General features: G+C 65.5%; 44 protein-coding genes, 4 tRNA genes, 2 pseudogenes and 1 riboswitch. Of the genes and pseudogenes, 33 read left to right on the top strand and 17 right to left on the bottom strand.

Translation table 11 applies throughout. The features are described 5' to 3' along the window. Nucleotides 1-1,329 (top strand): annotated as a pseudogene (locus E3O45_RS17565) (hypothetical protein); the annotation flags it as partial. Between the two features lie 16 nt (nucleotides 1,330-1,345). Here the strand turns inward: E3O45_RS17565 and E3O45_RS12510 are convergent. Beyond that, nucleotides 1,346-2,473, bottom strand: a complete 1,128-nt coding sequence (locus E3O45_RS12510; RefSeq protein ID WP_134443687.1) for a glycosyltransferase family 4 protein — start codon at nucleotides 2,471-2,473, stop codon at nucleotides 1,346-1,348. Nucleotides 2,474-2,646: 173 nt separating this feature from the next. Here E3O45_RS12510 and E3O45_RS12505 point away from each other — a divergent pair, with 173 nt between their 5' ends. The 5 genes from E3O45_RS12505 to E3O45_RS12485 all read left to right on the top strand — a co-directional run bounded on the left by E3O45_RS12505 (nucleotide 2,647) and on the right by E3O45_RS12485 (nucleotide 13,359). Beyond that, a complete protein-coding gene (locus tag E3O45_RS12505) occupies nucleotides 2,647-3,360 on the top strand; it encodes a hypothetical protein (protein WP_134443686.1) in 714 nt (237 codons plus the stop codon). A 208-nt stretch (nucleotides 3,361-3,568) separates the two neighbouring features. After that, nucleotides 3,569-6,778, top strand: coding sequence for a LamG-like jellyroll fold domain-containing protein (locus E3O45_RS12500; RefSeq protein WP_241985344.1), 3,210 nt, complete (start codon nucleotides 3,569-3,571; stop codon nucleotides 6,776-6,778). Nucleotides 6,779-6,877: 99 nt separating this feature from the next. Further along, nucleotides 6,878-7,825, top strand: a complete 948-nt coding sequence (locus E3O45_RS12495) for a glycosyltransferase family 2 protein (RefSeq protein WP_241985343.1) — start codon at nucleotides 6,878-6,880, stop codon at nucleotides 7,823-7,825. Nucleotides 7,826-7,941: 116 nt separating this feature from the next. Beyond that, nucleotides 7,942-12,222: a LamG-like jellyroll fold domain-containing protein gene (locus E3O45_RS12490; RefSeq protein WP_241985342.1), complete on the top strand. Its 4,281-nt coding sequence runs from the start codon at nucleotides 7,942-7,944 to the stop codon at nucleotides 12,220-12,222. A gap of 129 nt (nucleotides 12,223-12,351) precedes the next feature. Continuing rightward, on the top strand, nucleotides 12,352-13,359 hold the full coding sequence (locus tag E3O45_RS12485; RefSeq protein WP_241985341.1) for a glycosyltransferase: 1,008 nt from the start codon (nucleotides 12,352-12,354) through the stop codon (nucleotides 13,357-13,359). Between the two features lie 26 nt (nucleotides 13,360-13,385). Here E3O45_RS12485 and E3O45_RS12480 read toward each other — a convergent pair whose 3' ends face one another. From E3O45_RS12480 to E3O45_RS12460, 5 genes are all read right to left on the bottom strand, one after another. Further along, on the bottom strand, nucleotides 13,386-14,390 hold the full coding sequence (locus E3O45_RS12480; protein WP_134443683.1) for a glycosyltransferase: 1,005 nt from the start codon (nucleotides 14,388-14,390) through the stop codon (nucleotides 13,386-13,388). Then, nucleotides 14,390-15,847 (bottom strand): polysaccharide biosynthesis tyrosine autokinase, encoded by a 1,458-nt coding sequence (locus E3O45_RS12475; RefSeq protein ID WP_134443682.1) that lies wholly within the window; start codon nucleotides 15,845-15,847, stop codon nucleotides 14,390-14,392. Before E3O45_RS12475 ends, E3O45_RS12480 begins: the two co-directional genes overlap by 1 nt. A 149-nt stretch (nucleotides 15,848-15,996) precedes the next feature. Continuing rightward, nucleotides 15,997-16,770 (bottom strand): CDP-alcohol phosphatidyltransferase family protein, encoded by a 774-nt coding sequence (locus tag E3O45_RS12470; protein WP_134443681.1) that lies wholly within the window; start codon nucleotides 16,768-16,770, stop codon nucleotides 15,997-15,999. Next, nucleotides 16,767-18,020 carry a DUF1972 domain-containing protein gene (locus E3O45_RS12465; RefSeq protein WP_198418259.1) on the bottom strand — a complete coding sequence of 418 codons (1,254 nt, stop codon included), beginning with the start codon at nucleotides 18,018-18,020 and terminating at the stop codon, nucleotides 16,767-16,769. The genes E3O45_RS12470 and E3O45_RS12465 overlap by 4 nt, the downstream gene beginning before the upstream one ends. 1 nt (nucleotide 18,021) lies before the next feature. After that, nucleotides 18,022-19,569 carry a sugar transferase gene (locus E3O45_RS12460; protein ID WP_134443680.1) on the bottom strand — a complete coding sequence of 516 codons (1,548 nt, stop codon included), beginning with the start codon at nucleotides 19,567-19,569 and terminating at the stop codon, nucleotides 18,022-18,024. A 472-nt stretch (nucleotides 19,570-20,041) separates the two neighbouring features. Between E3O45_RS12460 and E3O45_RS12455 the strand changes: the two genes are divergently transcribed. Together E3O45_RS12455 and E3O45_RS12450 are read left to right on the top strand one after the other, a co-directional pair. Continuing rightward, nucleotides 20,042-21,091 (top strand): dipeptidase, encoded by a 1,050-nt coding sequence (locus E3O45_RS12455; protein ID WP_134443679.1) that lies wholly within the window; start codon nucleotides 20,042-20,044, stop codon nucleotides 21,089-21,091. Nucleotides 21,092-21,180: 89 nt separating this feature from the next. Next, nucleotides 21,181-21,245: riboswitch (guanidine-III (ykkC-III) riboswitch) on the top strand. 11 nt (nucleotides 21,246-21,256) lie between these two features. After that, complete coding sequence (locus E3O45_RS12450; protein ID WP_134443678.1) at nucleotides 21,257-21,631, top strand: multidrug efflux SMR transporter; 375 nt, start codon at nucleotides 21,257-21,259, stop codon at nucleotides 21,629-21,631. On the opposite strand, the gene E3O45_RS12445 is transcribed toward E3O45_RS12450, so the two are convergent. The 8 genes and pseudogenes from E3O45_RS12445 to E3O45_RS12410 form a co-directional block, all read right to left on the bottom strand. Beyond that, complete coding sequence (locus E3O45_RS12445) at nucleotides 21,628-23,526, bottom strand: Na+/H+ antiporter (RefSeq protein ID WP_134443677.1); 1,899 nt, start codon at nucleotides 23,524-23,526, stop codon at nucleotides 21,628-21,630. The genes E3O45_RS12450 and E3O45_RS12445 overlap by 4 nt on opposite strands. 106 nt (nucleotides 23,527-23,632) lie before the next feature. Next, nucleotides 23,633-23,782: pseudogene (locus tag E3O45_RS18085) on the bottom strand (aldo/keto reductase family oxidoreductase); the annotation flags it as partial. A 116-nt stretch (nucleotides 23,783-23,898) separates the two neighbouring features. Further along, entirely contained in the window at nucleotides 23,899-24,570 is a 672-nt protein-coding gene (locus E3O45_RS12435) for a haloacid dehalogenase type II (RefSeq protein ID WP_134443676.1), read from the bottom strand. Next, nucleotides 24,567-25,067: an HAD domain-containing protein gene (locus E3O45_RS12430; protein WP_134443675.1), complete on the bottom strand. Its 501-nt coding sequence runs from the start codon at nucleotides 25,065-25,067 to the stop codon at nucleotides 24,567-24,569. Before E3O45_RS12430 ends, E3O45_RS12435 begins: the two co-directional genes overlap by 4 nt. Nucleotides 25,068-25,225: 158 nt before the next feature. Beyond that, nucleotides 25,226-25,603 (bottom strand): redoxin family protein, encoded by a 378-nt coding sequence (locus E3O45_RS12425; RefSeq protein ID WP_198418258.1) that lies wholly within the window; start codon nucleotides 25,601-25,603, stop codon nucleotides 25,226-25,228. A 330-nt stretch (nucleotides 25,604-25,933) separates the two neighbouring features. Beyond that, nucleotides 25,934-26,009: transfer RNA gene (locus tag E3O45_RS12420), tRNA-Phe, on the bottom strand. A 70-nt stretch (nucleotides 26,010-26,079) separates the two neighbouring features. Continuing rightward, a tRNA-Asp gene (locus E3O45_RS12415) sits at nucleotides 26,080-26,153 on the bottom strand. 99 nt (nucleotides 26,154-26,252) lie between these two features. Beyond that, nucleotides 26,253-26,325: transfer RNA gene (locus E3O45_RS12410), tRNA-Glu, on the bottom strand. A gap of 255 nt (nucleotides 26,326-26,580) precedes the next feature. Between E3O45_RS12410 and E3O45_RS12405 the strand changes: the two genes are divergently transcribed. Together E3O45_RS12405 and E3O45_RS12400 are read left to right on the top strand one after the other, a co-directional pair. After that, nucleotides 26,581-27,930, top strand: coding sequence for a M23 family metallopeptidase (locus E3O45_RS12405; RefSeq protein WP_134443674.1), 1,350 nt, complete (start codon nucleotides 26,581-26,583; stop codon nucleotides 27,928-27,930). After that, nucleotides 27,923-29,356 carry an NlpC/P60 family protein gene (locus E3O45_RS12400; protein ID WP_134443673.1) on the top strand — a complete coding sequence of 478 codons (1,434 nt, stop codon included), beginning with the start codon at nucleotides 27,923-27,925 and terminating at the stop codon, nucleotides 29,354-29,356. The genes E3O45_RS12405 and E3O45_RS12400 overlap by 8 nt, the downstream gene beginning before the upstream one ends. A 342-nt stretch (nucleotides 29,357-29,698) precedes the next feature. On the opposite strand, the gene ppa is transcribed toward E3O45_RS12400, so the two are convergent. Continuing rightward, nucleotides 29,699-30,190 carry an inorganic diphosphatase gene (gene ppa / locus E3O45_RS12395; RefSeq protein WP_092106945.1) on the bottom strand — a complete coding sequence of 164 codons (492 nt, stop codon included), beginning with the start codon at nucleotides 30,188-30,190 and terminating at the stop codon, nucleotides 29,699-29,701. Nucleotides 30,191-30,235: 45 nt separating this feature from the next. Between ppa and tilS the strand changes: the two genes are divergently transcribed. The 21 genes from tilS (at nucleotide 30,236) to E3O45_RS12295 (ending at nucleotide 53,879) form a co-directional block, all read left to right on the top strand. Beyond that, the gene (gene tilS / locus E3O45_RS12390; RefSeq protein WP_134443672.1) at nucleotides 30,236-31,210 is read left to right on the top strand and encodes a tRNA lysidine(34) synthetase TilS; all 975 of its coding nucleotides are present in this window, start codon (nucleotides 30,236-30,238) and stop codon (nucleotides 31,208-31,210) included. A gap of 28 nt (nucleotides 31,211-31,238) precedes the next feature. Further along, nucleotides 31,239-31,811, top strand: coding sequence for a hypoxanthine phosphoribosyltransferase (gene hpt / locus E3O45_RS12385; RefSeq protein ID WP_092451772.1), 573 nt, complete (start codon nucleotides 31,239-31,241; stop codon nucleotides 31,809-31,811). A gap of 82 nt (nucleotides 31,812-31,893) precedes the next feature. Continuing rightward, the gene (ftsH, locus tag E3O45_RS12380) at nucleotides 31,894-33,903 is read left to right on the top strand and encodes an ATP-dependent zinc metalloprotease FtsH (RefSeq protein ID WP_134443671.1); all 2,010 of its coding nucleotides are present in this window, start codon (nucleotides 31,894-31,896) and stop codon (nucleotides 33,901-33,903) included. Nucleotides 33,904-33,909: 6 nt separating this feature from the next. Beyond that, entirely contained in the window at nucleotides 33,910-34,479 is a 570-nt protein-coding gene (gene folE / locus E3O45_RS12375; protein ID WP_134443670.1) for a GTP cyclohydrolase I FolE, read from the top strand. Between the two features lie 32 nt (nucleotides 34,480-34,511). After that, complete coding sequence (folP, locus tag E3O45_RS12370; RefSeq protein WP_134443669.1) at nucleotides 34,512-35,366, top strand: dihydropteroate synthase; 855 nt, start codon at nucleotides 34,512-34,514, stop codon at nucleotides 35,364-35,366. After that, the gene (gene folB, locus E3O45_RS12365; RefSeq protein ID WP_134443668.1) at nucleotides 35,363-35,725 is read left to right on the top strand and encodes a dihydroneopterin aldolase; all 363 of its coding nucleotides are present in this window, start codon (nucleotides 35,363-35,365) and stop codon (nucleotides 35,723-35,725) included. Before folP ends, folB begins: the two co-directional genes overlap by 4 nt. After that, nucleotides 35,722-36,255 (top strand): 2-amino-4-hydroxy-6-hydroxymethyldihydropteridine diphosphokinase, encoded by a 534-nt coding sequence (gene folK / locus E3O45_RS12360; protein ID WP_134443667.1) that lies wholly within the window; start codon nucleotides 35,722-35,724, stop codon nucleotides 36,253-36,255. The genes folB and folK overlap by 4 nt, the downstream gene beginning before the upstream one ends. Beyond that, the gene (locus E3O45_RS12355) at nucleotides 36,252-36,728 is read left to right on the top strand and encodes a DUF3180 domain-containing protein (RefSeq protein ID WP_092451784.1); all 477 of its coding nucleotides are present in this window, start codon (nucleotides 36,252-36,254) and stop codon (nucleotides 36,726-36,728) included. Before folK ends, E3O45_RS12355 begins: the two co-directional genes overlap by 4 nt. Next, nucleotides 36,721-37,257 (top strand): PH domain-containing protein, encoded by a 537-nt coding sequence (locus E3O45_RS12350; RefSeq protein ID WP_241978741.1) that lies wholly within the window; start codon nucleotides 36,721-36,723, stop codon nucleotides 37,255-37,257. Before E3O45_RS12355 ends, E3O45_RS12350 begins: the two co-directional genes overlap by 8 nt. Further along, a complete protein-coding gene (locus E3O45_RS12345; protein WP_134443666.1) occupies nucleotides 37,254-38,909 on the top strand; it encodes a PH domain-containing protein in 1,656 nt (551 codons plus the stop codon). The genes E3O45_RS12350 and E3O45_RS12345 overlap by 4 nt, the downstream gene beginning before the upstream one ends. Continuing rightward, nucleotides 38,906-39,667: a Rossmann-like and DUF2520 domain-containing protein gene (locus E3O45_RS12340; RefSeq protein WP_092451788.1), complete on the top strand. Its 762-nt coding sequence runs from the start codon at nucleotides 38,906-38,908 to the stop codon at nucleotides 39,665-39,667. Before E3O45_RS12345 ends, E3O45_RS12340 begins: the two co-directional genes overlap by 4 nt. Next, the gene (gene panC, locus E3O45_RS12335) at nucleotides 39,664-40,536 is read left to right on the top strand and encodes a pantoate--beta-alanine ligase (RefSeq protein ID WP_134443665.1); all 873 of its coding nucleotides are present in this window, start codon (nucleotides 39,664-39,666) and stop codon (nucleotides 40,534-40,536) included. The genes E3O45_RS12340 and panC overlap by 4 nt, the downstream gene beginning before the upstream one ends. A gap of 47 nt (nucleotides 40,537-40,583) precedes the next feature. Further along, nucleotides 40,584-42,110, top strand: a complete 1,527-nt coding sequence (gene lysS, locus E3O45_RS12330; RefSeq protein ID WP_134443664.1) for a lysine--tRNA ligase — start codon at nucleotides 40,584-40,586, stop codon at nucleotides 42,108-42,110. 13 nt (nucleotides 42,111-42,123) lie between these two features. Next, the gene (locus E3O45_RS17560) at nucleotides 42,124-42,270 is read left to right on the top strand and encodes a hypothetical protein (protein ID WP_166789492.1); all 147 of its coding nucleotides are present in this window, start codon (nucleotides 42,124-42,126) and stop codon (nucleotides 42,268-42,270) included. A gap of 34 nt (nucleotides 42,271-42,304) precedes the next feature. Then, the gene (locus E3O45_RS12325; protein ID WP_092451794.1) at nucleotides 42,305-42,484 is read left to right on the top strand and encodes a hypothetical protein; all 180 of its coding nucleotides are present in this window, start codon (nucleotides 42,305-42,307) and stop codon (nucleotides 42,482-42,484) included. Between the two features lie 6 nt (nucleotides 42,485-42,490). Next, the gene (cls, locus tag E3O45_RS12320) at nucleotides 42,491-43,954 is read left to right on the top strand and encodes a cardiolipin synthase (RefSeq protein ID WP_134443663.1); all 1,464 of its coding nucleotides are present in this window, start codon (nucleotides 42,491-42,493) and stop codon (nucleotides 43,952-43,954) included. 155 nt (nucleotides 43,955-44,109) lie between these two features. After that, nucleotides 44,110-46,635 carry an ATP-dependent Clp protease ATP-binding subunit gene (locus tag E3O45_RS12315; RefSeq protein ID WP_134443662.1) on the top strand — a complete coding sequence of 842 codons (2,526 nt, stop codon included), beginning with the start codon at nucleotides 44,110-44,112 and terminating at the stop codon, nucleotides 46,633-46,635. 293 nt (nucleotides 46,636-46,928) lie between these two features. Continuing rightward, a complete protein-coding gene (locus E3O45_RS12310) occupies nucleotides 46,929-47,477 on the top strand; it encodes an amino-acid N-acetyltransferase (RefSeq protein ID WP_241978742.1) in 549 nt (182 codons plus the stop codon). A gap of 212 nt (nucleotides 47,478-47,689) precedes the next feature. Continuing rightward, nucleotides 47,690-52,426: an ExeM/NucH family extracellular endonuclease gene (locus E3O45_RS12305; protein WP_134443661.1), complete on the top strand. Its 4,737-nt coding sequence runs from the start codon at nucleotides 47,690-47,692 to the stop codon at nucleotides 52,424-52,426. Nucleotides 52,427-52,559: 133 nt separating this feature from the next. After that, complete coding sequence (locus E3O45_RS12300) at nucleotides 52,560-53,207, top strand: hypothetical protein (protein WP_134443660.1); 648 nt, start codon at nucleotides 52,560-52,562, stop codon at nucleotides 53,205-53,207. Between the two features lie 264 nt (nucleotides 53,208-53,471). Then, complete coding sequence (locus E3O45_RS12295) at nucleotides 53,472-53,879, top strand: dehydrogenase (RefSeq protein ID WP_134443659.1); 408 nt, start codon at nucleotides 53,472-53,474, stop codon at nucleotides 53,877-53,879. A gap of 149 nt (nucleotides 53,880-54,028) precedes the next feature. Here the strand turns inward: E3O45_RS12295 and radA are convergent, their stop codons facing one another. Beyond that, nucleotides 54,029-55,390, bottom strand: a complete 1,362-nt coding sequence (gene radA / locus E3O45_RS12290) for a DNA repair protein RadA (protein ID WP_134443658.1) — start codon at nucleotides 55,388-55,390, stop codon at nucleotides 54,029-54,031. A gap of 53 nt (nucleotides 55,391-55,443) precedes the next feature. After that, complete coding sequence (locus E3O45_RS12285; protein WP_241985340.1) at nucleotides 55,444-56,223, bottom strand: SGNH/GDSL hydrolase family protein; 780 nt, start codon at nucleotides 56,221-56,223, stop codon at nucleotides 55,444-55,446. 86 nt (nucleotides 56,224-56,309) lie between these two features. On the opposite strand from E3O45_RS12285, the gene E3O45_RS12280 reads away from it, so the two are divergent. Together E3O45_RS12280 and E3O45_RS12275 are read left to right on the top strand one after the other, a co-directional pair. Then, nucleotides 56,310-56,399 (top strand) — tRNA-Ser (locus E3O45_RS12280). After that, nucleotides 56,372-56,656 carry a hypothetical protein gene (locus E3O45_RS12275; protein ID WP_134443657.1) on the top strand — a complete coding sequence of 95 codons (285 nt, stop codon included), beginning with the start codon at nucleotides 56,372-56,374 and terminating at the stop codon, nucleotides 56,654-56,656. The genes E3O45_RS12280 and E3O45_RS12275 overlap by 28 nt, the downstream gene beginning before the upstream one ends. Nucleotides 56,657-56,756 lie beyond the last annotated feature (100 nt).

The following is a 56,756-nucleotide window of genomic DNA, read 5'->3' as shown; positions in this document are numbered from 1 at the left end:
GGGGGGAGCTTCACCTCGGCCAACTCTCAGGGACGACAGAGGATCGCGTCGTTCACCGGTTCCACCGGATCGCTCGGTACCTGGAAGGGCACGGTGCCCGACGGGGCCGTGAACGCACTAACAGTTTCCCCGACCGGAGACCGGGTCGTCATCGGCGGTTCGTTCACTTCGTACAACGGCGCGACGACTCCCGGCTATGGAATGGCGGCGACGAATTCCAGCTCGGGCGCCGGAATGACCTGGAATATCGGCAAGCTCATCAAGAATGCTGGCCCTAACGGTTCTATTCTGTCGCTCACCTCGGATTCCGGCGGCGTCTACGGCACTGGGTACGACTATGGCCCCGGCGCCATGTTCGAGGGAACGTTCCGGGCCAGCTGGAGCAGCGGCAACACCGTCTGGATCGAGGACTGCCATGGTGACACCTACTCGGCCGTTCCGGTCGGCGACGTCGTGTACACGACCGCGCACGCCCACTTTTGTGGAAACATCGGCGGGTTCTCGGAAACCAGTCCGCGAACCTTTCATCGGACTCTGGCCTTTACGAAAAATGCAACAGGCACTATCACCCGGAACCGCACGGGTGGTAGCTACTTCAACTTTGAGGGGCGCCCCCGCCCGTCGCTGCTGACCTTCTACCCCGACATCAATGCTGGCAACTTTACCGGTCAAAGTCAGGGGCCGTGGAACGTAGCCGCCAACTCCCAATACGTGCTCTACGGCGGCGAATTCACCCTCGTCAACAACAAGAGGCAGCAGGGACTTGTGCGCTTTGCAGTGTCGTCTATCGCGCCCGACAAAGAAGGGCCACGGGTAACCGGCGCCAGTTTCACGCCAACGCTCACCACGCCAACCGCCGGAACGGTCACGGCCACCTGGACGTCGGACTACGACCGCGACAACGAATTGCTTACCTATCAGGTCTTGCGAAACGGCGTTGTCGTGCGCACGCAAACGGGGCTATCCGTCGACTGGAGCCGTCCCACGATTAGCTGGACCGACACCGGCCGTACGCCCGGAAGGACGTACTCGTACCAAATTCGGGTGAGTGACCCGTTCGGCAATACCGTCACCGGTGATGCCGTCAGTGTGAGAGTTGCCAGCGCCGCTACCCTCACGCAGACACCGGACCCGACTGCGTCCACCGAACCGAAAGTCGCTCCCGACGTGAATCTGTTGCCGGCACCCGAGGTCGCTCCCGACGCACAGCTCGTGCCGGAGCCGAAGGTGGTGCCTGAGCCCGAAGCGGTTCCCGACCCGGACGTCGTGCCTGAGCCCGAAGCGGTTCCCGACCTGAACGTGCTGCCTACGCCGAAGGGACAGGGTTAGCCGATCAGGAATGGCGTTAGCGGACCGTGCGGCGGGCTGGCCGTGCAACGGCCCGGCTGAGAACCTGGGTCAGCGATATCAGACGGCGTTCCTTCGTAAAGTGCAGGTTGACCGTCGACGGTTCGGGCAATGCTTCCCGAGCTCGGACGGACCGCTCCAGAGTGAGGAGCGCCGACGAAATATCAGCCAGGGGTGTACCGGTGCGTGCCACGCCGATGCCGCCGACAATGGGCAACACCTCGCCGGGCCCACCGTCGGCGAATCCCGCAGCCCGGACCCCCGCTCGCCATGCTTCAACGGGAACGAGGCCAAACGACTCGGGCATGGACGGAAAACAGGCAACAGCATCGATCTGGCTCGCGATGGATTCCAAGGATTTTGCCTCGCCGCGGTACTCGATCCGGGGGTCGCCCTCGATCAGGTGCAACACCGCGTCGAGAGCGGACTCCTGACCGGGAAATGGCGCACCGAACAGAAGCAGTCGCCAGGACGAACCGGTTGTCGGACGTTGGGGGCTTACCGCCGGCCACAGGGATTGGAGCGCCTGAGCCACCTCGAGGTGTCCCCGGCGGCCATTGACGCGGCCGATGACGGCGAGGGTGAACGGGTCGTGGAGCGTCGGTGCTCTGACGAGCGTGACCGGGTCGAACACGGGCGACGTCACGGTCAGTCGCGTGCGGGCGACCCCGTTGCCCTCCAGCCACGCTGCCGTGGCTTCGCTGCAGGCGCAGATCGGAAAGCGGCCGGGGGCCAGGAGTACCCGAACCAGGAGGTTTCCCAGGCGGCTGGGGAGGAGTTCGTGCACCGACAGGTAAAAACTCTTGCGTTTCAGGCGCAGGAGTGGAATGTACGCGGCGAGGGCGAGCGTCCATAAGACCACGACGTCGGCGTGGGTAATTTCTGGTCGAAGACGAACCGGATGCAGGAGGTCTGAGATCTTGCTGAGCCTCAGGACCGACAGCCCCGGGTCAACGATGACGGTCGCAGAGAGTCCGGACTGAGCCAGCTCCCCTTCAAGTGGTCCGGAATTTGGCACGATGACGGCCACCGTGTGGCCGAGGCTGAGGAGGCAGGAGATTTCCTGAATGAGCACGCGAGAGGCCCCGTAGGCGTCATTGTTCCCGTGCAGGATTGCGATGCGCATGTGTGGGCCTCATCAGTGGTCGGCAGCTTTCACACACTGTACAGGGTGGGCGGGTACCCCCAAAGTGGGCTCAGGTGCCCCCTTGGAAAGAAACCCCACGCGTGTATTAATGGCCCAACGACGTCTTCACCCGATCTATTTTTTTGAGCGGGTCCTCAGCTTGGAGTTCGATCATGGCCGTGCATGACCCCGCCGATACCGGCCCAAACTCCGCGGGCCGACGGCGTCGGCTGTGGTGGATCGCCGGGGCCGGACTGCTGGCCCTGCTCGTGGTCATCATGCTGGTGGCTAACGGTTGGGCATCCCAACGTGCCGATTCGGCCGATGTCACCGCGACGCGGTCCGTGACGACCCCATCCCCCGCTCCCTCCCGGTCGCCCGGCCCTTCGCCCAGCCCCGTGCCGGCCGAAACGACGCTGCCCGCCCCCAGCGTCCCCGACCCGAACGCCGGAGTCGGCGTTCCATCGAGCGAGGTCGCTCCGCCACGGGTTCAGGAACCGGTCCCACTGACGGACCCCGCCGTGGCCGTGCCCGGGGTCGTGTTCAGTATTAGCGAGCTCGAGGCGGTCGAGGGTGTGGCGCGGGGACCGGGCGAGATTGCCGGGCCGTCGCTCCGGTTCGCCGTCTCTGTTCGCAACGACACGACTGCGACCGTGTCGTTGACGTCAACCGTCGTCAACTTCTTCTTTGGGGCGGCCCAGTCGCCGGCCACCGAACTTGCCGCGCCGGGCGGAGTCCCATTTCCTGACGCGGTCGCCGCGGGCCAGTCCGCGCAGGGCGTGTTCGTTTTCACTGTCCCCGCTGATGCGCGAGACGAAGTGCAGATCGCTGTCGACTACTCGGCTGGCGTGCCGATCGTGCTCTTTGAAGGCGCGGCACCGCACTGACCAGGCCGTGCAAATGGCTGCCCCCCATAGAGGGTATTCCGTACTGAGAAAATCTCACTAGACTCCGTTGAATGCGACGGCCACCCGACGGCCCCGCTCCTCATCCGAGTAAGGAAATATCGTGGGATCTCTCTACGCGTCTCGACTGAACCTCGCAGGTCTGATTTCGGTTCGTAATCGGCCAGCACGCGCTGGTGTTTTCGGATTGTTGACCGCTGTCGCGGTTGTCGCCGCCGTTCTCACGGTTCCACTTCAGGCCGTAGCCGACACCGCTCCTACCGATCCGGCGACGCCGGTGACGATGGCCGCGGATTCCCTGCCCACCGCGCAGATCAACGGTGTGGTGTGGACCCAGCTGATCGTTGGCAACACAGTCTATGTGGGGGGTGAATTCACCAGAGCCCGCCCGGCCGGCTCAAGCGTTGGGGTGAATGAGGTGGTGCGCACCAATCTGCTCGCCTACAACCTGACGACCGGTGTGCTGATCCCGACGTTCAGCCCAAACCCCAACGGTGCAGTTCGAGCACTCGTCGCCTCCGCAGACGGCAGCAGAATCTATGCCGGCGGCTCGTTCACCTCCGTGAGCGGAGCCAACCGGTACCGTCTGGCGGCCTTTGACACCGGCACGGGCGCGCTCGTCGCCTCGTTTGCCCCAGTCCTGAACGCTCAGGTCAAAGCGCTCGGATTTTCGGGTGGCACGTTGTTCGCTGGCGGGGTCTTTAGCACTGCCGGTGGTCAGCCGCGCCCTCAGATTGCGTCCTTTGACGCCTCCAACGGTGCGTTGAAGGCCTGGTCAGGAACCCCGAGCGGCGGCGCCGTCAACGCCCTCACCGTCTCGCCCGATGGTGCCAAGGTCATTATCGGCGGCGCCTTCACCTCGTACAACGGCGCCAGCACCCCCGGCTACGGGATGGCGGCCCTCGACGCCGTCACCGGCGCCTCCCTGCCCTGGGCGGTCAACTCGCTACTCCGTAACGGAGGGATCAACGGCGGGATCACGAGCCTGACCTCCTCGCCCGATGGTGTCTTCGGCACTGGATACGACTATGGCGCTGGCGCCAACTTCGAGGGCACCTTCCGCGCCAGCTGGTCGGACGGTGCGATCATCTGGATGGAAGACTGCCACGGTGACACCTACTCCGCGGCCCTGACGCAGAATGTCGTCTATACCACCGGTCACGCGCACTACTGCGGCAATATTGGCGGACCGGTCGAGACGGCGCCGCGCTCCTACCACCGCACCCTGTCGTTCACGATGGCCACCACCGGACTCATTACGCCGAACGCCGTGGGCAGCTACGACAACTTCGTCGGCAAACCTCGACCGAGCCTGTTGAGCTTTTACCCGGACATCAACACCGGCGTCTACACCGGGCAAGGGCAGGGTCCCTGGAACGTCGTGACCAACGGTCAATACCTCTTGTACGCCGGCGAGTTCACCAATGTCAACAACAAGGGGCAGCAGGGTCTGGCGCGATTCGCCAGCTCCACGACCGCGACCAATAAAGAAGGGCCCCGCTTGGCCAACGCGGCCTTCGTCGCGTCGGCTTTCGTTCCAGACCTGCAATCGCTCTCGACCGGCACGGTGCGCATTGGGTGGAAGTCGGCCTACGACCGTGACAATGAGCGACTCAAGTACGAAGTTCTGCGTGATGGAGTATCGGTCGGCACCGTATTGGGTCTATCCGTCGACTGGTCCCGACCCAGCATGGGCTGGACGGACAGTGGGCTGTCCCCCGGGCAGGCATATTCCTATCAGATCAGGGTGAGCGACCCGTTTGGCAACGTGAAGACCGGAAGTTCGGCATCCGTTACCGTCGCAAGTGCCGGGAGCTACAGCGCGTACGCATCCGTGGTTCGTGCAGACTCGCCGACGTCCTACTGGCCGCTCGGCGAAGCCAGCGGAACGACGGCCTTCGACTGGGCCGCCGCCGCCAATGCGCAAACCAACTCTGGCGTGACCAGGGACGTCGCGGGTGCCCTCAGCGGCGACGATGGCTCTGCTTCGCGGTTCAGCGGCACTAACGCTGGGTTCGCCGCGTCCAGCGCGTTTGAAACGCCGCGCGGCGACTTCAGCGTAGAGTCCTGGGTCAAAACCACGACCACGCGTGGCGGTAAAATAATCGGCCTCGGCAACAGCACCACCGCCAACTCCACCGCCTACGACCGCCACGTTTATATGGACAATACCGGCCGAATCTGGTTCGGAGTCAAGCCGGGTGTTCTCCGCACGCTCAAGACGACGGGGTCCTACAATGATGGACAGTGGCACCACATCGTCGCCACCGTCGGCGCAAACGGTATGTCACTGTACATCGACGGAGCACTCGCCGCCCAACGCACCGACACGACGTCCGCCGCCCCGATTCAAGGTTATTGGCGCATTGGCGGCGACAATCTGAGCGGCTGGACCAGTCGGCCCCTGAGTGACTACATCGCCGCTGACATCGATGAAGTAGCCGTGTATCCGACCGCACTCGGGGCGGCATCCATCGCGAACCACTACGCCGTGGGCAGCTCCGGCCCTCAGGCCAACGTGCCGCCGACTGCGGCATTTAGCTACCAGACGTCGCCGCTTGCCGTTTCGGTGGACGCATCCGCTTCGACGGATGCTGATGGCACCGTTGCAGGATACGCCTGGTCGTGGGGCGACGGGACGAATTCGACTGGCAAAACAGCCACGCACAGCTACACCGTCGACGGCAGTTATCCGGTCTCCCTCACGGTTACCGATGACTCTGGCGCAACGGCCGTGACGACGCAGAACGTGCTCGTGCCGTCTGTCGATCCCAATCTTCCCGTGGCAACCGACGCGTTTTCCCGCGTCTTGAGCAGCGGGCTCGGCACAGCCGATAGCGGAGGCGCGTGGACCACGACCGGATCGTCGGGGAACTACTCGGTCAGTGAAGGTGTCGGGCGGTTTAAAGCCGCGGCCGGGGCCACGGTCAACGGATATCTGTCGGGCGTGTTCGTGGCTGACAGTGACGTGAGTGTGACGATGGCACTTCAGCAGGCGGCCACCGGCTCGGGAGCGTACTCGTCGGTTATCGGCCGACGAGTTGGCACCGATGATTACCGGGCCAGGGTCAAGTTCCTGGCTACGGGTGTTGTGCAGCTGCAGCTCATGCACGGTGCAACGACCTTGACGGTGCAAAACATCGCCGGGCTGACCTACGCAACAGGAACCCAGCTTCGGGTCCGGCTGCAGGTTTTCGGCACCGGGCCGACGACCCTTCGGGCTAAAGTCTGGAGCGTCGGCGGCACCGAGCCGTCGGCCTGGCAGCTCAGTACGACGGATGCCACGCCCGCCATGCAGGCGTCGGGCTCGGTCGGACTGGCCCTCTACCTCGGGTCAACGGCTACCGTGACTCCGGTCACCACGGCCTTCGACGATTTCGTCGCCCTGCGCGTCAATTGACCGATGCCGGTAGAGGCCGATCAGCGTGACTGATCGGAGGTGAGCAGCACCGCTGCTTGTGCAGGATTTGTGATGGGGAAATGCCAAAGAGGGGGAATCGTGACCAAAGAATATCCGGGTGGTAAGGCCAGCGTCGTGATCGCGGTCCTCACCTATTGTCGAGCCCGTGACCTGGTGGAGTTGCTGCCAGAGCTCCTTGACCAGGCCGCCACGGTTTCTCGGTCGATCGAGATTCTCGTCGTGGACAACGATCCGCACGGCGGTGCACGTGACCAGGTGGCTGCGGTCGCCGCTTCGAGTGGCTCCGTGCCGGTGAGGTACGTGCATGAACCGATTCCTGGGATCGCGGCCGGTCGCAATCGGGCCTTGACGGAAGCAGATCATGCCCAAGTGCTGATCTTCATCGATGATGATGAGCGGCCCACTGCCCAGTGGCTCTTGCAGCTTCTCGATACCTACGCTACTTTTCGCCCGGCCGCCGTGGTCGGTCCGGTGCTCTCGCGATACGACACGGAGCCTGAACCGTGGATTCGGGCCGGCGGCTTCTTTGAGCGCCGCCGATTCGCCACGGGGACGCCGGTTTCGCTCGCCGCCACCAACAATCTGCTCCTTGACCTCGTTCAGGTGCGCCGCCTCGGCCTGCAGTTCGACGAACGGTTCGGCATCTCCGGCGGTTCGGATTCGTTGTTCACCCGGCAGCTGCATCGCCTCGGCGGGCAAATGATCTGGTGCGATGAGGCCATTGTCATCGACGTGGTCCCAGCCAGCCGGCTCACCCGAGAATGGGTGCTGCAGCGCGCTTTCCGCATGGGCAATACCTGGAGTCGAATCAATCTCGACGACACCGCGCACGGCGAGCGGATGCTCGTGCGAGCCACCATGGTCGCCCGCGGCACCGCGCGGGTACTGGGCGGCCTTGCCCGCTACCTGACCGGATTGATCATCGGACAATTGCCCCATCGGGCCCGGGGGCTGCGCACCGCCGCCCGCGGTGCCGGCATGCTGAGCGGCTCCGTGGGGTCGATTTATCACGAGTACAAGCGCTAGCCCAGCACCAATGCCCTGTATGGGGGGCATTGGTAACTGACAAAGACTCAATATACTGCGACCTAGTGCGGTGGCTATTCGAAGGCTACGGTCCAAACCCTAAGTGAGGCCTTCTGGTGGCTGCTCCTCTGCTCATCTCTTCGCGCCGTCTTGTCGCTCCAGCGCCCAGCGGGACCCCGCGCCTGGCCCACCTGGCACGGGCAGGCTGGCTCGCTCTGGCGACGGCGGTCGCCGTGATCGCCGGAGTGCTGAGCGTCCCAGCGGTGGCGCTGGCGGATTCCGCACCGGTCGATGTCGGCACTCCGGCCACGGTCGCCGCGGATTCGCTGCCGACGACACAGATCAACGGTGTCGTTTGGACTCAGCTGATCGTGGGGAACACGGTGTACGTCGGAGGGGAATTCACCAGGGCTCGCCCGGCCGGCTCGGCCCGAGGTGCCAACGAGGTGGTGCGCAACAACCTGCTCGCCTACAACCTCACCACCGGACAACTCCTTTCCTCGTTCAACCCCAACGTCAACGGAGCCGTTCGTGCTCTGGTCGCTTCGGCCGACGGTACCCGGGTCTACGCCGGCGGGTCCTTCACCAAGGTCGGTTCGGACACTCGGTACCGCCTGGCGGCCTTTGACACCGGTACGGGCGCCCTGGTCTCCACCTGGAAGCCGGTCGTGAACGCCTCCGTGAAGGCGCTGGGATTCTTCGGCGACACGGTCTATGCCGGAGGAACCTTTTCCACCGCCGGGGGACAGGCTCGCACCATGACGGCCTCATTCGCTGCGTCCAACGGTGCACTCGGCACCTGGACCGGTACGCCTGCCGGCGGCGGGGTCAACGCACTGACCATCTCGCCTGACGGGGGCCGAGTCGTCATCGGCGGCGCGTTCACCTCGTACAACGGCAGCTCCAACCCCGGCTATGGCATGGCCGCAACGGATGCCGCCACCGGCGCGTCCCTTCCATGGAAGATCAACTCGATCATTCGTAACGGCGGCAAGGACGCCGCCATCTTGAGCCTGACCTCGTCGGATCAGGGCGTGATCGGAACCGGTTATGTCTTCGGAACCGGCGGAACTCTCGAGGGTGCGTTTCGCGCCAGCTGGGACGAGGGCGCGCTGATCTGGGTCGAGGACTGCCACGGCGATACCTACTCTGCCGTGCCAGTGGGCGACGTCGTCTACACCACCTCGCACGCTCACTTTTGTGGCAACATCGCCGGCCCGCCGCAGACCGACCCGTGGACCTTCCACCGCACCCTGACGTTCACATCGGAGGCGAAGGGAATCATCACCAGAAACCGGACAGGCGGCTCGTATTACAACTTTGAGGGAACGCCCCGGCCCGACCTGCTGACCTTCTACCCGGATATCAATTCGGGCACGTACACCGGTCAAGGGCAGGGGCCATGGAACATCACCGCGAATGAGGACTACCTGCTCTATGGCGGCGAGTTCACGATCGTCAACAATAAAGGGCAGCAGGGGCTCGCGCGGTTCGCGGCTCAGACCATCGCCCCGAATAAAGAAGGCCCGCGGGTCACAAATACCTCCTTCGTGGCCGCAGACTTCGTGCCGTCCGTCGCGTCCTTCGTGCCGGGAGGCACCCGGCTGAGCTGGATGAGCGCCTACGACCGTGACAACGAAAACCTCAGCTACGAAGTGCTCCGGGACGGTGTGAGCGTCGCGACCATCCTGGCCGACTCCACCGATTGGGACCGGCCGATGCTCAGTTGGAGCGACACCGGGCTGACACCGGGACAAAGCTACGATTATCGCATCCGCGTGACCGACCCATTCGGCAACAGTCGCACCGGTGCCGTGGCCTCGGTCACGGTTGCCGAGGGAGCGGGGCTGAGTGACTACGCGGCATCCGTTTTGGGTGACTCACCGCGGTCTTACTGGCCACTGGGTGAGCCGGAGGGCGCAACGGCCTTCGACTGGACCGGCGGAGCCGACCTGGCAGTGCGGTCGGGCGTGACCAGAGATGTCTCAGGCGCCATTGCTGAGCAGGCCGCCTCTCGCTTTGACGGAACGGCAAACGGGCTGGCCTCGACCGCAACGGCGGAAGAATCGTCGAACAACTTCAGTGTCGAGGCGTGGGTGAAAACCACAACCACCCGAGGCGGTAAAATCGTCGGATTTGGTGACAAGGCCACCGGCAGCTCGGCCGGGTACGACCGCCACGTCTATATGGACAACGGCGGCAAGATCTGGTTCGGCGCCTACCCCAGCGCGCTTCGCACCATTAATACGAGTGACAGCCATAACGATGGGCAATGGCATCACATTGTGGCCAGCCTCAGCCCGGCGGGCATGACGCTGTACGTCGACGGCACGCGCGCGGCCCATCGCTCCGACGTGACGACCGGGCAGGTCTACCAGGGATTCTGGCGAATCGGCGGAGATACCCTCAGCAGCTGGACCAGCCAGCCGACGAGCGGGTACATTGCGGCCGATATCGACGAGGTCGCGCTGTACAGCGGCCCGCTGAGCCGTCAGCAGGTGCTCGACCACTACGTCGCATCCGGCCGCACCTCACCGGTGCCGGCCGCCCCCGCCGACGCCTACGGTGCCGCCGTGTACGGTGCTGAACCCGACCTATACTGGCGGCTCGGCGAAGCTGCCGGAACGAGCGCCCTCGATGCCGGCCTGTTAGGCAATTCCGGAACGTACTCCGGAGCCGTCACGAAGGGTGCGGACGCACTGATCGCCGGGGCGAGCAATGCCGCCGCCACCTTCAACGGCGGAACGGTCAGCAGCGACACGCAATTCGTGAATCCGACGACGTACTCGCTCGAGGCCTGGTTCAACACGACCACGACGCAGGGTGGAAAAATCATCGGCTTCGGCAACCGCCAGAACGGGCTGTCGACCAACTATGACCGTCACGTCTACCTGCAGGATGACGGGCGTCTCGTCTTCGGAACCTGGACCGGCAAAGCAAACACGGTCACCTCAGCCGCCTCCTACAACGATGGCGTGAGTCACCACGTGGTCGCCGTGCAGTCTCCCGCCGGCATGGAGCTCTACGTCGACGGCGCACTGGTGGGTACGAATCCGCAACCGGCGGCGCAGGCCTACTCGGGATACTGGCGCATTGGCAGCGACCCCACCTGGGGCTCGAGCAGCCCGGCGCTCGCCGGTACCCTCGACGAGGTTGCGGTTTATTCCACCGCCCTGGCGCCAGGGGTCATCGGACAGCACTTCACGCTCGGATCGGGAAGAAGCACGGCCAACCTGCCACCGACAGCAGCCTTCGTCTCCTCGGTCGACGACCTGGCCCTGCAGGTTGACGCGGCGTCGGCGTCGGATTCCGACGGACAGATTGCGAGCTATGCGTGGACGTTCGGCGATGGCGCCACCGGCACCGCCGTCCAGGCGAGCCACACGTATGCCGAGTCGGGAATATACGAGGTCACCTTGACCGTGACCGACGATGCCGGGGCCACCTCGGCCGTCACCGAGTCGGTCACGGTCACCGCCGCCCCGCCGCCAGCTCCGGAGAATGCGCCTCCGGTTGCGGCCTTCACAGCGACGGCCACCGATCTTGCGGTCGCTGTCGACGGCGTCGGTTCGACTGACGCGGACGGCACGATCACGGGCTACACCTGGGCCTGGGGAGACGGCGCGACGGAATCTGCCGCCGTGGCAACGGCAACCCACGGCTACGCGGGAGCCGGCACCTATGAAATCGTGCTCACCGTCACCGACGATGCCGGTGCAACGGCGAGCGCTTCCCGCAGCGTTGTGGTCACCGACCCGGCGCCAGCGCCGGCGACAGCGTTCGCAGCGGATGCCTTCAGCCGAGCCATGAGCACCGGCTTCGGCGCAGCGGACCTCGGCGGGTCATGGACTACGACCGGATCAGCAGCAAACTACTCGGTCGGTGACGGCGTGGCCACACTCCGTGCCGTGCCAGGCAGGATGCTCAACGGCTATTTGAGCACGGTGTCATCCACTGAAACCGATCTGACCGTGACAACGGGCGTGCAGCAGGCAGTGACCGGCGGCGGCGTTTACCTCACGGCGATCGGGCGTCGGGTCGGTACGGATGACTATCGGGCGCGCGTTAAGCTGTTGGCCTCTGGGGCGGTGCAGGTGCAGATCCTGCACTATGCGACGAGTCTCAAATCCTTCACCATTCCCGGCCTCAGCTACGCGGCGGGCGATCAGCTGCAGCTCCGGGTACAGGTCACCGGCACCGCACCGACCACGCTCAAGGCGATGGCGTGGAAGCTGGGTGAGCCTGCCCCCGCTACCTGGCTGGTCAGCGCGACGGATTCAACGGCCGCCCTGCAGCAGGCCGGTTCGATCGGGGTGGCGTTCTACGTCAGTGGCTCGGCCACGGTGAGCCCGATGACGGCGACCTTCGATGACCTGGTCGCTGTGACGCCCCAGTAATTTGTCCAGGCAAGGCGCTATTTCGATGACAGGAACTGAGCAGGAAAGGGACCGCGCCGGATGCGGATCGTAACCACACGAGCGAGGTTGTACCGAACCCTGCGCAGCGCTTATCTTGAGCGTGCCCATGTGTTGCCGGAGGCGACCATTCTCTATCGGGCGAAACGATACGACTTTCACGAATCCCTGGTGGAGGGGCTCACCGTCGTGCAGGCCGGCCCGGTGCGCGCCGCCTGGCTGCTGGCCCGCTCGAAGGTGACCACCCTCGAAATCAACGAACCGCTTATGCTCTCAAGCGTGTGGGGCAGTGCGCTGGCCATCAGTGGCCTGCGAGCGCGGTCGCTGCTCGGTGGCCCGCGGGCGACGATCGTCAGCTACGCCATGGAAAACTTAAACCCCCTGGTCCGCCCGGTCGGCGAGGAAGGTCGGCTGCGGCGCTTCGCCAACAGCCGACTGTCGCGGTTTGTCTGGCGGCACACCGATCGCATCGCCTTCGGCACGGATGCCGCCAGAATCACCTACGGCAGCGCCCTGCGTCGGCCGTCAGCCGGGACCACGAGCACCGTCATCCCGGCTTTGCCCGCCCCGTGTGCCTGCCCGGTCGATTCCGGCCCTGGCGAGCAGCGCGTTGTTTTTCTCGGAGCGCTCGTGGCCCGGAAAGGCTTTCCTGAACTGCTTGCGGCCTGGCCGAGTGTCACCGCTCGCATTCCCGCAGCTCGGCTGACCATCATCGGCAAGGGGCTACTCGAAGACCGGGCCCGTCAAGCGGCCGAGCAAGACCCGACGATTGAGGTCATCATCGACCCGCCGCGCAGTGAAATTCACGCTCACCTGCGGCGCGCGAGAGTGCTCGCCCTGCCGTCTCAGCCCACGGCAACGTGGCGCGAGCAAATTGGCCTGCCCATAGTTGAGGGACTGGCCCACGGGTGCAATATCGTCACAACGTCGGAGACTGGCCTCGCGGACTGGCTCACCGAGCACGGCCACGACGTCGTCGCCCCCGGGGCGGGGGTTCCGGCGCTGGCGAACGCGGTCCTGCACGCCCTGCAGAAGCGGGTAGGAACTGGCACGGCCGACCTGCCGGCGGTCGACGGGCGCCTGGCCGCCGACGCCTGGATGTTCGTCGGGGCGCGCTAGAAGAAGCCAGCTCGGTGGATGGACGCTCAGCGCGCACGAGCGGCGCGAGCGGCGCACTCGTACGCCTCCAGGTGCCCGGCCACGCCGGTCTCCCAGGTGCGGGCCGAAAGATCAGGACGGGCCGTGTGGCGCGAGAACCGAGCGGCGGCGAGCGCGTCGGTGAGGTCCCCGGGCGAGAGTGTGTCGGGGTAGACCAACACCCAGTCGCCGCCCACCTCGTTCGCCAGCGCCTCGGTGACAGCGTTCCGCGGCACCAAAACGGGGCGGCCGAGAGACAAGGCCAACAGCGCGGCGCCAGAATTGTGCATCTCCTGGTAGGGGAGGACGACCAGCTCGGCCGCGCCGATCTCGTGGGCGAGCGTCTCGTCGCTCGCGTAGCCCAGGCTGAATTCGATGCGTGGGTCTCCGGCCGCCAGAGCGCTCAGCGTTCGGGCCAGCTCTGGCGTGTGGGGCTGACCGACGATCCGCAGCGTTGCGGACGATTCCGCAGCATCCGTTATCGCCGTGAAGCACTCGATCAGTGTGTCGATGCCCTTATAGGGGCGAATCAGGCCGAAATAGAGCAGGCGACCGGGAACTGTCGCGGGGCAGGTGTGACCGGCATACCACTCGCGGTAATCGCCGTGTGCAATCGTGCGTTCGAGCGCGCCCGCCGGAAGCGGAGTGAACGCGTTGAGCCGGATCCACAGGGTGGTGTGGCGGTCGAACGCTTGCAGCAGGCGCCGCTCGGTCGGTGACTTCTCTTCGTGGCTGCGCAGGTTATGCAGCGTACGAACTACGGCCGTGTGGCGCAGACGCAGTCGCGTCAGCAGAAGTTCGAACAGCAGGCGCCGAGCCAGCGCGCGCGCCGGGGTGCGCCCCTGCAGCAGAATCTCCGGCCAGTGCACATGGAACACGTCGTATGGTGCCGTCAACGCACGCCACCAGGAGAATCCGTCAACCTGCACGTGCTCCCGCAGCCCCCGGTCGAGTTGAACGAGGTAGGGGTTGGTCGTGGCGCGGCCCTCCGGAAACGACTGGAGGATGCGCACTACTTGGTCCGCGCCGATTCCGAGTCTCGGCGGCCGGAGTCATCGAACGCGGCTTTGGGCGCTCGGGTGGCCGTGACTCGGTTGACCGGTCCGGTCATTGGTGCGGACACTCCCTTCACGGGTGCGAGCGGTCCGTAGTAGACCTCGGCGCGATGTTCGCGCACCTGGTTCAGTACGATGCCGAGAATGCGGGCGTTGACCGCTTCGAGGGACTCGAGGGTGGTCGTGAGCTGCTGACGGGTGGTCGTTTTGTAGCGAGCCACAACGATGGCGCCGTCGGTGAGGTGAGATAGCCCGAGGGCGTCGGTCGCCGGAAGCAGTGGAGGGGAGTCGACGACGATGAAGTCATAGTCTTCGAGCAGGCGCTTCATCAGCGTTTTCATCGCGGCCGAACCGAGCAGTCGCCCGGGGTTAGGCGGGACGGCGCCGGACGGCAGTACATCGAGCCCATCGGACCAGCGCACGATGGCATCTTCGGGTCCGACGTCGCCGAGCAAAATTGTGGTGAGGCCGACGTCGCCCTCGAGGTCACACAGCTCGGCGATAGACGGGCGTCGCAGGTCGGCGTCGATCAGCAGCACCTTCGCGGAGCGCTCGGCCATGGCCAGCGCAAGGTTGATGGCGGTCGTGGATTTTCCGTCGCGAGCGACGGCGGAGGTGACGACTGTACTGCGCGGCGGGCTGTCAACGTCGATGAATTCGAGATTGGCGCGCACCCGGCGGTAGGCCTCGGCCAGCGCGCTGTGGGGCATGACCCGCATGGCCAGGCCCGCGGGGTCGGAGCGCCACTTACGCCCGACCATGCCGAGCAGCGGGTCCGATGAGACCCGGTCGAGGTCCTTCTGCGTGCTCACCCGGGTATCGAGAACCTCCCGAGCCAGGGCATAGAGCACGCCGACCATGAGGCCGAGCAGCAGGCCGGTGAGCACGATGAGCCTGGTATTGGGCGAAAACGGTGCACCGGGGAGTTGCGCGGGCGACACGGTCTTCACCGAGATCGACGGCAAATTGTCGGGGCCCTTGGGTGCCAGGCTCTCCACCGTCGTGGCGAGCGACAGCGAAACGGCGTCGGCCAGCTCGACGGCCTGCTCCGCTGACGTGCTGGTGGAGGTGATATTGATGAATACGGTATTGAGCGGCGTGACGGCGGACACCTGGGCGGCGAGGCTCTGGGTGGTCGTATCCAGTCCCAATCGGGTGATCACCGGGCCGAGAACGGTCGGCGTCGTCGCGAGCTGCGCGTAGGACTGTACGAGATTCTGCGTGAAGGTGGAGGTCTGCAGGAGTTCGCTGGTGGTCTCACCGCGATCGCTCGTGACGAAAACACTGTTGGTGGCCTGGAACTGCGGGGGCAGGCTCGCCGCATATCCCCACGCTGCCGCACCGCCGAGCAGCCCGACAATAAGGATGATCAGCCATCGCCTCGTGATGGTTCTCAAATAGTCGATCGGTTCCACAGCATTCTCCGTTCAGTTGCGCCCACACTACAATCAAGCTGATCAAAACTCACATTCGTCAGGCCGCAGCACATCCCCCAGTAGGAGGTACGTCGCCGAATAGTTCAGGGGCGCTGGAATACTCGGTCCGGATACAAACGGATGCCCAGCTACGGCCGGGTCGCTCCGACGCCGCCCAGCGCGGTCATGTCCCGAAACCACTTGGCCAAAGCGAGCGCCAGATACAGTGCGTTAGCGACAAAGAGCACGGCGTACACCCCGAAGAACAGCGGGGGAGCGCCGAGCAGCACAAACGCGAGGCAGAGCACACCGTAATCGGTCGGCACCCCCAGGAGCGAGCGCAGCACCGTGCGGCGAGCGGTCGATGGCGGGGCCAGGGGAGCATGCTTGGCCTTGAGCAGGTCGTTCAGGATCATCGCGAAGAACGATACGGCCGCCACCGCGGTGAACCCGATCGGAACCAGCAGCAAGGCCGGATCAGTGAGGGCAAAATGCGTGAACGCGGTGATCAGCACGGCCAGGTGGAGCGTGGAGATCTTGATGGCGTCGATGACATGGTCAAGCCATTCGCCGGAGGCTGAGCCACCACCACGCAATCGTGCGACCTGGCCATCGGCCGAGTCGAAGGCGTAGCCGACGGACAGCAGCAGCCACACGGTGATGCCGAGCAGCCAGCTCGGCTCGCCGATCGCGAGCAGCCCGATGGCGCAGAACGTGAAGCCGGCGCTGATCGCCGTCACATTATTGGGGCTGAGCCCCATCCGATAGGCGCCGGCCGCGATGTAACGGCCGACTCGTCGGTTCACGTAGACCGAGTAGGCCGGCGCACCGCGGGTGGCGGATTTCTGGGCGGAGGACAACCGGCGCACGGTGTCGAAATAGCCTTCCGTTGGCTGCGCGGTCGGGGCTGGCGTGCTGGTCATAGTGTGATTCCCCTGGACGGTGCGGTTGACGGTTGCCGGCTCATGGTCTCGGGCAGGCTCCAGGTTGACTCCTCGGCACGGCCGCTGCTCTGATGGTGCGTGCTGTAGCCGGCGGCCACACGGCGGGCAAGGCCCTCGTAGCTCGCCGTGACACTGTCCCAGTTGTATAACTTCGCCGCCCGCTCCTGCAGCGCGGTTCCGACCTCGGCGGTGCGATCGGGGCTGAGCTCGGAGTCTTCGATCAGTGCGCCGAGCGAGTCCGCCCGGCTGAAGTAGACACCGTGGGTGCCGAGCACCTCCCGGTTGAAGACGACATCCCAGGCGATGACCTTGGTGCCGGCGCCCATCGCCCGCAGCAGCGAGGGGTTGGTTCCGCCGACGGAATGGCCGTGTAGGTAGGTGCGCGCGTGCGCGTACAGCTGGTCGAGCTGGCCCTGGTCCCAGACGCTTCCGATCATGCGGATACGCGAATCGGAGGCGGCCAGGTCGGCAATGCGATTGATGTGATCGACCGCGTACGGTGCAGAGCCGACCACCACGAGCGGAAGCAGGGCGCCGCTGGCCCGGTAGCCTTCGACGATCACATCGACATGGTTCTCCGGCTCGAACCGAGCGACGACGAGATGGTAGCCGCCGGGGCGGAGGCCGAGTTCGGCGAGCCGATCGCACGGGGTGTCCGTAAGAATCTTGGTGCCGTAAGAGATCAGCTCGGTGGGCACCTCGAACTCATCCTGGTAGTAGTCGACGATTCCCTGCGCGTCGGCGATCAGGGCATCCGCTTCACGAACCGCTACCTCTTCGGCCCACCGATAATAGCGGCGGCCGGTTGGGCCCCACTTGTCGCGCTTCCACTCGAGTCCGTCCACGTGCACAACGCTGGGAATTCCGCGCAGGCGCAACAGAGGGACGAACGGTGCATTGGCGGCGTTGAAGACGAACGCGACGTCGGGGCGGCGATGGGTGGTCGCGTGCAGCACCGAGAGCCCGGTGTGGCTGAGGGTTTCGAGAATCCTGTGCCGCAGGGCCGGCAGCTCAACCAGCGTCATGCCGAGATATTTTTTCGGTGCCGGCTCCACCGTGTGGCGGCAGTAGACGGTTACGTCGTGGCCGCGGTCGACCATTCGCCGGCCGATCTCCTCGACGGCCGTTTCAAAACCACCGTAGGTGGCGGGTACTCCGCGGGTGCCGATCATTGCGATGTGCAGGCGTCGTTGGCTGGTGGGCGCAGTGAGTTCGGTCCCCGCGGTCATGTCAATACGCCCCTACTGGTTGGATGACGGTCTTGAAGGTGCGCCAGATGATCATCAGATCGCCGGCCAGCGACCAGTTCTCGACGTAGTACAGGTCGAGCCGTACGCTGTCTTCCCAACTCAGGTTGGAACGCCCGTTGACCTGCCACATGCCGGTCAGACCGGGCTTGATATAAAGGCGTCGGTGCACGTGGGTCTCGTAGCCCTGCACTTCCTCCGGAAGCGGCGGACGGGGGCCGACCAGACTCATTTCACCCACAAAGATGTTCCAGAGCTGGGGCAGCTCGTCGAGCGAGTACTTGCGCAGCACTCGGCCGATCTTGGTGATGCGGGGGTCATTGCGAATCTTGAACAGCACCCCGGCGGCCTCGTTCTGGTCGAGGAGGCCAGCCAGGTCGTCTTCGGCCGTCTCCACCATGGAACGGAACTTGATCATGCGGAAGGTCTGGCCATTGCGGCCGCAACGCTCCTGGCGAAACAGCACAGGGCCGGGGCTGTCGATCTTGATCAGCACAGCGATCACGGCCAGGACGGGCAGTAGAAACACGATGGCGAGTCCGGTCGTCACGATGTCCAGGGTGCGTTTGAGGGCATGACGGCCCCCTTCGAACCGGGGGATTTCGACGTGGATCAGCGGGAGGCCGTCAACGGGACGGAAATGGATGCGGGGACCAGCGACATCCGTTAGCCGGCTGGAGAGAACGAGCTCGGCCGACGTGCCCTCGAGGTCCCAGCCGAGGTTGCGGATGTAGGAGCTGCCACCGCTGGGCTGTCCGGCCACGATGACCGTGTCGACGCCCATGGCCGATGCGGCCGCGGCGACATGTTCGAGATCAGACACGATCGGCACCAGGCGGTCGCCAGCGGCTATCTCAGCGCTGTCGCTCTCTTCGAGTGCGGCCCCGACGATGTAGTACGCGGCGCCGGACTTGGTGTCGATCTGGCTGACGACATACTCAACGTCCTCCCGGTTTCCCACCACGATGACCCGGGCAAGATAGTGGCCGAACGTGCGCTGGTGCAGCAGCCATTTGCGCCACAACCACCGTTCGAATACCAGGGCGATGACGCCGAGGGGCAGCGCGAGAATGAAAAAGAGGCGCGCGATGTCAACCTGCAAGATGAGAAAGGCGATGGCGAGCATGCCGAAGGTCACGGCGCTCGCATTCACCACCTGTTTGTACTCGTGCGCTCCCACACCCACCACGCGCGAATCGCGGGTATGGAACAACTCGAGAGCGACGAGCCAGGTCACTACGATCAGCAGGGACACCAGCCAATAATTGGCGCTGAACGATCCGGGAACGGCCGGAATACCGCGCACACCGAACCGAAAGACCAGGGCAACAGCCACGGCCAGCACGATGACGGTGGCATCGGTCAGTCGCAGCTTCGTGCGGTAGCGGCGCGCCCAGATGAGTCCCGACGACGGGGTGTCGAGCGCGATGTCGCGGGTGGCTGACGCAGCCTGGTCGACGAGACGGAGCTTCGGCGCGCGAGGAAGGGAATCGCCTACCGGGAGTGGCGCGGGGGAGTCGGGTTCACTCATACGTGCCTCCCGGTGTGATCGAACGCCAGGGCGCGGCCAGATAGGGGCAATCGGGTGCGCTGGGCACCGGACTGGCGCAGGCTGCGCTGACGGTGGAGTGACGGGTCGGGGTGTGTGTCACGTTGCATTCCCTGCAGTCGGGTTTACAGGAACAGGTGGTCTTAGCGACAAGGTGACGATGCTGGCACTTGTCTCTCGGTGGAGCGCGGCAGTGAAGCTGATTCTTTCTCAGCAACTTACTGGCAGAGACTACCCCGATTCAAGTCGGCCGCGCTGTAACCTCAACTGGGGGCAGATTCCCCGTGCCGGGTGGGGGCCGTCCGTCACGGGCCATGTTTGTGTCGCCACGAACGGCTTGGCGTCTCATTAACGTGCGGTATTGCGGCACACTTGGGCGTTATCGGCGGCCGCGCACCCGCACGGCGCGGGTCGTAGGCTGATCGGAGCCAACGCATTGCCGGGGAGAATTCACATGACCGAAAGATTTACGAGATTTCCTGTCATTGACGGACACAACGATCTTGCCTGGGCCTGCCGCGCGCATCGTGACTATTCCGTCAGCGGACTCGATTCCGAGCAGGATTCCGGGCGCAGCGCGCTTCAAACGGATGTCCCCAAGTTGCGTCGCGGGGGCGTACACGGCCAGTTCTGGTCGGTTTGGGTGCACACCGATCTGGAGGGGACGGATTCGGTCCAGGCAACCCTCGAGCAGATCGACTTCATTCACCGCCTGATTGCGGCGTATCCCGACGACTTCGAATGGGCCGTCACGGCCGACGACGTCGAGCGCGCCCAGCTGAATGGAAGAATCGCGTCGCTGCTGGGCGTTGAAGGCGGCAATCAGATCAACAACTCGCTCGCCGTGCTGCGCGAATACGCCCGCCTGGGTGTGCGGTATATGACGCTGACCTGGAATTCCTCGACCGAGTGGGCTGACGCAGCAGTGGGCGATGTGACCCACGACGGAATAAATGATCGAGGTAGAGCAGTCATCGCGGAGATGAACCGCATCGGCATGATGATCGACCTCTCGCACGTCTCGGCCGCGACCATGCAGGACGCGCTCGACGCGACCGAGCTGCCGCTCATCTTCAGCCACTCGTCGTGCTTTGCCCTCAACCCCCACCCGCGGAACGTGCCGGATCAGATTCTCACCCAGCTCAAGGCCAACAATGGTGTGCAGATGATCACCTTCGTGCCCGCGTTCATCTCGGCCGACTACCGACGCTGGGAAGACGAGGGCTCGGCGGGGGACAAGCCGCTCGTGACGGTCGCGCACGTTGCCGACCATGTTGAGCATGCCCGGCGGGTGGCCGGCGTCGACCACATCGGCCTCGGCGGCGACTTCGACGGCTGCCCCGACATGCCGGTTGGTCTGGCCGACGTCTCGGAGTACCCGAACCTATTCGCCGAGTTGTCGCGTCGCGGTTGGAGCGACGCTGACCTGGCCAAACTCGGCTACCAGAACGTGCTGCGCGTGCTGCGCGCGAACGACCCCGCCTATCGCGCGTTTATCGCGTAGCGGCTGCTGCCGGTGAACGGATGCTGCGGCATCCGCTTGTTTCGCGCGGCTGTGCACAGGCGTTGCCCAGTGGGTCTGTCTATGGTCGAGGGAGGTCGCAAAACGCGGCCCCGGACGACGGATCAGTACCCGGCACAAGACAAGACTGGCCGAGGAGTAGCAGTCATGTCGTGGATCGTACTCATTGCGTCCGGAGTGCTGGAAGCTGTCTGGGCGACGGCGCTCGGCAAGTCCGAGGGCTTCAGCAAGTTGTGGCCGACGATTATCTTCGGCGGTGCGCTCGCACTCAGCATGGGCGGTCTGGCCTGGGCGATGCGGGAGATTCCGATCGGAACGGCCTACGCCGTCTGGGTCGGCATCGGAGCGGCCCTCACCGTGGTCTGGGCCATGATCAGCGGCGATGCGAGCGTGTCGTGGCTGAAGATCGCGCTGCTGCTCGGCCTGATCGGCTGCATCGTCGGTCTCAAACTCGTCGACACCCCGCCCAACGCTGCAGCTCTCGGGGACGGTTCTTACAACGAGTCGACGAGCACGCGCTAGCCGAGGAGTTCGTCAACGTAACACCAGCGCCATGATTCCCGCGGCTCGGCGCTGCACATGATGGCGTGGCCGGACTGTTGGAAATGCTTGGTCGCATGCTGACCCGCGGATGAATCGCAGCACCCCACGTTTCCGCAGGCCAGGCACATTCGAAGGTGTACCGGGGTGGTGCCTTCACGTACACAGTCCTGACACTCCGGGTCCTGCGGCACTGACTGCTCGCCCATGGTCCGTAGGTGCTCGCAGCCGCCCGCCCCCAGGCGCGCTTCGCCGTTGTCGCGCCGATTGGCGGGTCGGGCCGGGGTACGCGCGTCGATATCCGCACCCTCGGTGGAGGAATCCAACATGGATTCCTCCACGTCGAGCATCTCCAGCACTTCACTGATCACCTCGTGGGCGTAATCGCCGGTGCGGCGCAGTTTGAGAACCCTGGCGCGCTCCGCATCGAGCATGGCCAGCCTCAGCTGCACGTAGCGCTTGCTGGGAGTGCGGTCTGCGAGCTCCGAACGCCCGAGGCGCTCCCATGCTGCCCTGTTGCGTTCCTGATTGCGGCGTTCGAGCATGGCCAGCACCTCCGGAGAATCGCCGGGCCGGGTGTGCTGGCGCAGGTTTTCGATTCCCGCGGCCGTGGCCTGGTCCATCAGCGCGGCCTGGCTGAGCGCATCCGCATGGGTATCTGGGCCGTGCACGCCCAGGGCCCGTACCAGCCACGGCAAGGTGAGGCCTTGCACAACCAGCGTTCCCGCCACGACTCCCAGGGCTGCCAGAACGAGGACGGGGCGGTGTGCGACGTCTTCTGGCAGGGCGAACACGGCAGCCAGGGTGACCACACCGCGCATACCCGCCCAAGACACGATGGTGGGCAACTGCCAGGGTGGTGCGGGGTCAGCCGCGCGAATTTTGGGTATCAGCCGAGGCAAATAAATTGCCGGGAACACCCACACCGGGCGCAACAGGAGAACCGCGATGAATACGACAGCACAGGTGCCCCAGATGCGCGCGGCGCCAAGCGAATCGCCGGAGGTCGCCTCAATGATTGAGCGCACCTGTAACCCGATCAGCAGAAAGACGGAGTTCTCGAGCAAAAACTGGACGGTGGCCCAGTTGCTGCGCTGGCTCAATCGGGAGGCGCCGCCGGGCATCGCTGGCGACTTGGTGCCGATCATGAGGCCGGCCACGACGACAGCCAACACGCCCGATGCATGGATCGCCTCCGCCGGGATATACGCCACGAACGGGGCAGCGAGAGACATGGACGTGTTTATGGCGACGTTACGCACCCGTTTTCGGATCTGCAACAGGAGCAACGCCGCGATCAGTCCGATCACGACACCTCCGCCGGCGGCCAAAGCGATGTCAGACGCCACCTGCCAGACGGTGACGCTGCCGCCAATAGCAACGATCGCCGTGCGCAGGAGCACCAGTGCGGTCGCATCGTTGACGAGCGACTCGCCCTCCAAAAGACTCACCACCCGGCGCGGAAGCCCAACGCGACGGGCAATCGTGGTCGCCGCTACCGCGTCCGGCGGAGCCACCACCGCGCCCAGGGCGAACGCCGCAGCCAGTGGAATCTCCGGGATCAGCCACCAGACGATGAGGCCGATGGCTACGGTTCCGAAAACGACGTAGCCGACCGACAGTAGTGCGATAGAACGCAGGTTTGTGCGGAACTCGACCAGAGAGGTACGAATGGCGGCCGCGTAGAGCAATGGAGGAAGGATGCCCACCAATACCAGTTCCGGATCCAGCTTGATCGCTGGAATGAACGGCAGGTACGAGCCGATCACTCCAACGACCACCAGCAGCAGTGGAACGGACAGGTTCAGGCGCTTCGCGAGAGCACTGGCCGCGCAAACGACGGCGACGAGAGTGAGAAGACCGAGTGCGACATTCATTTTTTTACCGCCAAGAGTTGCAGGGGACTGACTACGGCAAGATATGTCCGGTGGCAGTGAAGAGTCGGTACCATTCTCCCCTGATGAGGGTGATACGAGACCCCGCGGCCGAAACGCCGGCGGTGATTAGCGGCGCATGCGTAATGCTCAATTGCACCTGATTGACGATGAGCGGTTGCGCCACCGAATGCTTCAGCAACTCGACCTGCCCGGGCGTGTGATTGGAGACGCCGAAATTAAGTACTTTCCCCGCATCAGCCCGAGAACGATGTCGGAGACCGGGAAGTGTGTATTCGGTGACGTCATCGTCCTCATGTGCCCATTTTGGACGCAGACGGACACAAACCGACGTTCAGCGGCCACATTCGTACCCTATTTAAGTTGACGGGCGAGGTCGCTCAAAGCGGTGATCGTGTGCTCCGGTGCCGCAAAGTAGCTCGGGTAGGCCTCGCCCGTGCGGTTCAACCACGCGGTGCCCAGGCCTGCCCTGACCGCCCCGTGGATGTCCCAGGGGTGCACTGCCACCAGCACTAGGTCGCCCGCTGTAACCCCGCACGCAGCCGCGGCATAGTCGTAGGCGGCCTGAACCGGCTTCCACGCCGGGGCGTCTTCTACCGTGAGTACGGCCTCGAAGTCGCTCCGCAGCCCGGCCCGGGTCAGCAGGGACTCGGCTACCTGATCCGATCCGTTGGACAATGTCACGAGGCGCATGCCCGCGCTTTTCAGGGCCCGGATTCCGTCAGCGATGTCCGGGTGCAGGCTCAACGATTGGAAGCCGTTCATGATGTGGGTCACGGCATCGTCGAGACTGCGGGTGAGCGCCACGTCGCGGAGCAGCCCGCGCAGAATCTCCGAACCGATCGTCGCGAATTTTGCAGTTCCCCCCGCGGCGGCGAGGGCGAAGCCATCCCGCAGCAGCGCGGCGAACCAGATTCGGGCCAGTTCGGCCGGGGCGCCGATCTCCACGAATCGGGCGCTCAGCGGGGACATGTCGGAGAGAGTCTCGTTGACATCGAATACGATCACTGATGGTGTGCTGGTCATGACTCGCTCCGTGGGTTGGTGGGTGTGTCGGTCGGCACCAGGCGCGCGATGAAGCGCTGCACGTCGTCGATGTGCGCGGCGGTGAGTCCGATGTTCATGTCGGGCTGCACCAGAAGCGTGGGTCGCGCCTCGGCGGCCGCCCAGCTGACGGCATCCTGGCGCAGGATGTCATCGATCCAGATCACCGCGTCGGGCTGCGGCTCCTGCCGGGCCAGCCAGCGGGCGACCCAGTGCAGCTTCGCCGTCGGTGCGGGAGCTGACGGATCGGCGTGCAGGTTGCGCGGAAAGGCGATGCCCTCGGTGTCTGCTGCCAGGCCGAGGTCCCGGGTCAGGTGAAACGTGTGCGTGGGTGACCAAGTGGTCGCCCAGACGATGGATCCGAGCTCGGCGAGCCGCCGCACGAGATCCTGGCGCGGCGCATCGAGCAGTAGCCGCTGGCCGTCGACCCGCGGGTTCAGTACCCCATCGACGTCGAGCAGGATAAGAACGGTGCGCATGGTCATCATTCGAGCCTAGGTGTTCCATTCGGATGATGTCGGTGCTGCCAGCTTCGGCACCTGATGCGCGCTGCCTCGTGAATGGATGGTTCGTCCCGCTCGATTCCGCGTACGGGCGCTTCCTGAAACGGTGACCGGCAGCGATTGGTCTCGGGACATTAGTCCGCGGGATTTGCTCGCAGCCAGGCACGGACTTGTTCTGCATGAGCGTCCGCCGGGAAGACGGGATAAAACACGTGCCTGATGGTCTGCCCGTCGACGACGAGGGTCATCCGCTTGAGAAGTGTCAAGCCTGCGACCGTGAAGGTTGGGAGTTTGAGTGCCTCGGCCAATCGCCCATTCTCGTCGGAGAGGAGCGGGTAGGGCAGGTGCAACCGCTCGACGGCCTCGCGTTGGTAAGCGGTGCTCTGCGCGGAGAGCCCGGTCACGCTTCGCGCACCGCCCGATGTCGGTGCAAGGGCGATGTCAGGCAGGTGCAATCCGATCAGGTGATCGGCGGAACCGTCTTCGGTGGGCGTCGGGAGGGCATCCGTCACATGGTTCACTTTTCGTGATGTGCTCACCGTCAAGGAGTCAGCCCGAGGAATTTCCCGAGTGGGGCGCCGTCGACCGTGAGCTCAGGCCTGGGCTGGTACAGCGTTTCTGCAGCCAGAAGCAGTTTCTGGCTCAGGGCCATCTCGCCGTCGCGAACCGGCGCCAAGGCCACCGGGCCGCAGGAACCCGACGACAACGATGCAAGTGAACTGCAGCTCGCACCCGCCTTGTCGAGGACGCACTGTCGCGGGCGCGCTGCCCGAGACTCGGACCGGGCATAAAAAAGGCCACTCCCCGAGTCCCTCACGAGTGAGTTTCCTAGGGAGTGGCGGTGGTGGCCCCGACCGGCGTCGATCCGGTGACCTTTCGATTTTCAGTCGAACGCTCTACCAACTGAGCTACAGGGCCCCAAAGATACGTCAAAACGCGTCTTCTAGGAAATATAGCCCTTCCTTTCGAAAGGGCTATATTTCCTTTGCGACCCTGACCGGACTTGAACCGGCGACCTCCGCCGTGACAGGGCGGCGCGCTAACCAACTGCGCTACAGGGCCTCGAGGTGAAAATTGTGAATCTGTGTGCGAGGCACTTGGTAAGACTATTCTATTTCTTTACTACTTTTTCACTTACTCTGTGTGCACGTGCAGTTTGCGTAGCCCCAACGGGATTCGAACCCGTGTTAACGCCGTGAAAGGGCGCCGTCCTAGGCCGCTAAACGATGGGGCCGTGAGCCATAAAGTTCATGGCTGCCGAAGAGTAAGCATACGGTCTTGTGGGGCGAAGGCCAAATCGACGCGCGCAGCATTCGCTTGAAAGCTGCCCATTTTGTGACGCCAATTCGCACCGCGCCCACAAATGTGCGGGCCACAGCCCTTTTCGCGAGTTAGATTCGGCGTTGAAACTGGGCCAAATCTGCTCAATTTGTTACTCTGAAGAGTCTCCTGCGGCGCAAGCTGCAGCTGGAAAGCCCGTTGGGAAACAATGATTCGTTCTACAGCCGTGATCCGCCGCTCCGGAAACGCTCCGGCCAGCCGTTTTCGAGCGGGCAGTCGGTGGCCGCGGCACGGCCTGGCGCTGACCAGCGTCGTCGCAGCCATGACCCTTCTGGTCACGCTGGTTGCCCCGGCCGCCCCGGCGCGGGCGGTCGATTACCCCTCGTGGCAGGATCTGCAGAACGCCAAGGCGAACACCAGTGCCGCCGCCGCGCAGGTGACCGCGATCGAGAATCTCATCGCCGGCCTGCAGGTGCAGGTGCAGGAGACCCAGGCCGCCGCCGAGAAGAGCGCCATCGAACTCGAAGACGCGCAGCGAGAATTTGACGATGCCACCCGTCGGGCCGAGGACATCCAGAAGCAGGCAGACGACAGCAAGGCCACAGCGGATGCCGCCACCAAGCAGGCCGGCCAGCTCGCCGCCCAGCTCTACCGCACCGGCGGCACGGACCTGAGTGTCAACCTGTTTCTGGAAGGCGGAGGGGACGGCGCCGACGCCGACCTGCTGCTGGCAAAACTCGGCAGCATGAGCAAGCTGGTTGAGCGCAGTTCGGATGTGTACGCCGCGGCTCAGTCCGCCATGAACAACGCCCAGTCACTCGGCGACCAGGCCAAGGTCGCCCAGGCGGAACGCGAAGTGTTGCGCGTCGCCGCCGAGGCTGCCCTCGTTGCGGCCCAGGCAGCGGCCGAGGCGGCGGCCAATGCCCTCGCCGAATCCGAAGCCAAGGGCATCGAGCTGGAGCAGCAGTTGCAGTTCATGCGCGACGCCCAGGCCACGACGACGGCCGGCTACGAGGCCGGTGTGGCCGAGCGCGCCCGCCTCGAAGCGATCCGGGTGGCGGCCGAGGCCGAACGTGCGCGGGTGGCCGCGGCTGCAGCGCGCGCCAGCGGCGGCTCCGGCGGAACGGTGAGCATGTCCGGCTGGGGCGTTCCGGCCAGCGGACGCATCACCGGCGGCTACGGCCCCCGCTCGACCATTTGCGGCGACGGTGGACAGTGCAGCGGAAGCTTTCACTACGCGACCGACCTCGGCACCGGCTGCGGCGCGCCCATCTACGCCGCCCACGCCGGCGTCGTCACCTGGGCCGGGCGCCTCGGCACCTACGGTAACTTCGTGAAGATCAGCCACGGCGACAACGTCTCGACCGGCTACGCCCACATTCGCGACGGCGGGTACAACGTGGGTGTGGGCCAGTCGGTATCGGCGGGGCAGCTCATCGCCAGCTCCGGACAGACCGGGGCCGCCAACGGCTGCCACCTCCACTTCGAAGTTTGGATTGGTGGAAACCGCATCAATCCCGTTCCATTCATGGCCGACCGGGGAGCAGCACTTGGCTAACAGCAGCACACCTGCACGGGATACCGCAGCGTTACCGAGCACCACTGCACGTGCACGAGTTCAGGCACGATCGAAGCGCCTGTTCTCGGCCGTCGCGATCGGCGCGGTCTCGGCCGTGACGGCATCCGTTGCCGCGGCCGGCGGGGCGGCGTTTGCCGCGCCGGACTACCCGAGCTGGAACGACGTCGAAAAGGCCAAGCAGAACGAGTCGACCAAGCAGACTGAAATTGCCACGCTGGGTGAGCTGCTGGACGGTTTGGCCGCCCAGTCGGCGACCGCCGTGACGACCGCACAGATGGCGGCCGAGGAATATCGCATCACCCAGGACTCCCTGGCTGCCGCCACCGAGCGGGAAGCCAGCCTGAACGCGCAGGCGAAAAAGGCAGAGGCTGCCGCTGCGACGTCGAAGATGCGGGCCGGCCTGATCGCGGCCCACCTCGCCAAATCCGGCGGCAACGGTCTCTCACTCAACCTGTTCCTGAGCGGCAATAGCGCCGATGACCTGCTCAGCCAGCTCGGTACAGCCAGCAAGCTCAGCGAGCAGTCCGAGCAGATTTACACCGAAGCGCGCCAGGACCAGAACGAGGCCGAGTCGCTCGGCGACCAGGCGGCGTCGGCCACCGACGAACGCGAACGCCTCACCGCAGAGTCCAAGACCACTTTTGAGGCGGCGGCTGCGAGCTCAGCGGCGGCCGAGGCAGCCTACGACACTCAGCAACGCCGGTCGAGCGAGCTGTTCGAGCAGCTCGCCCTGCTCAAGGACACCACGGCCGAGGCTGAGCGCAGCTTTCACGTCGGCGAAGAAGCGGCCGCTGCAGCGAAAGCGTTCGCGCAGGCTCAGGCGTCCGCTGCTGCAATAGCGGATGCGGCCGCGGCCGCTGCCGCAGCGGCGCAGGACGCCGCTGCCGCTGAGGGTTCCGGCTCGGATTCTGGGTCCGGTTCCGGCAATGGTTCGGGGTCTGGCGCGGTCGCTCCGGTGGTGCCGAGCGTGCCGAGCGTGCCGAGCGCTCCGGCCGGCGGCGGTACGACCGTTCCGGCGCCGAATGCGAGTGCCGTCGACACCGCTCTCGCCTTCGCCAGCGACCAGCTCGGCGACCGGTACGTTTTCGGCGGTTCCGGCCCCGACGCCTGGGACTGCTCGGGTCTGACCAAGGCGGCCTACGCCGCGGCGGGCATCTACATCGGCACCCACTCGGCCACGGACCAGTACAACACCATGGCGCGGCAGGGCAAGCTCGTCTCCTTCGCGCAGGTGCAGGTGGGCGACCTGTTGTTCTGGGGCAGCCCCGGCAATTACTACCACGTGGCGATTTACGTCGGCGGCGGGCAGATTCTCGAAGCTCCGAACCCTTCGGCGCGCGTGCGGGTGCACAGCATCTGGTCGTCCTGGGCTGTTGCGCCCTACGTCGGGCGCCCCGCAGCGTAGCGCGGAGCTCTCACGCCCCGCATGAGGCCGGACGTGTAGCTAATTCTGGAGATCTTCGCGGGATCGCGCGATGGCCAGCGGACCAGTGCGACGACCGCACCAGCACTTGGCGGATTTTCTGATCTAGCCCCCGCGGGTGGGGGCTACCGGCAGTACGAGGGCCCGCTGCGGGTGGGTGCCCCGAGCCAGACACCAAAAAGGGGGCTCCTGCCGCCCCGGATAACCGGCGACCGGAGCCCCCGTTCTTAGCGCCCGCCTGCTGTTTCGCGCTGAGGGGGCGCAAACCGTTCAACCGAAACCGGTTTTAGGTCGATTTGGGCCCCCTCAGGAAGCTGCTGCGGGCTAGTGGCCCTCTTCGGCCAGCTTCGCGATGCCGTCAACCACGATTTGGTTGGCTTCGGCGGCGTCACCCCAGCCCTCGGTCTTGACCCACTTGTTCGGCTCGAGGTCCTTGTAATGCTCGAAGAAGTGCTCGATCTCCTTGCGGGTGTACTCCGGAATGTCGAGGACATCCTGAATGTGGTCCCAGCGCGGGTCGCCAGCCGGAACGGCGATGACCTTGGCGTCTGAGCCGCCGTCATCGGTCATGTTGAACACGCCGACCGGACGCACGGAGACGCCAACGCCCGGGAACAACGGGTAGTCGAGCAGCACGAGAACGTCGACCGGGTCGCCGTCGAGGCCGAGGGTGTTCTCGAAGTAGCCGTAGTCGGTGGGGTACATAAAGCTCGTGTAGAGCACGCGGTCGAGATAGACCCGGCCGGTCTCGTGGTCCACCTCGTACTTATTGCGGCTCCCGCGGGGGATTTCGATAACTGCGTCGTATTCGGCCATGGCGTTGTTTCTCCCTTGATCTAAGTCTGCGGATAACGTTACTGGATGGAATCCACCCGCCGCCCGCGTCTGACCCCGGCCATCGCCGATATTCGCCGGGCCGTGCGCGCGTTGCTGCCGACCGAGGGGCTCGTGCTTGTTGGCCTCAGCGGCGGCGCCGATTCGCTCGCGCTGGCCGCGGCGACCGCCTTCGAGGCCGGGCGCGCGGGTATCCGTGCCGGCGCGGTCATCGTCGATCACAATCTGCAAACCGGTTCAGCGGATGTCGCAGTCGCCGCCGCCGAGACCGCCCGCCAGCTCGGCCTCGACCCCGTGCTCGTCTGGAGCGTGACGGTCGACGGCGACGGAACCGGCCCGGAGGCGGCCGCCCGCACCGCACGCTATGCGGCGTTCGCTGCGGCGCTCGAGCAGACCGGGGCGAGCGGCGTGCTGCTCGGTCATACCCTCGACGACCAGGCCGAAACCGTGCTGCTCGGGCTGGCCCGGGGCTCCGGGCCGACCAGCCTGCGCGGAATGGCGGCGCAAACCGGGCCGATTTTGCGACCGTTGCTGGGCATCCGTCGCGCCGCTACCCGGCAATTCTGTGCGGATGCCGGCCTCGTGCCGTGGACCGACCCGCAGAATTTCGACCCGCGCTATGCCCGGGTGCGGGCGCGCGAAACCGTGCTGCCGCTGCTGGAAAGCGAGCTCGGTCCCGGCGTCGCCGTGGCGCTCGCCCGTACCGCTCAGGCGCTGCGTGAGGATTCCGACGCGCTCGATGAGCTGGCCGACGCGGTCGCGCGCAGGCACTGGGCTCATGGCACGATCGACGCCGCCGCTCTCGCAGCCCAGCCGGCTGCGGTGCGGCAGCGCGTGATCCGATTGGGAGTGGAGCAGGAGTGTGGGGTGTGGCTCGACCGGCGGCAGACCCTGGCGGTGGCGGCCCTCGTGACCGATTGGCATGGACAGGGGGCACTCAGCCTGCCGGGTATTAGAGTTGTACGGCAGGGCGGATTGTTGATTTTTACCGTGCCAGCATAAATCTGAAGAAATGGACTGCACCTTTCATATGGAACCTCGCGACATTGACGGCGACCTCACCGAGATCCTGATCAGCGAGGAGCAGATCCGCGATCGCCTGGCCGAGATGAGTCGCGAGATCGAAGCCGACTACGCCGGCACCGATCTGCTGCTGGTCGGCGTGCTCAAGGGCGCGGTCATGGTCATGGCTGATCTGGCCCGCGAACTGCGCCACCCGATCACGATGGACTGGATGGCGGTCAGTTCCTACGGCTCCGGCACGCAGTCCAGCGGCGTCGTGCGCATTCTCAAGGACCTCGACACCGACCTGTCCGGCCGCAACGTGCTCATCGTCGAGGACATCATCGACTCCGGCCTGACCCTCTCGTGGCTGCTGGCGAACCTGAAAACGCGCGGTCCGGCATCCATTGAAATCTGCGCCCTGCTGCGCAAACCGGATGCCGCGCGCGTCGACATCGACGTGAAATACGTCGGATTCAACATTCCGAACAAGTTCGTGGTCGGTTATGGCCTCGACTATGACGAGAAGTACCGCAACCTGCGCTCGGTCGGAATTCTCGCCCCGCACGTGTATTCCACCGTTGCGGCCGCCGCGCTCTAACAGCGTTCGGCTCTGCGCCCGAGTTTTCCTTTGGGCGAACACACGGCATTCCCTTGTAAACGCGCGCTAGCCTGAGGTCACCATGAACGTCAAGAAGCTACTCCGCGGCCCCATTTTGTACATTGTGCTCGCCGTCATCGCCGTCTGGGTGGGGTCAAGCCTCATCACCATGTCCGGATTTCGTGAGGTCAGCACACAAGAGGGCCTCGGCTTTTTGAAGTCGGGCAACGTTGCTGAAGCCACCATCGTCGATGGCGAACAACGCGTCGACCTCACGCTGACCAAGGCCAGCGGCGACCTCGGCACCCAAGTTCAGTTCTATTACGTTGCTCCGCGTGGTGAAGAGATCATCACCGCGGTGACCGCAGCAAACCCGAAGGACGGCTTCACCGACGAGGTGCCGCAGCCCAACTGGGTGCTTTCCGTGCTGAGCTTCCTGCTGCCCGTGCTGCTGATCGGTGCCTTCTTCTGGCTCATGATCTCGATGCAGGGCGGTGGCAGCAAGGTCATGAAGTTTGGCAAGTCCAAGGCCAAGCTCGTCTCCAAGGAAAGCCCACAGGTCACCTTCGCCGACGTCGCCGGCGCCGATGAAGCCATCGAAGAGCTCGAAGAGATCAAAGACTTCCTCAAGGAGCCGGCCAAGTTCCAGGCGGTCGGAGCCCGCATCCCCAAGGGCGTTCTGCTGTATGGCCCTCCCGGGACCGGAAAGACGCTGCTGGCCCGGGCTGTGGCCGGCGAGGCCAACGTGCCGTTTTACGCGATCAGCGGCTCGGACTTCGTGGAAATGTTCGTCGGCGTCGGAGCCAGCCGCGTGCGTGACCTGTTCAGCCAGGCCAAGGAAAACGCCCCGGCCATTATCTTCATCGACGAGATCGACGCCGTTGGTCGTCACCGTGGTGCCGGAATGGGCGGCGGCCACGACGAACGCGAGCAGACCCTGAACCAGCTGCTGGTTGAGATGGACGGCTTCGACGTGAAGGCGAACGTCATTCTGATCGCCGCCACCAACCGACCAGACATTCTCGACCCCGCTCTGCTTCGTCCTGGCCGGTTCGACCGGCAGATCGGCGTTGATGCGCCCGACATGCTCGGTCGCAAGCGCATCCTCGAGGTGCACTCCAAGGGCAAGCCGATGGCCGAGGGTGTTGACCTCGAGGTCCTCGCCCGTAAAACCCCCGGCTTCACCGGCGCCGACCTGGCAAATGTGCTCAACGAGGCCGCTCTGCTGACCGCTCGCTCGAACGCCCAGCTCATCGACAACCGGGCCCTGGACGAGGCCGTCGACCGGGTCATGGCCGGACCCCAGCGCCGCACCCGCGTGATGCGCGACAAGGAAAAGCTCATCACGGCGTACCACGAGGGTGGCCACGCCCTCGTCGCGACCGCCATGAACTTCACCGACCCGGTCACCAAGATCACAATTCTGCCGCGCGGCCGGGCCCTCGGCTACACGATGGTCATGCCGCTTGAAGACCGCTACTCGGTCACCCGCAACGAACTGCTCGACCAGCTGGCCTACGCCATGGGTGGCCGTGTCGCCGAGGAGATCATCTTTCACGACCCGACCAGCGGCGCGTCCAACGACATCGAGAAGGCCACCGCGACGGCCCGCAAGATGGTCACCGAGTTCGGCATGAGCGCCGTTGTCGGTCCGCTCAAGCTCGGCCAGGGTTCCGGCGAGGTGTTTCTCGGACGCGACATGGGCCACCAGCGCGACTACTCGGAGCGCGTGGCCGAGAGCGTCGACCGCGAGGTGCGCCAGCTGCTCGAGGACGCCCACGACGAGGCCTACGAGGTTTTGATCAAGAACCGCGTGATCCTGGACGACCTCGCCACGGCACTGCTCGAGCACGAAACGCTGGACCAGACCGCTCTCGCCGAGATCTTCGCCAACGTCGAAAAGCTCCCGTCGCGCCCGCAGTGGCTGTCGAGCGACAAGCGCCCCGTGTCTGACGTGCCGCCGATCGCGATGCCGGCTCCGAAGGCTCCCATCGACGGTGCCGCCGTCGACGGTGGCATCACGAGCGGTGACGCCGCCCCCGCCAAACCGAAACGCGCGCCGGCCCGTACCCCCCGCCCCGCGACCGCTTAGGCGCCCGTGGCGGTGGACAGGGCACGCATCGAGGCGGCCGTTTCAGAGATTCTCGCTGCAATCGGCGAGGATCCGGAACGGGTCGGCCTGGAGAGCACGCCGCGACGAGTAGCGGATGCCTACGCCGAGTTCTTCGCCGGCCTGGACCAGGACCCGCAGGAGCTCCTGCAGGACTTCGTTCCGGTCGGGGACAGCACCGGGGAACTCGTGCTGCTGCGCGATATCGCCTTTCGTTCCATCTGTGAACACCACCTGCTGCCGTTCCTGGGCACCGCCCACGTGGCCTACCTGCCACGGGGCCGGGTCGTCGGCCTCGGCCGGTTACCCGCCGTTGTTGAAACCATCGCAGCCCGGCCCCAGCTGCAGGAGCGCCTGACCGAGGAGATCGCCGGCGCATTGCAGGACGGCCTCGACCCGCTCGGTGTGCTCGTCGTGCTCGATGCCGTGCACGGCTGTGTCGGCACCCGCGGCCCACGCCAGAGCGCGAGCTCGACCGTGACCATGGCTTCCCGCGGCGTGCTGACCGAGCCGACCGCCCGCGCCGAGATCATTGCCCTGATCGCCGCGGGCCAATGACTCTGATCAGGCCAGTGACTCTGATCAGGCCAGTGACGCTCATCATGGGGGTGCTCAACGTCACACCTGACTCTTTCAGCGATGGCGGACGGTGGGCAGCAACGGATGCCGCCATCGAGCACGGACTGCTGCTGCGCGCCCAGGGCGCCGACCTGATCGACGTGGGCGGTGAATCCACTCGCCCGGGTGCCACCCGCGTCACTCCGGCCGAGGAACAAAACCGGGTCATTCCGGTCGTCACCGAACTCGCCCGGCAGGGACTGCGCCTGAGCATCGACACGCTCAACGCCTCGACGGCCCGCGCGGCAGCGAAAGCCGGAGCGAGCATCATCAACGATGTTTCCGGCGGGTTGGCCGACCCCGACATGGCTGCTGTCGTCGCCGACACGGGCCTGAACTTTGTGGCCATGCACTGGCGTGCCCATGCCCAGCAGATGGACGCCCTCACGGAGTACGACGACGTCGTCACCGAGGTCATGGTCGCGCTGACCGCCCGGGTGGACGCGTTGACCGCCGCCGGCGTGGCGCGCGAGCGCATCGTGCTCGACCCTGGCCTCGGCTTCTCCAAGAAGACCGAACACAACTGGCAGCTGATCAACCGGCTGGATGCCTTCGCCTCGCTGGGGCTTCCGATCCTCGTCGGAGCCTCGCGCAAACGCTTTCTGGCGGCGGTTCTGCCGGACGGCGCTCCCGTGCAGGACCGTGACCTGCCGACCGCCGTGGTGAGTGTGCTGGCCGCACAGGCGGGCGCCTGGGCGGTGCGCGTGCACGACGTCGCCGGCACCCGCGCGGCGCTCAACGTGCTCTCCAGCGCCCGGCAGTCGACGCCACCGGCCACCAATGAATTGTCGGGCGGGTCGTTCGAGTCCGACACAATGGAACCATGACTGATTCGATCACCCTCACCGGCCTGCGGGTGAACGCCCACCACGGCGTCTACGACTTCGAGAAAGAAAACGGTCAGGACTTCGTCATTGACGTCACCGTCTGGCTCGATCTGCTCGCGGCGGCGGCGAGCGATGACGTGACCCAGACCATCCACTATGGCGAACTCGCCGAGCAAATCACCGACGCAGCCAGGCACAACCCCGTCGACCTCATCGAAACCGTCGCCGAACGCATCGCCTCCGTCGTGCTGGCCCACCCACCGGCGCTCAAGGTGCAGGTCACGGTGCACAAGCCGCAGGCTCCCATCTCCGTGCCCTTCACCGACGTGGCTGTGCAGATCACCCGGGTGCGGCCATGACCGGTGATCGAGTCGTTCTGGCCCTTGGCAGCAACCTCGGAGACCGGGAAACGACGCTCGCGAGCGCGGTGCGGGATCTCGCCGACCTGCCCGGCGCGACGCTGGTCGCAGTGTCGCCGAGCTACGAATCGGCAGCCGTGAAACTCGACGGTGTTGACGAGCGCGCCCCCCGCTATCTCAACGCGGTGCTCACGATCGATTACACCGGCGACGCCTACGCGCTGCTTGACGCCGTCAACGCCATCGAGGCCGAGCACGGCCGGGTGCGCGCCGAGCGCTGGGGCGACCGCACACTCGACATCGACATCATCGCCTTTGGCCAGCTGAGCATCGACGACGCGCGCCTCACCGTGCCGCACCCGCGCGCGGCGGAACGCGACTTCGTGCTCGCCCCCTGGCTCGACCTCGATGAGCAAGCCACCGTTCCCGGACGGGGCCTGGTGCGCGACCTGCTCGCCGCGACCGGCCAGACAGTGCGCCGGGCAACGGATGTCGCCACCCTCCACCCGGCACCGGGAACACCGCGATGAAGCGCTCGCACGCGACCGGGCTGCTCGCGGTGTTGCTCATCGGACTCGTGATCGGCTTTCTGCTCGAGATCGCGTTCGCGGCATCCGGTGCCCCCATCGTCGTTCCACCGGTTACCCTGCCGCTAACGCTCATCCTGTTGGCGGCCGTCGTCGTCAGTCTGGCCTGGCGGGTACGTCAGGGCAGCCGACGCAAGGCGCTGCGCCGCATCGACCCGTTTTGGGCGATGCGGGTGGCCGTGCTGTCGAAGGCGACCTCACTCTCCGCGTCCCTGCTGTTCGGCGGTTCCCTCGGCATCGTGCTGTACATCCTGACCCGATCCGTGGTGCCGGCGGTCACTTCGCTCTGGCTCGCGATCGGTACGGCGATCGGCGCGGCCGTCATGCTGGCGGCCGGCCTCGTGGCCGAACACTTCTGCACCCTTCCGCCCGACGACGACACCGATACCGACGAGCCCGGAGGTACGCGTGCCTGATTCCGACGATGTGAACCCACCCGAACACGCGCGGGTCGAACCGTCGGAACGGCTCGACCTGGTCGGCGTCGGCGAGTGGAAGCGGGTTTCCCCGAAGTACGTGCTGGTCGAGATCGTCGGCACCATTGTGTTCGGCGTCGTGGTCTGCGGCGGCGCCAGCGTGCTCTGGCTGCTGCTCGAGCAGACCTGGGCCTTGTGGGTCGGCCTCGCGGTGCTCCTGATGACCATTATCAACCTGGTGTTCGAACCGCGCCGGGTGCGCTCCATCGGCTATCTGCTGCGCGAGGATGATTTGCTCTTTCGCCGCGGCATCCTCTTTCAACGCTTTGTGGCGGTGCCCTACGGACGCATGCAGCTCATCGATATCACCCGCGGCCCGGTGGCGCGCTGGCTCGGTCTGGCCGACCTCAAATTCGTGACCGCGGCGGCGACCGCCGGGGTCTCGATCCCCGGGCTGGCCGAAGCGGATGCCGAAAGTCTGCGCGACCGTTTGGTGGAGCTCGCCGAGATCCGCCGGGCGGGGCTGTGAGCGAGCCCGCCGTTCCGGCGCCACTCGTTGCACCGCGCACCGACCTCACCGACGGGCAGTGGCACCGACTGCACCCCGCGACACCACTGCTGCGCGGCGGCATTTTCATGGTGGCCGTGCTCGGCTTCGTAATCGCCAACCTGCGCGAACGGCTCATCGACCTGTTCCTGGGCGAGGAGAACTACGGCGGCGACCCGATCGACGAGATCTACCAGCGGGGCGGCACCGGGTGGGCGCTGCTCATCATCGCCGGCGTGCTGCTGGTCATAATTGTCGCGTTCTACCTGTCCTGGCGCATGCACACCTTTCGCATCAACGGGGAAGTCGTCGAGGTGCGCAGCGGCCTCGTTTTTCGCAGCAACCGCAAGGCGCGCCTCGACCGGGTGCAGGGCGTGAACCTGGCTCGGCCGTTGATTCCCCGACTGTTCGGAGCCGCCCGGCTCGACATCGCCGTCGCGGGTCAGGACGGCAACGTGCAGCTGGCCTACCTCGGCTCGAAATTAGCGGATGACCTGCGCCGCGACATCCTGCACCTCGCCTCCGGCCTGCGGCAGACCAGAGCGCCGGCAGCTACACCGGACGCCGCAGATATGGCCGCGGAAGGTGCTCCGCCAACCCTGATCGGCCCGCCCACCGCGCACTCGGCCCTCGGCGGCCTCGCCACGGCGGGCTACCAGGAATTCGTGGAGCCGGAACGGGGACCCGACGCTGCTCCGCCCGTGTCGGTCGTGCGCATTCCGCCCGGACGACTGATCGGGTCGGTCGTGCTCAGCGGCTTCACCGTCTTTCTGCTCCTGGCCGGCATCGGGCTGATCGTCAGCGTGATCGCCGGCAGCAACGGCTGGGTGCTCGTGGCCGTGCTTCCCGGCCTGATCGGCAGCGTCGGCTACTACTTCTCGCGCATCACCAAGCAGCTGCGGTTCACGATCGCGGGCACGGCTGACGGCGTGCGGGTCGGGTTCGGCCTACTCTCCACGAGCAGCCAGACCCTGCCGCCCGGGCGCATCCACGCCATCAAGGTGTCTCAACCCATTCTGTGGCGTCGTTTCGGCTGGTGGCAGATCAACATCAACACAGCGGGGCACGCTGCCGGGGCGAGCGCGGGTAATCCAACGAGCACGGTGCTTCTGCCGGTCGGCACCCTCGCCGACGTCGAGAAGGTGCTCGAACTGGCCCTCCCCGGCTTCACCACCGATACCCATGGGGCGCTGGTCGAAAACGGCATGCTCGGCGGCCGCAAGGCTGATTCCGGAGTCGCCGATTTCTACAGCAATGCGCCACCGCGAGCGGTCTGGCTGCGACCCTTCTCCTGGTGGCGCACCGGCTGGGCGGTCTCGGGCAATGTCGCCCTGATCCGCCGCGGGGTGCTCTCCCGCGACCTGATCCTCGTGCCGCTCGCCCGCATGCAGGGTGTGAGCGTGAGGCAGGGCCCGATCAAGCGTCGGCTGCGCCTCGCCTCGGCCGACCTGCTCGCGGTCGCCGGCCCGGTCACGGCGTCGCTCAGCGTCATCGACGTCGATGAAGCGCTCGTGCTTTTCCAATGGATGTCCACCGGCGCGGTCAGCTCGGCGCTCGCCGACACCAGCCACCGCTGGAGCCGGGCCGACGAGGCCCCGAAGCCAGCCGCAGATCAATACGGAGAGACAGAATGAACGCCAAACCCGGCCGCCTCGGCGTCGGAATCATCGGAGCCGGCCACGTCGGCCCCATTCTCGGCGCCGCACTCGCGGGTGCCGGCCACGCGATCGTAGGCATCTCGGCGATCTCGCAGGCCAGCCGTGATCGGGCCGAAGCCATCCTGCCGCTCGTGCCGATCCTCACCGTGCCCGAGGTGGTCGAACGCAGCGAGCTGGTCATCATCGCGGTACCCGATGCCCAGCTGGAGAGTCTGGTGCAGGGCCTCGCCGTGACGAACACCTGGCAGCCCGGCCAGCTTGTGCTGCACACCTCCGCCCGCTTCGGCACCGCGGTGCTCGCGCCCGCCCAGGCAGCCGGAGCGATCCCACTCGCCATCCACCCGGCTATGGCCTTCACCGGCACGAGCCTCGATTTGGCCCGGCTCGCGGACAGCTATTTCGCGGTGACCGCGCCCGGCCCGGTGCTGCCGATCGGGCAGGCGCTCGCGGTGGAGATGGGCGGCGAACCGCTCATCGTAGCCGAGGCCGACCGTGCCAGCTACGCCGAAGCCATCGAGATCGCCACCGCGTTCTCCACGTCGATCGTCGAGCAGGCCACGCGGCTGCTCGCCGGAATCGGGATGGAGCAGCCGGGAGCCGTGCTGGGGCCGCTGCTGCGCTCCGCGATGGAGAACGCCCTCGGGCGCACGAGCCCGGAACGCCTCGACTTGACCGGGCTGGACGAAATCGCGCCCAGGCAGCATCCGCTTGACGACGACCGGACAATCGAATGAGCACGCCCGAAGTGATCAGCACCATCACCGCCCTGCAACACCGGCTCGGTCAGGCCCGGGGCCGTTCGGCGCTGGTCGGCGGGGACACCCGCATCGTGCTCGTGCCGACCATGGGGGCCCTGCACGCCGGGCACCTCGCGCTGGTGCGGCGGGCGCACGCTCTGGGCGACATCGTGGTGGTGTCGATCTTCGTGAACCCGCTGCAGTTCGGCGCCGGCGAAGACCTCGAGCGGTACCCGCGCACCCTCGATGCCGACCTGGCCACCCTCGCCGACGAGAACGTTTCGGTCGTGTTTGCGCCCACGGCCGGCGAAATGTATCCAGACAGCGCGAACGGCACGCGGGTGACCGCCGGCCCGATCGGCAGCGCTTACGAGGGAGCTGCGCGCCCGGGCCACTTCGACGGCATGCTCACGGTCGTCGCGAAACTGCTGGGCATCGTGGCACCGGATACGGCGGTGTTCGGTCAAAAAGACGGCCAGCAGGTTTTTCTCGTGCAGAGCATGGTTGCCGACCTCAACCTGCGCACCGCGATCGAGGTCGTCGAGACGGTGCGCGAGCCGAGCGGGCTGGCCCTCTCAAGCCGCAATCGCTACCTCGACGACGCCCAGAATACGGCGGCGCAAGCCCTGTTCGCCGGGCTCCGCGCGGCCGTGCATGCGGCGCTGGCCGGACCCGCCGCCGCCCTCGCTGCCGCACACGCACGCATTGCCGCCCAGCCGCTGGTTAAACTGGACTATCTCGTGATCGTGCACCCGCAGACCTTTGTACCGGTCGACGACGCCTATCGCGGACCGGCCCGGATGCTCGTGGCCGCGCGGGTCGGTACCACCCGGCTGATTGACAACGTGCCGCTTGCCCTCGGGTAGGCAGCATCCGCTTTATTTCTGAACTGACAGCACCAACGGAGAACCGTATGAGCCAGAACACCCCGCCCATCTCGACCGACGTCGAGGGCTTCTCCGACGCAGAAATGAACGAGCAGAAGGCCGTGCGCCTCGGCAAACGCGACCGCCTGAACGCGGCGGCCGCCAGCCCGGCCGGCGGCGCGTACCCGGTGTCGGTTCCGGTGACCCACACCATTCCGGCCGTGCGCGCCGAATTCGGCACGCTCGAAGCGGATGCCGTTACCGGCGTCATCGTCGGCCTGGCCGGCCGCATCGTGCACCTGCGCAATACCGGCAAGCTGTGCTTCGCCAGCCTGCAGTCGGGCGACGGCACCCGCATTCAGGCCATGGTTTCGCTCGCCGCCGTCGGGGACGAGTCACTTGCCGCCTGGAAAGACCTGGTCGACCTCGGCGACCACCTTTTCGTTACCGGCGAGGTCATCTCCAGCCGCCGCGGCGAACTGTCGATCATGGTCACCGATTGGCAGGTCGCCGCGAAGGCGCTGCTGCCGCTGCCGAACCTGCACTCCGAGCTCAGCGAAGAAACGCGGGTGCGCAGCCGCTACCTCGACCTGATCAGCCGCGAGCAGGCCCGCACCAACGTGCTATCCCGTTCGAAGGCCGTCGCGAGCCTGCGCAAGACCTTCACCGACCTCGAGTTCATCGAGATCGAGACCCCGATGCTGCAGGTCATGCACGGTGGGGCATCCGCTCGCCCATTTCAGACCCACAGCAACGCCTTCGACACCGAACTGTTTCTGCGCATCGCGCCGGAGCTGTTTTTGAAGCGGGCCGTGGTTGGCGGCATTGACCGGGTCTACGAGATCAACCGCAACTTTCGCAATGAGGGCGCCGACTCCACCCACTCGCCCGAGTTCGCGATGCTCGAGGCCTATGAGGCGTACGGCGATTACAACTCCATCGCCGACCTCACCCAGAAGCTGATTCAGGATGCCGCGTTCGCGATTGCCGGATCATACGTGGTCACCTGGGCCGACGGTACCCTGTTCGACCTCGGCGGCGACTGGGACCGCATCGGCATGTACGACAGCCTGTCCACGGCGGCCGGTATCACGATCACGCCCGAGACGCCGCTCGCTGACCTCGTCGCGATCGCCGCTCAAGAAGGCATCGAGATCGACCACCCGATTCACGGCAAGTACGTTGAAGAGCTCTGGGAGCACTTCGTTAAGGGCGACCTGGTGCGCCCGACCTTCGTGATGGACTTTCCCATCGACACGAGCCCGCTCGTGCGCGGCCACCGCTCGGTGGCCGGCGTGGTCGAGAAGTGGGACCTGTACGTGCGCGGCTTCGAACTGGCCACCGGCTACTCCGAGCTCGTCGACCCGGTGGTGCAGCGGGAACGCTTCATCGAGCAGGCCAGCCTGGCCGCCGGGGGAGACCCGGAGGCGATGCGCCTCGACGAAGAATTCCTCCGCGCTCTCGAATACGGCATGCCGCCAACCGGTGGCATGGGCATGGGTATCGACCGTATGCTGATGGCCCTGACCGGCCTCGGCATTCGCGAGACAATCCTCTTCCCGCTGGTCAAGTAGTTAGTAGGTACTCATGAGCTATCTCCCCAAAGACGAATTAGAGCCCGACAAGGGCGGGCGCAAACCGCCGTCGATGAACCGCATCGCGATCTGGGTGATCGTCAGCGGCGTCGGCGTGTATTTTCTCGGCAGCGGAATCTACGGCATCCTGACCAAGTAGGGGCTTCGCCAGCCTTTACGCGTAGTCTGGGGGTGTGATTGAGAACTTCTGGGGTAACGCGCTCTTTTCGGTCGTGCCCACCATTGCGCTTGGCCTCATCTTCTGGATGCTGATGCGCTCAATCCTGCGCGCCGATCGCACCGAACGTAAGGTGTACGCCCAAATCGAAGCCGAAGAACGCGCCCGGCTCGGTCTCGACAAACCGACCACCTAAGTACCAATGTTCGGCATCGACGGCCTGACCATCACCGTTCTGCTGGCCCTGATCATCGACTTTTCTGTGCGCGTCGTGGCCATCATCGTGGTACCTCGCAACCGCCGCCCGATGTCGGGCATGGCCTGGTTGCTGACCATTTTCTTCATCCCGTACCTCGGCGTGCTGCTCTTTCTGCTGATCGGCTACCGCACCCTGCCGAAGAAGCGCCGATTGATGCAGGATGAGATCAATCAGTTTATCCAGGGCAGCACCGAGGGCATGGAGCTGGTGCGCCGCGACCACCCGTGGCCCAGCTGGCTAGAGTCGGTCGTTGAACTCAACCGTAACCTCGGGGCGATGCCGCTCGTCGGCGACAACACCGCGAGCCTGATCAACGACTATCAGCTGTCGTTCGACACGATGATTGCCGACATCGACCTGGCCAAGAAATACGTGCACGTCGAGTTCTACATTCTCTCGCTCGACCACACCACCGCGCCGTTCTTCGACGCCCTCGAGCGGGCGCACCGGCGCGGGGTCAGCGTGCGCGTGCTGATGGACCACATCCAGTCAATGCGCAAGCCGGGTTTTCGCCAGACCAAGAAACGGCTGACGGATGCCGGTGTCGACTGGGAACTCATGCTTCCGGTGCAGCCGTTCAAGGGTAAATGGCAGCGACCCGACCTGCGCAACCACCGCAAGCTGCTCATCGTCGACGGCCTGGTCGGCTTCATGGGGTCGCAGAACATCATCGACCGCACCTACAACATGCGCAAGAACATTCGTCGGGGTCTGAAGTGGAAAGACTTCATGACCCGGCTGGAAGGCCCGATCGTGTCGGGGCTCAACGCCATCTTCATCACCGACTGGTACAGCGAAACCAATGAGCTGCTCACCCGTGACATTGAGCCGGTGCACCCGCGGCCGGTGACCGATGCCCTCGACTGCCAGGTCGTGCCGAGCGGCCCGGGGTTCAAGGGTGAGAACAACCTGCGCCTGTTTCTCGCGTTGCTCTACTACGCGCAGGACCGCATCATCATCACGAGCCCGTACTTCGTGCCGGACGAATCGATCATGTACGCCATCACGACCGCCGTGCAGCGAGGGCTTCGCGTTGAGCTGTTCGTCTCGGAGATCGGCGACCAGGCCGTGGTCTATCACGCCCAGCGCTCGTACTATGAGGAATTGCTGACCGCCGGCGTGCACATCTACATGTACAAGGCGCCGTACATTCTGCACGCCAAGCACTTCACGATCGACGATGAGGTCGCCGTCGTCGGCTCGAGCAATATGGACCAGCGCTCCTTCAGCCTCAACATGGAGGTCTCGCTCATGGTGCGCGGCCGGTCGTTCGTGCGCAACCTCCGCGCGATGGAGGATGAGAACCGTTTGAACAGTCGCGAGTTGACCCTCGAGGAGTGGCGCAAGCAGCCGCTGCGCTCGACCATCCTCGACAACCTCGCCCGGCTCACTTCCGCCGTGCAGTAGCGCCCGGTCAAGCGGATGCTGCGCGCGGGCCCAGCGCGCAGCATCCGTCACGCTGTGCTTATCACGCCTACGGCGAACAAACGCCCGCGGGCGGCGCAGGCTGGTTATTCTCGATGTAACGGCACCAACTGCCCTGGCGCCAAGGGAGCGATCATATGTTTGAGAGATTTACCGACCGAGCTCGTCGCGTCGTCGTTTTGGCCCAGGAAGAGGCCAAGATGCTCAACCACAACTACATCGGCACCGAGCACATTCTGCTCGGGCTGATTCACGAGGGTGAAGGCGTCGCCGCGAAGGCTCTGGAGAGCCTCGGCATCTCGCTGGATGCCGTGCGCGAGCAGGTACAAGACATCATTGGCCAGGGGCAGCAGCAGCCCACCGGCCACATTCCCTTCACGCCGCGGGCGAAGAAGGTTCTCGAGCTGAGCCTGCGCGAAGCGCTGCAGCTCGGCCACAACTACATCGGCACGGAGCACATTCTGCTCGGCCTCATTCGCGAGGGCGAGGGCGTTGCCGCCCAGGTTCTCGTCAAGCTCGGCGCCGACCTCAACCGCGTGCGCCAGCAGGTCATCCAGCTCCTCTCCGGTTACCAGGGCAAGGAGCAGGTCGCGGTCGGCGCCAACGAGCAGGCGGCCAACACGGCCGGCAGCCAGGTGCTCGACCAGTTCGGCCGCAACCTCACCCAGATGGCCCGCGACAACAAACTCGACCCGGTCATCGGACGCGAGAAAGAAATCGAGCGGGTCATGCAGATCCTCTCGCGTCGCACCAAGAACAACCCCGTGCTGATCGGTGAGCCCGGCGTCGGCAAGACCGCCGTCGTCGAGGGGCTCGCCCAGGCGATCGTCAAGGGCGATGTGCCCGAGACGCTCAAGGACAAGCAGCTCTACTCGCTCGACCTCGGCTCGCTCATCGCCGGCAGCCGCTACCGCGGTGACTTCGAAGAGCGCCTGAAAAAGGTCACCAAGGAGATCCGCACCCGCGGCGACATTATCGTCTTCATCGACGAGATCCACACCCTGGTTGGTGCGGGCGCCGCCGAGGGTGCCATCGATGCCGCATCCATTCTCAAGCCGTTGCTGGCCCGTGGTGAGTTGCAGACCATCGGTGCGACCACCCTCGACGAGTACCGTAAGCACTTCGAGAAGGATGCCGCGCTCGAGCGACGCTTCCAGTCCATCCAGGTGAACGAGCCGTCGCTGCCGCACACCATTAACATCCTCAAGGGACTGCGCGACCGCTACGAAGCGCACCACAAGGTGTCCATCACCGACGGTGCCCTCGTGGCCGCGGCGAACCTCGCCGACCGCTACGTCTCAGACCGGTTCCTGCCCGACAAGGCCATCGACCTGATCGACGAGGCCGGCGCTCGCCTGCGCCTGTCGATCCTGTCGAGTCCGCCGGAGCTGCGCGAATTCGACGAGAAAATCGCCGTGGTTCGTGCCGCCAAGGAACTCGCCATTGAGGAGCAGGACTTCGAGAAGGCCGCCGGCCTGCGCGACGAGGAGAAGAACCTCCTCGGCGAGCGTCTGCGCCTGGAGAAGAAGTGGAAGTCCGGCGACGTCAAGACCACCGCGGTGGTCGACGAAGGCCTGATCGCCGAGGTTCTGGCCCAGGCCACCGGCATTCCGGTGTTCAAGCTCACCGAGGAAGAGTCCTCGCGGCTCGTCTTCATGGAAAAGGCACTGCACCAGCGCGTCATCGGTCAGGAAGAGGCCATCTCGGCGCTCGCCAAGACCATCCGTCGTACCCGTGCCGGCCTGAAGGACCCGAAGCGTCCCTCCGGATCCTTCGTCTTCGCCGGTCCCACCGGTGTCGGCAAGACCGAGCTCGCCAAGGCGCTCGCCGAGTTCTTGTTCGACGACGAGGCCGCCATGATCTCGCTCGATATGAGTGAGTACGGCGAGAAGCACACCGTGTCGCGCCTGTTCGGTGCGCCTCCCGGATTCGTCGGCTTCGAAGAGGGCGGTCAGCTCACCGAGAAGGTGCGGCGCAAGCCGTTCTCCGTGGTGCTGTTCGACGAGATCGAGAAGGCTCACCCCGACATCTTCAACTCCCTGCTCCAGATTCTGGAAGAGGGCCGGTTGACGGATGGTCAGGGTCGCGTCGTCGATTTCAAGAACACCGTCATCATCATGACTACCAACCTCGGCACCAAGGACATCTCGGGCGGACCGGTCGGCTTCCAGCTGGAAGGCGACACCACCACCGGGTACGAGCGCATGGCCGGCAAGGTCAAGGACGAGCTGAAGAAGCACTTCAAGCCCGAGTTCCTCAACCGCGTGGACGAGATCATCGTGTTCCCGCAGCTGACCAAGCCCGAGCTGCTGCAGATCGTCGACCTGTTCATCAAACGTCTCGGCGTGCGTCTGCTCGACCGCGACATGACCGTCGAGGTCACCCTTGCGGCCAAGGAACACCTGATCGAGGTCGGATTCGACCCGACGCTCGGTGCTCGTCCGCTGCGCCGCGCCATCCAGCGCGAGGTGGAGGACCGCCTGTCGGAGAAGATCCTGCAGGGTGAGCTCAACGCCGGAGACCACGTGCACGTGGACTTCGTCGACGGCAAGCTCGTCTTCACCACGACGACCCGGGCAGATTCGGTCGGCGTCGGAGTGAACACCGCAGCCGCCGTCGGCACCGGTCCGGCCACCCCCGACCTGGCGATCACGAGCGACTAGGTTTCACCCCGCGCTAGTTCAGCGGCAGAAGGCCCGGCAGATTCGTCTGCCGGGCCTTTCCCGTTCCCCCAGCACCGGCTGGCGTGCATAACTCCTGCAATTTCTGTGGCCTCCAGCCAACTTCCGCGTCTTTCCGGGGTGGCCGGGCGGCGCATCCGTTCTGGTGGGGGCGAAAAGTGGGGGCGAATTCAGAATGGACGGGGGTGGCGGGCGGCTGCGGCGGCGGAATCCCGCGGCACGATCCCTAGACTGGTGGTTTGATCCTGATTTAGCCACGAGAGGGGCCGATAGGCGTGACCGTATTGCAGCAGAGGGCACCGGAACAACCCGAACTGGAGTATTCGGTGCGCCGCGCCCGCACGAGTGACGTTCCCGGCATCGAAGCGCTGGTCGAACCGCTCGTGCAGCAGCGCATCCTGCTCGGCAAGGACCGGGTCGTGTTCTACGAGGCGGTCCAGGAATTTCGGGTGGCCGTTGACTCCTCAGGGAAGCTGATCGGCTGCGGCGCCCTGCACGTCATGTGGGAAGACCTCGGCGAGGTGCGCACCCTCGCCGTCGACGCGAACTGGCTCGGCCACGGCGTCGGCTACACCATGATGCAACGCCTCGAAGCGGATGCCCGCGACCTCGGCTTGAGCCGACTGTTCTGCCTGACCTTCGAGGTGGGCTTCTTCACCCGCAACGGCTTCAGCGACATGGGTACCGAAACCGTCGATCCGGCCATCTACGCCGAGCTCGTGCGGTCTCCCGATGAGGGCGTCGCGGAGTTTCTCGACCTGGCACGGGTGAAGCCGAACACGCTCGGCAACACCCGCATGGTGAAGCGCCTGACTCGTTCCTGAACCGGCGGAATTCTGCGTGACCGGCTCGATCGCGGCTATCTGTGCTGCGTGGCGCCGATTTCAGCTGCGCATACGAGCAAAATGAGCGGAGTTCACCCCCCGGACACGGCCCGTCACTAGGCTGCGAACTATTGCACCGGCCGGAACCACTCCACGGGGAGCAAGACCCTGGGTGCAATGAGACGACCATCGTTCAATGAATGAGGAGATCCATGTCATCCGCCGTTCGCAGCCGTTCGAGGCTGGTTTTCGCCACACTTCTGGGGGTAAGCCTCGCGGCCGCTCCGATCATTGCCATACCGGCCAGCGCCAACACCGCCGGCACCGGAGTCGTCATCAACGAGGCCTACCTGAACGGGGGCAGTTCGGGTGCGACCTACCTGAACAAGTTCGTCGAGCTGTACAACCCGACCAACGCCGACGTCTCGCTCGACGGCACGTCGATTCAGTATCGCGCGTCGGGCTCGACGTCGAATCCGACCTCGGTCCTCGCTTTGACCGGAACCATCGCCGCCGGAGGTTACTACCTCGTACAGGGCGGCTCGAACGCGACAAATGGCGCGTCGCTCCCAGAAGCGGATGCCGCCTCCGGCATCTCCTTTGCCGCCGGCTCCGGCACGATCTTCTTCGCCAACCAGTCCGCGGCGCTGTCTGCGCCCGCCATCGGCTCGCTCACCGGGCAGCCCGAGATTCTCGACCTGATCGGTTACGGCAGCTCGAACACCTACGAGGGAACGGCTGCAGCCAACGCATCCGTCACCACCTCGGTGAACCGCACGAACTTCATTGACACCGATGTCAACGCCGCCGACTTCAGCTCGGCCGCGCCAACGCCGACAAATACGGCGGGCGAGACCGGCAGCCCGGTCGACCCAGAACCAGACCCTGACCCAACCCCGGTGCCCGCCGAGCTGACCGCGATCAACGCGATCCAGGGAACGACCGATACGAGCCCGCTGGCCGGAACGGTCGTCAAGACGTCCGGCGTCGTGACGGCCGCCTACCCGACCGGCGGCTTCAACGGCTTCTACCTGCAGACCGCCGGGACCGGCGGCGATATCGACTTCGCCAGCCACACCGCTTCGCACGGCGTCTTCGCGTACTCCAACTCGGCTACCGCCGACGTGAAGATCGGCGACCACGTGCAGGTCGTCGGAACCGTCGTGGAGTTCTTCGGCCTGACCGAAATCACCTTCAGCACCGTTGACGATGTCACCCAGCTCGCGGGCACCGACGTAGCCCTGCCGACACCGGTCACGGTGTCCCTGCCGACCAGCGAGGCGCAGCGGGAAACCCTCGAGGGCATGCTCATCGCGCCCCAGGGTGATTACACCGTCACCAACAACTACACGACCAACCAGTTCGCCGAGATCGGCCTCGCCGCCGGAACGACGCCGCTGGTGAACCCGACCGTGACGGCACTGCCCGGCTCGACCGAGTACACGGCGGCCATCGCGGCCAACGCCGCACGCGCCGTGACCCTCGACGACGGTGCGAGCACGAACTACCTCTCCAGCACCAACCAGGGAACCCCGGTTCCGTACCTGACCGTCGCTGACCCGCTGCGCATCGGTGCGGCCGTGACCTTCACCACGCCCGTGATCTTGGACTACCGCAACTCCGCGTGGAAATTCCAGCCCACCACGGCGCTCACCGCGGCAAACGCCGCCACGGTCCAGCCGGCCACGTTCGCCAATACCCGCACGGAGGCTCCCGAAGACGTGGGAGGGGATATCCGTCTGGCAAGCTTCAACGTCTTGAACTACTTCTCCACCGTCGGTGATTCCCTCGTCGGCTGCTCGTACTACAGCGACCGGGCCGGGAACCCGATAACCGTGCGCAGCGGATGCGACGCCCGCGGCGCCGCAAACACTGTCAACTTCGAACGCCAGCAGGCGAAGATCGTCGCGGCCATCAACGCCCTCGACGCCGACGTTGTCTCGCTCGAGGAGATCGAGAACTCGGCAGCCTTCGGCAAGGACCGCGACGACGCCCTCGCCAACCTGGTAAACGCGCTGAACGCAGCGGTCGGCAGCACGGCCTGGGCCTTCGCGGCCTCGCCCACCGAGCTCCCCGCCAACGAAGACGTCATCCGCACCGCTTTCATCTACAAGGTCGATACGGTCGAAACCATGGGTGGGTCCAAAATTCTCACCGGCTCCGCCGCATTCAGCAATGCCCGCCAGCCGCTCGCCCAGGCGTTCCAGCTGGTCGGCGACACAAACAGCTCGTTCCTTGCCATCGTCAACCACTTCAAGTCGAAGGGCTCCGGAACCGGGGTCGACGCCGACATGAAAGACGGCCAGGGTGCCTCGAACGCTTCCCGGGTGAACCAAGCCACGGCCCTCGTGGCCTTCGCCGATGATCTCACGGCCAGCACCGGTATCGACCGGGTATTCCTCACGGGCGATTTCAACGCCTACGACCTGGAAGACCCGATCAGGGTGATCACCGACGCCGGGTACATTAACCAGGGCGCCAAGACCGGCGAATACAGCTATGCCTTCGGTGGTACGGTCGGCTCGCTCGACCACGTGTTCGCTTCGCCAGAAGCGGATGCCACGGTCAACGGCGCCGACATTTGGAACATCAACTCCGTTGAATCGGTGGCCCTCGAGTACAGCCGGTACAACAACAACGTGACCGACTTCTACGTTGCCGACGCGTACCGCTCCTCCGATCATGACCCGGTCGTGCTCGGACTCAACCTCGCCACGCCCACCTCGGTGGAGCTCAACCTGCTGAACATCAATGACTTCCACGGACGCATCGACGCCAACACCGTCAAGTTCGCGGGAACCACCGAGCAACTGCGGGCCGAGTACGGCGACGCGAATTCGCTGTTCCTCTCGAACGGCGACAATATCGGTGCCTCGCTGTTCGCCTCGGCATCGCAGAACGATCAGCCGACGATCGACGTGCTGAACGCCCTCGATCTGGCCGCCTCTGGCGTGGGCAACCACGAGTTCGATCAGGGCTTCGCTGACCTCGGGGCACGAGTGGCCGATGCTGCCAACTTCGACTACCTCGGAGCCAACGTCTACAACGCGGGCACGGAAACGCCCGCGATGCAGGAATACGCCCTCATTGACGTTGCCGGCGTGATGGTTGGCGTTATCGGCGCGGTGACGGAAGAGACCCCCTCACTCGTCTCGCCGAACGGTATCGCGAGCCTCAGCTTCGGGGACCCTGTTGCCGCAGTCAACCGCGTTGCCGCGCAGCTCACCGACGGCGACCCCGCCAACGGCGAAGCGGATGTCCTGATCGCCGAGTACCACGAGGGTGCCGGCGCCGGAATTCCGGATGGCGCCACGCTCGAGCAGGAACTCGCCGCCGGCGGGGCCTTCGCGAGCATCGTGAATGACACCTCGGCCGAGGTCGACGCGATCTTCACCGGTCACACGCACAAGCAGTACGCCTGGGACGCCCCGGTTCCCGGCGCGGCCGATGGCGTCACGCGCCCGGTGCTGCAGACGGGCAGCTACGGCGAGAACATCGGCCAGGTTGTGCTCAGCTATGACGTGGCCTCCGGTGACACGACCACGGTGAAGAACCGCAACGTGGCCCGCTCGACCGTTGCCGATGCCGACCTCGTGGCCGCGTACCCGCGCGTCGCCGAGGTTCAGGCCATCACCAACGCCGCGTTGGCCGAGGCCGCGATCCAGGGCAACGTGCCCGTGGGTTCGGTCACCGCCGACATCACCCGGGCGTGCCTCGGTGGAGTCTCGCCGTGCGCCGAAAACCGGATGGCGCCATCCACTCTGGGGACGCTCGTGGCCAACTCGCTGCGCGCGTCGCTGGCCGACCCCACTATCGGCGGTGCCGAGATCGGCGTCGTCAACCCCGGTGGAATGCGTGCCGACCTCTCGCTGTCTCCTGACGGCGTGGTGACCTACGCCGAGGCGAACGCGGTGCTGCCGTTCCTGAACAACCTCTGGACGACGAGCCTGACCGGCGCACAGTTCAAGACCGTTCTCGAGCAGCAGTGGCAGACCAACGCCGATGGCACGATTCCGAGTCGGCCGTTCCTGCAACTCGGCTTGAGCGACAACGTGAACTACACCTTCGACGCGTCACGAGATGCCGGAAGCCGCATCACGGGCATCTGGATCGACGGTGCCCAGATCGACCCGGCGCAGTCCTACCGCATCGGTTCGTTCAACTTTCTGCTCACCGGTGGCGACAACTTCCGAGAGTTCACGAAGGGAACGGATACCCGCGACTCGGGTCTCGTCGACCGCGACGCCTGGATCTCTTACATTCAGGCCAACAGCCCGCTGTCCCCGTCGTTCAAGGCCAGCCAGGCTTCGATCACCGGCGCCCCCACGGCCGCGGTCAGCCCGGGTGACACGATCACCTTCACGGTCGGCAGCCTCAACCTCACCTCGCTCGGCGCCCCGAAAAACACCCAGCTCACGCTGAGCTGGTCGGGCACCGACGTCGGTACGGCATCCGTTGATTCGACGGGCGCAGCCATCGTCACCGTCACGGTGCCGGCCGATGCCGTCGCGAGCAGTGTCCTCGAGATGACCGCGGTTGAATCGGGCACGATCGTGCGCCTCGCCGTTGCGGTAACCGTGAGCACCGAACCGGGAGATGCGCCGACCGCAGCCCCAGCGAAGGATCTCACCAAAAAGCTGCGGAACGCGATCGACACCGACCGCAACTCCTATCGGGCCGGTGACACGGTCGCTGTCGAGGTTGGTGCCTCGCACGCCGGCGAGTACGTGTCGGTGTGGGCCTACAACAAGAAGAAGGCCGCCAACCTCGGCGGCTGGTTGCTCGTCAGCGCAGAGGGCACGGTGAGCGTCACACTCGCCGACGGCCTCAAGCACGGCAAGTACAGCGTGTCCGCGCAGGACGCTGACGGTGACGTAATCGGCTGGACCGACGTCAGGGTCGACCACGCCAAGAAGGCACCGAAGCCGCCGAAACCAGGGCACCGCTAAGCCATGGTTTGTGGGCCGGGGCCCGCTCGCACCGTTTCGGTTGCGGGCGGGCCCCGGCCTGTTCCGGCGGCAATTGCTGCCGACACGCACGCCATTACCGCCTTCTGGCGTCGAACATCAATAACCTTGGGGCATGTCGACGATCAAGCAACCGGTCGGCCGCCAGTCCAGCAAGGTGTACCGGCGCCGGCGTTTCGTAGTGGGGCTCGGTCTGCTCGCCGTGCTCATCATTCTGTTTCTCATCATCGTGCAACCTGGGGTGAGCAAGGGTGACGCAGACTCCCCGAAAACGCCCGCCGCGGCCACGACCGAGTCGGCCACGCCGACGGATGCCGCCGCCGCCATTCCCGAGACGGCCACCGCCGTCGATGGCTCGGCCTGCGACCCGGCAGCGGTTGAGGTTGCGGCCATCACCGACGCCACAAATTATGCGGCCGACGTGCTGCCGCAGCTGTCGCTGAGCCTGACCAACATCGGTACCACGGACTGCGTGATCAACGCCGGCAACAAGCAGCAGGTGTTCACCGTGATGAGTGGTGAAGACGTCTACTGGACCTCGACCGACTGTCAGACCAACCCGATCGACGCCGAGGTGACGCTCAAGCCCGGCGTGGTCATGCCGCTCGCAACCCCGATCAGCTGGGATCGCACCCGCTCGGCCGTTGACACCTGCCAGACCGAGTCCCGCACCGCAGTTCCGGCCGGCGGGGCGTCGTACTACCTGTACGTGACCGTGGACGGTATCGAAGCGGCCGACCCGGCCTTGATGATTCTGAACTAGGGCTGGCTGCTCAATCTGACGCCCCGCCCGGTGGTGCCGAACACTATTTCCCGTTGAACTGGGGCGAGTGCGCGGGTGAGGAGTAGCATATTGCTCTTTCGGGGCCGGTTTTAGAGCGACTTGAGACCCCTCACGGAGGCGGGTCGGGCTGAGGCTGGGGTGGAACAGGTGGTCGGCTCGCTGGGGCCTCGGCTGGGGAGCGCGTTCGCTCGTGGCATGCGCTGCCAGCTGGGCGTGTACGGGCGCGCCTGATTGAATGAATAGGTGACCGATACGACTGCCAACACCCGTTCCGAGGCGCTCGCCGCCGCACTGGCGGCGCAAGACGTCGTCGCCGTCGCCTATGCGCTGCGCAACGATTATATGATCGTGCCGCAACTCGTCGTCAACGGGGAGGCGGCGCAGGTGCGGGTCTTCGGCCGCGAAGGCTCCGACAAGCGGATGCTGCTGCTCTTCTCGGCCGCCGAAAACTACGTGCGCGTGGTACCCGACGACCTGAACCCGCAGGTCATGGTCTGCGACGGGCAGTGGCTGCGGGAATTTCTCACCGTGCACGCCGCGACCCTGGAGATGGTGTTCTTCGACATCGCCGGGCCGAACGTGATGCAGGCAGCTCCCGCCGATCTGCTCAAGGCGCTGAGCCCCGAACTTGGCCAGAGCGACGCCGGCTGAGTCCTCGCCCGGGCAGCTTCGAGCAACTGCCCGATAGATCGCCGGGTCCAGGCGCAGGCTCGGCGCGCCGGTCAGTGCGCCGAGCCTGCATCCTTTTTTCGGGAAAGCGCTCAGCTACGGCCGAATGTGGGGCGGGGTAGTGATGGAGTCTAGAACGCCCGATCGAGTTCGGCGTCGCGGGGGCTGCGGCTGGTTCCGAGCGCGAGAGCAACCGCCGCGTGGATCGACCCGCAGGCGGCGTCGATCTGGGTGGTGAACCCGAGGCGCACGGCCTCGTTCACGCGCTGCTTCGACATGAGCGCTCCGCGCACCTCCCCGGCCAGGCTGATCTCACCGAAGGCGACCACGTTGTGGGCCACGGCCAGCCCGGTGAAGGCCGACGCGATGGCCAGCGCAATCGCGAGGTCGGCGGCCGGTTCGGTCAGACGGATTCCGCCGACCGTCGACACGTAGACATCTTTGGCGGAGAGTTTCATGCCGGCGCGCTCCTGCAGTACCGCGAGCAACATGGCCACACGGGCTGCGTCTACACCGCTCGTGACACGGCGCGGGTTCGGTGCCTGGGTGTCGGTGACGAGAGCCTGCACCTCGACCGGCATTGCCCGCCGGCCTTCGAGGGCGACGGTGACGCAGGTGCCGTCGACCGGTTCAGTGGCCCGGCTTAGGAACAGCCCGCTCGGGTCGGGCACCTCGGCGATGCCGTCGCCGGTCATCTCGAAGCAGCCGACCTCGTCGGTGGGCCCGAATCGGTTCTTGAGCGCGCGAATGAACCGCAACGAGGTCTGCCGGTCGCCCTCGAACTGGCAGACCACGTCGACCAGGTGCTCCAGCACCCGCGGGCCCGCAATCGAGCCGTCCTTGGTGACGTGGCCGACGAGCAGCACCGGCAGGTTGCGATCTTTGGCCACGCGAATGAGAGTGGATGCAACCTCCCGCACCTGGCTGGGCATGCCCGGCGATCCGTCGGAGAGCGCACTCGACACCGTCTGCACCGAGTCGATGATGATGAGGTCGGGCTTCACCGCGTCGATCTGCCCGAGGATCACGCCGAGGTCGGTTTCGGCCGCGATATAGAGCTCGGGTTCGAGCGCGTTAGTGCGTTCGGCCCGCAATCGCACCTGGCTCACCGACTCTTCAGCGCTGACATAGAGCACGCGGCTCTTGGCAGCCGCCGCCTTCGACGCGACCTCGAGCAGCAGCGTGGACTTGCCGACGCCGGGCTCACCGCTGAGCAGAATCACCGAGCCGGGCACGATGCCGCCGCCGAGCACCCGGTCGAACTCGTTGATGCCGGTCGGCCAGTGGGCGGCGGCATCCGTTTCAACGTGGGTGATGGGTCGGGCGATACCATCGCCGACGAGCGTGACGGCCTTGAGCTTGCGGGTGATGCCAGCGGTCTGGCCGGCATCGACGACGGTGCCCCACTGCTGGCATTCGCCGCAGCGGCCCGCCCATTTCAGGGTGGTCCAGCCGCATTCGGAGCAGCGGAAAGAGGAGACGGATTTTGCCATGTTTCGAGCCTAGCCGGGGCCACCGACAGTCGACTCTGCGCGCGGTTCCGGCGCTAGTCGGCGTCCTCCGACACCTGATTGACCGCCGAGAACCGGTGGGCGACATCGGCGCTGATCGCCGGTAGGAACGCCTCGGCCCAGGAGCGGTAGCCGCGGTCGTTGGGGTGGAACAGATCCCGGGCTACGTGGGTCAGAATGCTGCGAAAGCCGGCCCGCTTCGTCGTTGCGTGCAGCGGAACCACGGTCAGCTCGTGCTCGGCGGCAACGCGGCGGATGATCTCGTTGGCCGCGGCGACCTTGACCTCGTTGTGCGGCAGGTGAAAGCAGGGCAGGTCGGCGATGAGGGCGTGCGGCGGCAGTGCGGCAAAAACGGTTCGGATACCGGCTTCAAACGCCGCCGGGTTCCACGCGGCGATATCGTTGGCGCCGATCGCGACCGTGACCAGGTCGGCCTCCAGCCTGGCGAAGCGGGGAAGCTGGTCGCGCACGGCCAATGCCACGGTCGCGCCGGAGACGCTGAGATTCACAACGCGTACCGTCTGGCCGGTCGCCAGGCGCACATGATCGGCGAGTACGCCGACGTAGCTCTTGCTTGGGCTCGACGCCCCGATTCCCTGGGCGGCACTGTCGCCGATCGCGACGTAGAGCAGCTCGCCCGACTGCTTCGCGTGGTCGCGCCACCAGGCCGAGTGCACCGGCAGGGTCTCGTTGAGAATGGCCTTCTGCTGTTCCAGGTCGCGGCGCCACAAGGTCGTGGCCAGCACGACGCCGCCGGCAAAAACGGCGGCTCCGGTAGCGATGGCAGAGCGGATGCGTGGGGTCGGTGAGGTCACCCGCTGAGGGTACTCCGCGGCATCCGTGTGTCTGCTGCATGTTTGCCGATTCGCGTCGGACCTCAGTCTCTACTAGAATCAACGGCGGTACCGTGTCCGAGCGGCCGAAGGTGCGACTCTCGAAAAGTCGTGTGGGGGAGACTCCACCGTGGGTTCAAATCCCACCGGTACCGCCACGAAAACCCCCTACATCCCAGTTTTTTACTGGGGAGTAGGGGGTTTTTGGGAGGAAGGTGCGCGCGGGGCCGTCGCCCACGTCCGCGCGGCCAACGCCGACAACCTTCACGACACCGAGTTGCAGGCGCTTGTCGCTGAGCTGCGCGAGCAGAGCCCCCTGTTCGGGGAATGGTGGAACGAGCACATCGTCGAACGCCGACGAGCCTCGCTGAAGCACCTACGCAGCCAAGACGGCGAGACCCTTGCCCGCCGCTAGGAGCGTGAGTCAGTAACGCCTATTTCGGCTTGATGCCGCGGAATACGGGTCCATGTCTCGGCGTGGGTTGGGTGTTGCTGGCGCGGTAGCCAATGGGGGA

Origin of the sequence: Cryobacterium sp. TMS1-20-1 (assembly GCF_004402355.1) — a bacterium.
Lineage (GTDB): Bacteria > Actinomycetota > Actinomycetes > Actinomycetales > Microbacteriaceae > Cryobacterium > Cryobacterium levicorallinum.
Note: the sequence above shows the minus strand (reverse complement) of the source record. Positions and strands in the feature narration are given on the sequence as shown.

Bases quoted from the DNA above. Each gene is read 5' to 3' on its own strand.
- E3O45_RS12465 (WP_198418259.1), bottom strand. From the start codon at position 18,020: ATGACCGCGGGGACCGAACTCACTGCGCCCACCAGCCAACGACGCCTG.
- E3O45_RS12430 (WP_134443675.1), bottom strand. From the start codon at position 25,067: ATGCGCACCGTTCTTATCCTGCTCGACGTCGATGGGGTACTGAACCCG.
- E3O45_RS12405 (WP_134443674.1), top strand. From the start codon at position 26,581: ATGATTCGTTCTACAGCCGTGATCCGCCGCTCCGGAAACGCTCCGGCC.
- E3O45_RS12445 (WP_134443677.1), bottom strand. From the start codon at position 23,526: ATGAATGTCGCACTCGGTCTTCTCACTCTCGTCGCCGTCGTTTGCGCG.
- lysS (WP_134443664.1), top strand. From the start codon at position 40,584: ATGAGCCAGAACACCCCGCCCATCTCGACCGACGTCGAGGGCTTCTCC.
- E3O45_RS12455 (WP_134443679.1), top strand. From the start codon at position 20,042: ATGACCGAAAGATTTACGAGATTTCCTGTCATTGACGGACACAACGAT.
- E3O45_RS12470 (WP_134443681.1), bottom strand. From the start codon at position 16,770: ATGACCAGCACGCCAGCCCCGACCGCGCAGCCAACGGAAGGCTATTTC.
- radA (WP_134443658.1), bottom strand. From the start codon at position 55,390: ATGGCAAAATCCGTCTCCTCTTTCCGCTGCTCCGAATGCGGCTGGACC.
- E3O45_RS12300 (WP_134443660.1), top strand. From the start codon at position 52,560: ATGTCGACGATCAAGCAACCGGTCGGCCGCCAGTCCAGCAAGGTGTAC.
- cls (WP_134443663.1), top strand. From the start codon at position 42,491: ATGTTCGGCATCGACGGCCTGACCATCACCGTTCTGCTGGCCCTGATC.
- folK (WP_134443667.1), top strand. From the start codon at position 35,722: ATGACCGGTGATCGAGTCGTTCTGGCCCTTGGCAGCAACCTCGGAGAC.
- E3O45_RS12450 (WP_134443678.1), top strand. From the start codon at position 21,257: ATGTCGTGGATCGTACTCATTGCGTCCGGAGTGCTGGAAGCTGTCTGG.
- E3O45_RS12435 (WP_134443676.1), bottom strand. From the start codon at position 24,570: ATGACCAGCACACCATCAGTGATCGTATTCGATGTCAACGAGACTCTC.
- E3O45_RS12305 (WP_134443661.1), top strand. From the start codon at position 47,690: ATGTCATCCGCCGTTCGCAGCCGTTCGAGGCTGGTTTTCGCCACACTT.
- E3O45_RS12505 (WP_134443686.1), top strand. From the start codon at position 2,647: ATGGCCGTGCATGACCCCGCCGATACCGGCCCAAACTCCGCGGGCCGA.
- panC (WP_134443665.1), top strand. From the start codon at position 39,664: ATGAGCACGCCCGAAGTGATCAGCACCATCACCGCCCTGCAACACCGG.
- ppa (WP_092106945.1), bottom strand. From the start codon at position 30,190: ATGGCCGAATACGACGCAGTTATCGAAATCCCCCGCGGGAGCCGCAAT.
- folB (WP_134443668.1), top strand. From the start codon at position 35,363: ATGACTGATTCGATCACCCTCACCGGCCTGCGGGTGAACGCCCACCAC.
- ftsH (WP_134443671.1), top strand. From the start codon at position 31,894: ATGAACGTCAAGAAGCTACTCCGCGGCCCCATTTTGTACATTGTGCTC.
- E3O45_RS12460 (WP_134443680.1), bottom strand. From the start codon at position 19,569: ATGAGTGAACCCGACTCCCCCGCGCCACTCCCGGTAGGCGATTCCCTT.
- E3O45_RS12355 (WP_092451784.1), top strand. From the start codon at position 36,252: ATGAAGCGCTCGCACGCGACCGGGCTGCTCGCGGTGTTGCTCATCGGA.
- E3O45_RS12340 (WP_092451788.1), top strand. From the start codon at position 38,906: ATGAACGCCAAACCCGGCCGCCTCGGCGTCGGAATCATCGGAGCCGGC.
- hpt (WP_092451772.1), top strand. From the start codon at position 31,239: ATGGAACCTCGCGACATTGACGGCGACCTCACCGAGATCCTGATCAGC.
- E3O45_RS12510 (WP_134443687.1), bottom strand. From the start codon at position 2,473: ATGCGCATCGCAATCCTGCACGGGAACAATGACGCCTACGGGGCCTCT.
- E3O45_RS12315 (WP_134443662.1), top strand. From the start codon at position 44,110: ATGTTTGAGAGATTTACCGACCGAGCTCGTCGCGTCGTCGTTTTGGCC.
- tilS (WP_134443672.1), top strand. From the start codon at position 30,236: ATGGAATCCACCCGCCGCCCGCGTCTGACCCCGGCCATCGCCGATATT.
- E3O45_RS17560 (WP_166789492.1), top strand. From the start codon at position 42,124: ATGAGCTATCTCCCCAAAGACGAATTAGAGCCCGACAAGGGCGGGCGC.